This window comes from Chryseobacterium vrystaatense, from assembly GCF_000737765.1.
Classification (GTDB): Bacteria; Bacteroidota; Bacteroidia; order Flavobacteriales; family Weeksellaceae; genus Chryseobacterium; species Chryseobacterium vrystaatense.
Window position 1 is genome coordinate 230,686 of the sequence record NZ_JPRI01000001.1, and the last position, 57,671, is coordinate 288,356.

Annotated in this window: 54 protein-coding genes, 3 tRNA genes and 1 riboswitch (2 of these 58 only partly in view); of the genes, 25 read left to right on the forward strand and 32 right to left on the reverse strand. The window is 37.5% G+C overall.

What is annotated here, in order from left to right; translation table 11 throughout:
* The 12 genes from IW16_RS01070 to IW16_RS01125 form a co-directional block, all read right to left on the reverse strand.
* A protein-coding gene (locus IW16_RS01070) for an N-acetylmuramoyl-L-alanine amidase (protein WP_034738826.1) crosses the window boundary here: on the reverse strand, positions 1 to 860 show its beginning. Its footprint begins 1,642 nt before the window's first position; only the first 860 of its 2,502 coding nucleotides appear in the window; its start codon is at positions 858 to 860; its stop codon lies off the left edge, out of view.
* 2 nt (positions 861 to 862) lie between these two features.
* The gene (locus IW16_RS25515; protein WP_051889816.1) at positions 863 to 1,660 is read right to left on the reverse strand and encodes a DUF4280 and LysM peptidoglycan-binding domain-containing protein; all 798 of its coding nucleotides are present in this window, start codon (positions 1,658 to 1,660) and stop codon (positions 863 to 865) included.
* Between the two features lie 3 nt (positions 1,661 to 1,663).
* On the reverse strand, positions 1,664 to 2,680 hold the full coding sequence (locus tag IW16_RS01080) for a hypothetical protein (RefSeq protein WP_034738830.1): 1,017 nt from the start codon (positions 2,678 to 2,680) through the stop codon (positions 1,664 to 1,666).
* Positions 2,681 to 3,081: 401 nt separating this feature from the next.
* Positions 3,082 to 3,579: a low affinity iron permease family protein gene (locus tag IW16_RS01085; protein ID WP_034740433.1), complete on the reverse strand. Its 498-nt coding sequence runs from the start codon at positions 3,577 to 3,579 to the stop codon at positions 3,082 to 3,084.
* Between the two features lie 149 nt (positions 3,580 to 3,728).
* A complete protein-coding gene (locus tag IW16_RS01090; RefSeq protein WP_034738832.1) occupies positions 3,729 to 4,922 on the reverse strand; it encodes a PepSY-associated TM helix domain-containing protein in 1,194 nt (397 codons plus the stop codon).
* A gap of 100 nt (positions 4,923 to 5,022) precedes the next feature.
* Positions 5,023 to 5,640, reverse strand: coding sequence for a hypothetical protein (locus IW16_RS01095; RefSeq protein ID WP_034738834.1), 618 nt, complete (start codon positions 5,638 to 5,640; stop codon positions 5,023 to 5,025).
* An 18-nt stretch (positions 5,641 to 5,658) separates the two neighbouring features.
* Positions 5,659 to 7,839 carry a TonB-dependent siderophore receptor gene (locus tag IW16_RS01100; protein ID WP_034738837.1) on the reverse strand — a complete coding sequence of 727 codons (2,181 nt, stop codon included), beginning with the start codon at positions 7,837 to 7,839 and terminating at the stop codon, positions 5,659 to 5,661.
* 317 nt (positions 7,840 to 8,156) lie between these two features.
* Positions 8,157 to 8,462, reverse strand: coding sequence for a 30S ribosomal protein S10 (rpsJ, locus tag IW16_RS01105; protein WP_002661363.1), 306 nt, complete (start codon positions 8,460 to 8,462; stop codon positions 8,157 to 8,159).
* 17 nt (positions 8,463 to 8,479) lie between these two features.
* On the reverse strand, positions 8,480 to 10,597 hold the full coding sequence (fusA, locus tag IW16_RS01110) for an elongation factor G (RefSeq protein WP_034738841.1): 2,118 nt from the start codon (positions 10,595 to 10,597) through the stop codon (positions 8,480 to 8,482).
* A 6-nt stretch (positions 10,598 to 10,603) separates the two neighbouring features.
* Complete coding sequence (rpsG, locus tag IW16_RS01115) at positions 10,604 to 11,080, reverse strand: 30S ribosomal protein S7 (RefSeq protein WP_034738844.1); 477 nt, start codon at positions 11,078 to 11,080, stop codon at positions 10,604 to 10,606.
* Positions 11,081 to 11,103: 23 nt separating this feature from the next.
* A complete protein-coding gene (gene rpsL, locus IW16_RS01120) occupies positions 11,104 to 11,517 on the reverse strand; it encodes a 30S ribosomal protein S12 (RefSeq protein ID WP_027383325.1) in 414 nt (137 codons plus the stop codon).
* A 203-nt stretch (positions 11,518 to 11,720) separates the two neighbouring features.
* On the reverse strand, positions 11,721 to 13,307 hold the full coding sequence (locus tag IW16_RS01125) for a hypothetical protein (protein ID WP_034738845.1): 1,587 nt from the start codon (positions 13,305 to 13,307) through the stop codon (positions 11,721 to 11,723).
* Positions 13,308 to 13,428: 121 nt separating this feature from the next.
* Between IW16_RS01125 and IW16_RS01130 the strand changes: the two genes are divergently transcribed.
* From IW16_RS01130 to IW16_RS01185, 11 genes are all read left to right on the forward strand, one after another.
* Positions 13,429 to 13,905, forward strand: coding sequence for a Dps family protein (locus tag IW16_RS01130; protein WP_034738847.1), 477 nt, complete (start codon positions 13,429 to 13,431; stop codon positions 13,903 to 13,905).
* 93 nt (positions 13,906 to 13,998) lie between these two features.
* Positions 13,999 to 15,177 carry a nicotinate phosphoribosyltransferase gene (gene pncB, locus IW16_RS01135; RefSeq protein ID WP_034738849.1) on the forward strand — a complete coding sequence of 393 codons (1,179 nt, stop codon included), beginning with the start codon at positions 13,999 to 14,001 and terminating at the stop codon, positions 15,175 to 15,177.
* A 90-nt stretch (positions 15,178 to 15,267) separates the two neighbouring features.
* Positions 15,268 to 15,738, forward strand: coding sequence for a YciI family protein (locus IW16_RS01140; protein ID WP_034738851.1), 471 nt, complete (start codon positions 15,268 to 15,270; stop codon positions 15,736 to 15,738).
* Positions 15,739 to 15,811: 73 nt separating this feature from the next.
* Complete coding sequence (locus IW16_RS01145) at positions 15,812 to 16,180, forward strand: helix-turn-helix domain-containing protein (RefSeq protein ID WP_034738853.1); 369 nt, start codon at positions 15,812 to 15,814, stop codon at positions 16,178 to 16,180.
* A gap of 33 nt (positions 16,181 to 16,213) precedes the next feature.
* Positions 16,214 to 16,675 carry a hypothetical protein gene (locus IW16_RS01150; protein WP_051889818.1) on the forward strand — a complete coding sequence of 154 codons (462 nt, stop codon included), beginning with the start codon at positions 16,214 to 16,216 and terminating at the stop codon, positions 16,673 to 16,675.
* Between the two features lie 689 nt (positions 16,676 to 17,364).
* Positions 17,365 to 18,972, forward strand: coding sequence for a GEVED domain-containing protein (locus IW16_RS01160; RefSeq protein WP_084694475.1), 1,608 nt, complete (start codon positions 17,365 to 17,367; stop codon positions 18,970 to 18,972).
* A gap of 155 nt (positions 18,973 to 19,127) precedes the next feature.
* Entirely contained in the window at positions 19,128 to 20,630 is a 1,503-nt protein-coding gene (gene rmuC / locus IW16_RS01165) for a DNA recombination protein RmuC (protein WP_394332441.1), read from the forward strand.
* Between the two features lie 4 nt (positions 20,631 to 20,634).
* Positions 20,635 to 21,060: a hypothetical protein gene (locus IW16_RS01170; RefSeq protein ID WP_034738860.1), complete on the forward strand. Its 426-nt coding sequence runs from the start codon at positions 20,635 to 20,637 to the stop codon at positions 21,058 to 21,060.
* A gap of 18 nt (positions 21,061 to 21,078) precedes the next feature.
* Positions 21,079 to 21,927: a LytTR family DNA-binding domain-containing protein gene (locus tag IW16_RS01175; protein WP_034738862.1), complete on the forward strand. Its 849-nt coding sequence runs from the start codon at positions 21,079 to 21,081 to the stop codon at positions 21,925 to 21,927.
* Between the two features lie 91 nt (positions 21,928 to 22,018).
* Entirely contained in the window at positions 22,019 to 22,804 is a 786-nt protein-coding gene (locus tag IW16_RS25520) for a CPBP family intramembrane glutamic endopeptidase (protein WP_051889819.1), read from the forward strand.
* 26 nt (positions 22,805 to 22,830) lie between these two features.
* Complete coding sequence (locus IW16_RS01185; RefSeq protein WP_034738866.1) at positions 22,831 to 23,598, forward strand: TrmH family RNA methyltransferase; 768 nt, start codon at positions 22,831 to 22,833, stop codon at positions 23,596 to 23,598.
* Between the two features lie 164 nt (positions 23,599 to 23,762).
* Here IW16_RS01185 and IW16_RS01190 read toward each other — a convergent pair whose 3' ends face one another.
* On the reverse strand, positions 23,763 to 24,104 hold the full coding sequence (locus IW16_RS01190) for a hypothetical protein (RefSeq protein ID WP_034738869.1): 342 nt from the start codon (positions 24,102 to 24,104) through the stop codon (positions 23,763 to 23,765).
* A gap of 183 nt (positions 24,105 to 24,287) precedes the next feature.
* Between IW16_RS01190 and IW16_RS01195 the strand changes: the two genes are divergently transcribed.
* Entirely contained in the window at positions 24,288 to 25,466 is a 1,179-nt protein-coding gene (locus IW16_RS01195; protein ID WP_034738871.1) for a hypothetical protein, read from the forward strand.
* Entirely contained in the window at positions 25,450 to 26,031 is a 582-nt protein-coding gene (locus IW16_RS01200; RefSeq protein ID WP_034738874.1) for a hypothetical protein, read from the forward strand. Before IW16_RS01195 ends, IW16_RS01200 begins: the two co-directional genes overlap by 17 nt.
* Here the strand turns inward: IW16_RS01200 and IW16_RS01205 are convergent.
* Complete coding sequence (locus tag IW16_RS01205; protein WP_034740439.1) at positions 25,980 to 26,555, reverse strand: 5-formyltetrahydrofolate cyclo-ligase; 576 nt, start codon at positions 26,553 to 26,555, stop codon at positions 25,980 to 25,982. The two genes, IW16_RS01200 and IW16_RS01205, sit on opposite strands and share 52 nt — an antisense overlap.
* Before the next feature lie 80 nt (positions 26,556 to 26,635).
* On the reverse strand, positions 26,636 to 28,006 hold the full coding sequence (gene trhO, locus IW16_RS01210) for an oxygen-dependent tRNA uridine(34) hydroxylase TrhO (protein ID WP_034738877.1): 1,371 nt from the start codon (positions 28,004 to 28,006) through the stop codon (positions 26,636 to 26,638).
* Positions 28,007 to 28,396: 390 nt separating this feature from the next.
* Here trhO and IW16_RS01215 point away from each other — a divergent pair, with 390 nt between their 5' ends.
* Positions 28,397 to 29,923, forward strand: coding sequence for a trypsin-like peptidase domain-containing protein (locus IW16_RS01215; RefSeq protein ID WP_034740440.1), 1,527 nt, complete (start codon positions 28,397 to 28,399; stop codon positions 29,921 to 29,923).
* Between the two features lie 62 nt (positions 29,924 to 29,985).
* On the opposite strand, the gene IW16_RS01220 is transcribed toward IW16_RS01215, so the two are convergent.
* The 3 genes from IW16_RS01220 to IW16_RS01230 all read right to left on the reverse strand — a co-directional run bounded on the left by IW16_RS01220 (position 29,986) and on the right by IW16_RS01230 (position 33,548).
* The gene (locus IW16_RS01220) at positions 29,986 to 30,441 is read right to left on the reverse strand and encodes a hypothetical protein (protein ID WP_034738880.1); all 456 of its coding nucleotides are present in this window, start codon (positions 30,439 to 30,441) and stop codon (positions 29,986 to 29,988) included.
* A complete protein-coding gene (locus IW16_RS01225) occupies positions 30,441 to 30,821 on the reverse strand; it encodes a RidA family protein (RefSeq protein WP_034738882.1) in 381 nt (126 codons plus the stop codon). The genes IW16_RS01220 and IW16_RS01225 overlap by 1 nt, the downstream gene beginning before the upstream one ends.
* A 141-nt stretch (positions 30,822 to 30,962) precedes the next feature.
* Positions 30,963 to 33,548 (reverse strand): putative LPS assembly protein LptD, encoded by a 2,586-nt coding sequence (locus IW16_RS01230; protein WP_034738884.1) that lies wholly within the window; start codon positions 33,546 to 33,548, stop codon positions 30,963 to 30,965.
* A 53-nt stretch (positions 33,549 to 33,601) separates the two neighbouring features.
* On the opposite strand from IW16_RS01230, the gene IW16_RS01235 reads away from it, so the two are divergent.
* The 11 genes from IW16_RS01235 to IW16_RS01285 all read left to right on the forward strand — a co-directional run bounded on the left by IW16_RS01235 (position 33,602) and on the right by IW16_RS01285 (position 42,114).
* The gene (locus tag IW16_RS01235; protein ID WP_051889822.1) at positions 33,602 to 34,888 is read left to right on the forward strand and encodes an N-acetylmuramoyl-L-alanine amidase family protein; all 1,287 of its coding nucleotides are present in this window, start codon (positions 33,602 to 33,604) and stop codon (positions 34,886 to 34,888) included.
* 58 nt (positions 34,889 to 34,946) lie between these two features.
* A tRNA-Glu gene (locus IW16_RS01240) sits at positions 34,947 to 35,018 on the forward strand.
* Positions 35,019 to 35,032: 14 nt separating this feature from the next.
* A complete protein-coding gene (locus tag IW16_RS01245; RefSeq protein WP_034738886.1) occupies positions 35,033 to 35,353 on the forward strand; it encodes a hypothetical protein in 321 nt (106 codons plus the stop codon).
* Between the two features lie 67 nt (positions 35,354 to 35,420).
* Entirely contained in the window at positions 35,421 to 35,675 is a 255-nt protein-coding gene (gene rpsT / locus IW16_RS01250) for a 30S ribosomal protein S20 (RefSeq protein WP_034738887.1), read from the forward strand.
* Between the two features lie 10 nt (positions 35,676 to 35,685).
* Positions 35,686 to 35,757: transfer RNA gene (locus IW16_RS01255), tRNA-Glu, on the forward strand.
* Positions 35,758 to 35,859: 102 nt separating this feature from the next.
* Positions 35,860 to 35,931 (forward strand) — tRNA-Glu (locus IW16_RS01260).
* A 276-nt stretch (positions 35,932 to 36,207) separates the two neighbouring features.
* The gene (locus IW16_RS01265) at positions 36,208 to 37,245 is read left to right on the forward strand and encodes a helix-turn-helix domain-containing protein (protein ID WP_034738890.1); all 1,038 of its coding nucleotides are present in this window, start codon (positions 36,208 to 36,210) and stop codon (positions 37,243 to 37,245) included.
* A gap of 119 nt (positions 37,246 to 37,364) precedes the next feature.
* Positions 37,365 to 39,017, forward strand: coding sequence for a serine hydrolase domain-containing protein (locus IW16_RS01270; RefSeq protein WP_165571944.1), 1,653 nt, complete (start codon positions 37,365 to 37,367; stop codon positions 39,015 to 39,017).
* A gap of 170 nt (positions 39,018 to 39,187) precedes the next feature.
* Positions 39,188 to 39,871: a FadR/GntR family transcriptional regulator gene (locus tag IW16_RS01275; protein WP_131327819.1), complete on the forward strand. Its 684-nt coding sequence runs from the start codon at positions 39,188 to 39,190 to the stop codon at positions 39,869 to 39,871.
* A gap of 57 nt (positions 39,872 to 39,928) precedes the next feature.
* Positions 39,929 to 41,134 (forward strand): MFS transporter, encoded by a 1,206-nt coding sequence (locus IW16_RS01280; protein WP_034738895.1) that lies wholly within the window; start codon positions 39,929 to 39,931, stop codon positions 41,132 to 41,134.
* Positions 41,135 to 41,340: 206 nt separating this feature from the next.
* On the forward strand, positions 41,341 to 42,114 hold the full coding sequence (locus IW16_RS01285; protein ID WP_034738897.1) for a T9SS type A sorting domain-containing protein: 774 nt from the start codon (positions 41,341 to 41,343) through the stop codon (positions 42,112 to 42,114).
* Between the two features lie 117 nt (positions 42,115 to 42,231).
* On the opposite strand, the gene IW16_RS01290 is transcribed toward IW16_RS01285, so the two are convergent.
* The 14 genes from IW16_RS01290 to IW16_RS01355 all read right to left on the reverse strand — a co-directional run.
* Positions 42,232 to 44,511 carry a DUF5074 domain-containing protein gene (locus IW16_RS01290; protein ID WP_034738899.1) on the reverse strand — a complete coding sequence of 760 codons (2,280 nt, stop codon included), beginning with the start codon at positions 44,509 to 44,511 and terminating at the stop codon, positions 42,232 to 42,234.
* Between the two features lie 35 nt (positions 44,512 to 44,546).
* Complete coding sequence (locus IW16_RS01295; RefSeq protein WP_034738902.1) at positions 44,547 to 45,758, reverse strand: hypothetical protein; 1,212 nt, start codon at positions 45,756 to 45,758, stop codon at positions 44,547 to 44,549.
* 14 nt (positions 45,759 to 45,772) lie between these two features.
* Positions 45,773 to 46,906 carry a YncE family protein gene (locus IW16_RS01300; RefSeq protein ID WP_034738905.1) on the reverse strand — a complete coding sequence of 378 codons (1,134 nt, stop codon included), beginning with the start codon at positions 46,904 to 46,906 and terminating at the stop codon, positions 45,773 to 45,775.
* A complete protein-coding gene (locus IW16_RS01305; RefSeq protein ID WP_084694476.1) occupies positions 46,903 to 48,933 on the reverse strand; it encodes a TonB-dependent receptor plug domain-containing protein in 2,031 nt (676 codons plus the stop codon). Before IW16_RS01305 ends, IW16_RS01300 begins: the two co-directional genes overlap by 4 nt.
* Positions 48,934 to 49,042: 109 nt before the next feature.
* Positions 49,043 to 49,227, reverse strand: a riboswitch (cobalamin riboswitch).
* 244 nt (positions 49,228 to 49,471) lie between these two features.
* Positions 49,472 to 50,413, reverse strand: a complete 942-nt coding sequence (locus IW16_RS01310; RefSeq protein WP_034740446.1) for a transporter — start codon at positions 50,411 to 50,413, stop codon at positions 49,472 to 49,474.
* An 11-nt stretch (positions 50,414 to 50,424) separates the two neighbouring features.
* Positions 50,425 to 51,471, reverse strand: coding sequence for a cytochrome-c peroxidase (locus tag IW16_RS01315; protein ID WP_034738906.1), 1,047 nt, complete (start codon positions 51,469 to 51,471; stop codon positions 50,425 to 50,427).
* Positions 51,464 to 52,291: an MbnP family protein gene (locus IW16_RS01320; RefSeq protein ID WP_051889824.1), complete on the reverse strand. Its 828-nt coding sequence runs from the start codon at positions 52,289 to 52,291 to the stop codon at positions 51,464 to 51,466. Before IW16_RS01320 ends, IW16_RS01315 begins: the two co-directional genes overlap by 8 nt.
* 265 nt (positions 52,292 to 52,556) lie before the next feature.
* A complete protein-coding gene (locus IW16_RS01325) occupies positions 52,557 to 52,925 on the reverse strand; it encodes a hypothetical protein (RefSeq protein WP_034738908.1) in 369 nt (122 codons plus the stop codon).
* 3 nt (positions 52,926 to 52,928) lie between these two features.
* Positions 52,929 to 53,603, reverse strand: a complete 675-nt coding sequence (locus IW16_RS01330) for a superoxide dismutase (protein ID WP_034738910.1) — start codon at positions 53,601 to 53,603, stop codon at positions 52,929 to 52,931.
* 172 nt (positions 53,604 to 53,775) lie between these two features.
* Positions 53,776 to 54,459 carry an SCO family protein gene (locus tag IW16_RS01335; RefSeq protein ID WP_034738912.1) on the reverse strand — a complete coding sequence of 228 codons (684 nt, stop codon included), beginning with the start codon at positions 54,457 to 54,459 and terminating at the stop codon, positions 53,776 to 53,778.
* The gene (locus IW16_RS01340) at positions 54,446 to 54,721 is read right to left on the reverse strand and encodes a YHS domain-containing protein (protein WP_034738914.1); all 276 of its coding nucleotides are present in this window, start codon (positions 54,719 to 54,721) and stop codon (positions 54,446 to 54,448) included. Before IW16_RS01340 ends, IW16_RS01335 begins: the two co-directional genes overlap by 14 nt.
* Positions 54,722 to 54,877: 156 nt before the next feature.
* Positions 54,878 to 55,273, reverse strand: a complete 396-nt coding sequence (locus IW16_RS01345) for a hypothetical protein (protein ID WP_228376892.1) — start codon at positions 55,271 to 55,273, stop codon at positions 54,878 to 54,880.
* 159 nt (positions 55,274 to 55,432) lie between these two features.
* A complete protein-coding gene (locus IW16_RS01350) occupies positions 55,433 to 57,397 on the reverse strand; it encodes a heavy metal translocating P-type ATPase (RefSeq protein WP_034738918.1) in 1,965 nt (654 codons plus the stop codon).
* Between the two features lie 44 nt (positions 57,398 to 57,441).
* A protein-coding gene (locus tag IW16_RS01355) for a Fur family transcriptional regulator (RefSeq protein ID WP_034740450.1) crosses the window boundary here: on the reverse strand, positions 57,442 to 57,671 show its 3' portion. It continues 190 nt past the right edge of the window; only the last 230 of its 420 coding nucleotides appear in the window; its start codon lies beyond the right edge, outside the window; it ends in the stop codon at positions 57,442 to 57,444.

The window sequence follows — 57,671 nt, forward strand, 5'->3', positions numbered from 1 at the left end:
ACCTTGGAAAGTTCTTTCCCCGAATCGTTAATGAAAACAGCTTCCAGAATATTCCCTTTAGGATCCGTCTGCTTTTTCCCACCCTGTCCGGAAGGAAATTTTGGAGTATGTGGAGCTGGCTTCCCTTTTTTATAATCAGGATTCACAACATCTACATTCACCTGACTGGCTCCGACTATCTTTCCCGAATAGGTTGCCGTAACATAATACTCATGATAAGCTCCTTCATCCTGGTCCCCTATCATAAGATATTTATTGGCCATCTGCCTGAGGATTCTTTCATCAGATATCAATGAAATCTTCACTTCTGCGATACCATTCTCATTGACTACTGCCCTATATACTTTGTTGTGACGGTTGTTTTTGTTCACCACCAGATCATGGCCTCCTCCCGGTGCATCATCCTCCCAAAGATGGAATTCGATCTCTTTGCCAAACATAGCGATGCAGTGAGCCTGTGCTGTTAATGTATCGCGGTAACCGGCCTTGTTGACATTCTTGCCGTTTCTGTTGAAAAGAACCACTCTGTCGATTTTGGACACTTTTCCATACACAGGAATAAGGATGATACTTCCTACAAGTTTTTTGATACCGGATGTTCCCGGAAGAAGTTCCGGCTGGATTTCATAGACCTTTATCTCAAACTCAATACCGACAGCTATTTCTCCAAATTTATAGGAAACTCTTTTTCCGGTTTTGGGTGTTTCCGTAATATCTCTCCACGTTTTGTTTTTATTTTTTTTGAAAACATGCCACTCATAGCTGCTGTTAAGCTTCCCAAGAAGATTAAGGGCATTGATTTCATAGTAATACGCCGTTCCAGCCATTGGATTCCGGTTTCCTGATATCATTTCTGTCATGCTTACATGTAGTATTGCTGGTCGTTCATATATTCTTTAAATTCATCATAATTCACAATCGGGTTATACACCTGTTGTTTCTTCGTACGAGCATTCATAACCTGTGATTTGCTGATCTCACTTTGCTGGCCATGTTTTAGAATGCTAATTTTTCCTCCGGTACTGCACATGAGTTCGGAAATTTCCGTTAGGCAGCTTTTTCCCATGACCTTCACTTTTTCATAGGCTTTTTGCCATTTTCCAACCGGAGCATAGGAGCATGGAAGATATCCACCCGATGAAGGCTTAAGCCGGCATTGCCCGAAAGACCGGACTGACGGATCAAACTGAAGATCGTCTTCTGTCACGGCAAGATAATCGGCCTTTTCTTCCTGATCATTCCAATAGTGTTTTTGGTGGCTGGTTACCTTGAACTGTGGAAATTCAGAGCCCTGGTTACACTGTACCGTTCCTTTCTGTATAATGAAATACTTACCATCATGAGGGTTTGAATCCTCATCCTTTTCAGTCTGTTTTTCTTTTTCAGAAGCCTGTTCGCTGTTTTCTTCAGAGTAACTGTTATGGTCTGTCAGTTCCTGATCACTTTCTTTTATAGGAGTTTCTGAAAATCCTGTATCAGCAAGAAATCGGGAATCTTCAATAATGATCATGGTCTTTCCCGGAACGGGTTCATCATGCATCACATCTTCTTCCGGGCAATGCAGGTTATGGTAAGTTTTCAGGATACCATTGTCTATCAAACCGAATTTTTGAGCCAGTGAACTATAAGTATCTCCTTGCTGGATCGTATATTTTTTCATGGATTATTGTGTTATTTTGAGAGTATGTTTTTGGAGAAGTGAATTTTCTTGCGACAGACTCAGGGATGCTTCAGCGCTGAATAATTTTTTGGTTTCTTTATGGGTTATATACTGCAGGATGATCTCGCCTGAAACCGGATCTCCGACAGGCTTGTTGGATCTCACCCCTTTTTTCAGTTCCTGAAGACTGCATGCATCTGTTATTCCTCCTCTTAAAACAGTGGTTAAAAGATCGTGGTCAAGGTCTGCCTGTTCAGTCCTCATGGAACATTGTACAGGAAAAGAATTCTTAAGAAAAAAGAATTTTTCAGACCAAACGGAGTTCTTTCCGAACCAATCCATCTCAGGAAATAAGGTTTGAAAAAGAAGCGTAGACTTAAACTGCTCTAAAAAAAAGGTCTGATCGGAAATGCTGTTCTGAAATACATCAAAATAGAGCTCCGAACGCTCTCCGGTAAAAAACTCTTCAAGCTCAGCACGTTGGTTTTTAAACTTTTCTACCAGATGCTGATGATTCGCTGGTCCTGTAATATGTCCATCCGGATCAATACTGAAGTCCACGGGCATGATACTCTTTATACAGGCCAAAGTCAGATTTTCCGTTTTGTTGTCGGGAATGTAATCTCCAGTTTTAAAATTATTCTGCCTGAATGTTAAAATATAAGGATCACTTTTTTGATCTGTTCTGATATCAAACTGTACATCATAATGTATAGCAAGAGGATTTTCTCTTGAACCTTCAAAGGTTTCGCTAACGTGATAAACCGGCATAAGGAACGAGTCGGAAAGGCTGTACGAAGGCAGCGTCTTTTTCTTTTCCAGCTCCCGCTTTTTTCCAGTCTTAAAGTTCAGGGGAACAATAAGTCTTTCTACACCGTTCAGGTTTTCAAACCATACCCTATGCATTTTGAGGCACAGACTGTTATGAAACTGTTTGAGTTCCTCCGCACTCATGTTCAGCCGTGAGGAAACAGACGGAAGTGTATCTCCGTTCCGGACTTTATATTCAAAAAAAATCATTTCTATCAGTTGTGAATTACATTATAAAACTAATAAAAAATCGCATTCATAATGCAATTATTAAGATTAATTTTCAAAAAATAAAAGATATAACCAACTATATAACAATTGGTTATTCTTGTAAATTTAGAATTATATGAATAAAATAATATGAAGAAAAGAAACTGCTAAACATGCTTCATCTTAAGGCAGAAAATAGTGTTTTATATTTTTTTGAAATTTTTCGCAGATTCAGTACCTAAAGCAATCGAAAAATAAAGTTTTCGGGGTGTATATTTTCAATAATATCTAATTATCATGCTCACAGCACCCCCTAAAAAAACTTCCAACCGTAAAAAAGAGATCAGCATATATTCATCAAAAATGTGAATACCGGAATCATGACAAAAAAAAAGGAACCATTATGATCCCTTTTTTTCTGCTTGTTTTTGAAGCCATTCATCATGTTTTCTTTTGAAGAAGTCATGTTTATAGTTTTGATTTCTCTTCGCAGCATCGATAGAATGTGAAGTATGAATATCATTATCCTCCTCAGCAAAATCAGCAAGCTTTTCGTAATAACAGTGGAGCTGATCGAGTTCTTTTTCCGTAAGATCTTCAATATCCACAATCCTGTTGCTGGCCTTTTCATTGGCGGCAAGAAGTTCATTCAGTTTGATCTGTATGGCTTTGGAATCTTTGTTCTGTGCTTTCTGAATTAAGAAAACCATTAAAAATGTAATAATTGTAGTTCCCGTATTGATCACGAGCTGCCAGGTTTCAGAATAATTAAAAATGGGTCCAGATCCTGCCCATATCACCACTACGATTACCGCTCCAATAAATGCATATGAACTTCCCGTAAACTTGGTGGCCCAGTCAGAAAATTTCTCAAAAAGGTTATTGTTTTTGTGGCTCATGATGTCAATTCTTTTGTTGAATAAATGTATTGAATTAACTTGAATCCGAAGTAAAGAATGTTTACAAAAAAGGAAATGAAAAAGATCTTCTTTCACTCTCTAAACCAAAAATAATTGAAAACAGTTTTCTCTTCTTAAAAGTCCAATTCTTACTTTATCTTTCTAAATCTGTGCCACCAGATCAGAAATCCCGTGACAGGTAATGAGCATCCTACCAGTGAAATCAGGAAATACAGAATAATACTTGGTAAACCCATAATTTCGCCGGTATGCAATGGTTTTGCCAAGGCTGTGAACTGCTTATTGAGGGGTTTGTCGGAAAACAGTTCCCTGGTTTTAAAAACTCCTGTTTTGTCGAAGGTTATTTGGTCCGGCAGCATCATTCCAAGTAGATTCCGGGTATTGGTTTTAGTTACTACATACCTTGGATTTTCTTTGTTGGGAAGTTCAATACTCGTCACTGCTGAATAGGGCAGCTGCTTATTGGAAAGCTCAAGAATTCTGTCGATAGATACTGAAGCGGTATTTTTAAGATTCTTTTTCTCTTTCTGCTTCTGCAGCATGTCTTCAAGGAGCCCTCCAAAGGGATCGTCCCCGCTTTTCTCTTCGGCGATATGATTAATTGAAGAGCCTCCCAGGCTTACAATAAGAGCATTTTTCACCCACGGATAGGTTACATATAATCCTGTAACAGCCATGAAGAAGAGCACTAGAAAGGTATAAAAGCCGAGTGTATTATGCAGATCGTAATTCACCCTCTGAAATTTTGCTTTGAATTTCACTGTAAGCCCCTGTTTCAGGAACTTCAGTTTTTTGGGAAGCCAGAGGATCAATCCGGAAATAAGCAGCACACAGAACATGAGTACGGAGGCTCCAACAATCTGCCGGCCGATATTGCCCATCATCAGGTTTCTGTGAATATCGAGAACAACTTCAAAAAACCGGTTGGCTCCAGTATCAGCCTGGCCAAGGATCTCTCCGGTATATTGATTATAGTATGAACTCTTATCCAATTGGTCTTCCCGGTAGGAAACCACATAGCTTCTGTTTTTACGATCCGGCATCAGTAAGGAAGTAAGTTCTTTTCCGCTTTTGAATAATACTGCCTGAATCCGGTCCGGGGTTTGGGAGACCTGGGAGCCGGCACTGATATAAACCTTATCTCTGTTATAAAGGTCAATAATCTGGTTTCTGAAGGCATACAGACATCCGGTAAGGCACATCACAAATACAATACTACTTGACAGAAGCCCCAGCCAGAGATGGATGATCCACATCAGATATTTAATGAGTGATTCATTCTTTCTTCTTTTACGGTAAAGACTTTTAAATAATGATTTCATCAGGGTCTAATAGCAAAAACATTAAGACAGGAGTGCTGCCTTAATGTTCTCTAATTAAAATTGATATGAATGTTTATTTTTATCAGGTTCAAACTCCTGATTATTTTCTTCCTTTGAACTTAATGTCTTTTACGGTTTCTTCGAATTTCGCATAATGTTCCGGGGTAAGAGCTGCTTTAATAGCGGCTTTTCTCTGAGCATCAAATTTCTCCCAGTATTCTTTAGCCAAATCATTATTTCCGTGGTAAACATCGTGGGCATCGTTGAATGCTTTTTCAAATGCATCGTTAGCAGCATTTACTACTGAAAACTCTTCTTCTGACAGCTGAGCCTCAGTTTTGATTTTCTCAAGAAGTGCATTGTCGTATCTTGGTCTTTTTCTTGAATTTTCGTCTACAAATGCATTGAATTTTTCCATTTGCGGACCGTCAAGAACTTTTGCCATTTCAATAGATTGCTGTGCTCTCAGTTCTTCATTTTTGATTCCTAATGCTACGCGGTCCATATTCCCGCCCTGTGCTTTTGCAGCCTGGAAGTTTTGTTCCTGAAGATCCTGATATTTTTTGGTGATCTCATCAAAATTTTTCACCTGATCAGGGCTAAGCTGCACTTCAGTTTTAAACTGATTATAGTCAACTCCTTTCTTTTTATCTCCTGAACATGCAATGAATACTGCACCAAGAGTCAAGGCTAAGAATAATGTTTTTACACTTTTCATAATGAATAATTTTGCTGGTTAGAATTTATAGTTTACCTGTACGGCAAAGTTTCTTGGTTGGATCTGATCGATGTAGCCACCTCTGAAATAAGAGTTATATCCTACAGAATCAAAAATATTGTTGAAGAAACCTCTCAGTCCCAGTCCGTTTTTGAATGAGTATCCAATCTGAGCATCAACGGTAGTATACTCAGGCATGTTGAAAGGTCTTTCATCAGGCTGCGTTCCATTCACATGCCCCCCAGCAACTGCTTTTAATTTATAATCATCAACAGGTCTTGTTCCTACATAATAAACTCCTGCACCCACATCAAGTCCCGTCAAGGCACCTTCGTTAAATTTATAATTCAACCATGCATTGGCAGAATGTTTTGGAGTATTGATAGGAGCTGAACCGCTTACAAATGAAGGGCTGTCTTTATACTGTGCATCTACATACGCCCATCCTGTCATCACCTGAAGGTTGGGAAGAATTTTCCCGATCAGTTCAATTTCCATTCCTTTTCTCTTCAATTCACCGGCCATGGCATATTTTCCGGTACCGTTTCCACCATTTCCAATAATTTCATAAGATAAATTATCAGTATTAATATCAAAGAAAGTCACATTGAATCTCAATCTCTCATTCAACCAGTCAGACTTAATTCCGGCCTCCCACTGTTTGGTGGTAGAAGCTCCAACGGTTCCTCCTGTTGCTAATGGATTATTAGAACTTCTTAAAGCAGTAGTACTTGTGTAAGATCCAAATACATTCATGTTTTCAATTGGGGAAATCATAATTCCCAATGAAGGATTCCATGCATAATCTTTTTCTTTATCAGAACCTATTAATCTACTGTAACGAACTCCTAAATGTGCTTTAATATATTTATTAAAAGTAATAACATCCTGTGCCATTAATCCCATGGTAGGAGCTACTGTATTTACTATAGGATTACTCTTGGCCAGCGTAAAATTATTAGGATCAATATCAGCAGGCAGTACATTGTTAATATCATTTAGAACGTTGATACGGTCTACCTTTTTGCTATCATATGAAGTGGTAGTCACATTAGACTCTTTCCAGTCGAATCCAACCTGGAAGGTATGCTTCATGAAACCTGTTTTTACATCTGCCCCGATAAAGTCAAACTGAAATACTTTGTTCAAATCTTCTCTGTCTGATCTGGTTAATGTTCTGTCACGCATTTCATTTGGATTATTTCTATCCAGAGGTGCCAAAGCTGCACCAATAATTTCAGACTGGTAAGATGAACTCATGAAAGCTGCTCTTAACTTTAACTTTTCAGTCAGTTTTCTTGTCGCTGTTGTAGAGAAATTGAAGGTTTCTATTGCTGCATTATCTGAAGCAAAACCCAGAAACTTTCTTCCCGGCATTCTGTATATGGCTTCTGTATCTCCCTTTGCAAGGTTTACGGTTCCTCTGTCCGGTGTGGTATTGTTGTGCATATAATCCATTTCCACCACAATTTCAGTCTTGTCGTCAGGACGAATCGCGATAGATGGATTTACATAAATACGGTCTGTATTGATAAACCTTCTGAAACTGTTGTTTTCCTGATACGCAGCATTTAATCTTACTGCTATTTTCCCCTGAGAGTCCAATACTCTCTGGAAGTCTACCGTAGGTCTGTAAAAGTCCCAGCTTCCATATCTGAATCCTACATTGGTTTGATTGATAAACTTAGGTACTTTTGTAACTACGTTGATAACTCCCCCTGCAGAACCAAGTCCGTCACCAATACCCTGCGTTACTGCTGCTGAACCTTTAATTACCTGAATACTTTCTACTCCCTGCATATCGGTAAGCATTGCTCCTGTACGGAAATCGGAATCCATCTGAACTCCATTTTTCAATACCGGTACTCCACGATATCCTCTGATTGACATACTTTCTCTTGTCCCTCCATAACTTCCGAACTGGGTAACTCCAGGGATATTTTTGGCAACATCCGTTACGGTCAGTCCTCCCAAATCTTCAATTACTTTATAGGAGATTACAGAAATACTCTGTATCTGGTCTCTGGTTTTCAAAGGAAGCCTTGTAATGGCCTCTAAGCCTTCGGGCTGTTTCTTTTTATCACCAAATAATTCTACTTCATCGATTTCTTTTGATTTCCTGATAGAATCATTCACTTGCTGTGCGCTTACAAAAACCCCACCTAATACAAGCAGAGAAAAGGATACTACTTTATTCATCTGATTATTTTTTGCAAAATTATTATTTTTAATGATTCTAAATAAATAACATCAGGTGACATATCTCACATCGATATGACTAATCATTATCAGATTGCAAATGAGCCTCTGGATGTAATGAGGATACCTTAATGATCCCGGAGCATCATTACAGGTGCCTTGTAAAAACAGGGTTATGAATACAGAAGTCGAAATGTAAAAAATCCAGATCGTACTCCCATGATTCTTTACAGGAAAGTTGATGTATTGCTATTATACAAAAAAAATCCGTCCCTAAAAAGGGACGGATTCTATAATCATTGCAAAGTATGCAGTTATCACACTTTAATTTCAACGTCTACACCGCTTGGTAACTCTAATTTCATTAGAGCATCAACAGTTTTAGAAGAAGAAGAGTAGATATCCATCAATCTCTTATGAGCAGAAAGTTGGAACTGTTCTCTTGCTTTCTTATTTACGTGCGGAGATCTCAACACTGTGAAGATTCTCTTATTTGTAGGCAATGGAATTGGTCCGTTTACAACAGCACCAGTAGCCTTTACCGTTTTTACGATTTTCTCAGCAGACTTGTCTACCAAGTTGTAATCGTAAGATTTTAGTTTTATTCTGATTCTTTGTGACATTTTTCTAATTTAAAAAATTAACCTTTTGCTTTAGCAATGATATCCTCAGCAACGTTTTGTGGAGTTTGTGCGTATTTCTCTAATTCCATAGAAGAAGTAGCTCTTCCTGATGAAAGTGTTCTTAGAGTTGTTACATATCCAAACATTTCAGAAAGTGGAACTGAACCTTTGATTACTACGGCTCCGTTTTTCTCTTCCTGACCACTGATTGTCCCTCTTCTCTTGTTAAGGTCACCAATGATGTTACCCATGTATTCTTCCGGAGTTACAACCTCCAGTTTCATAATAGGCTCCATGATTACTGGCTTAGCAGCACGTCCCGCTTCTTTAAATCCTAATTTAGCAGCTAATTCAAAAGAAAGAGCATCAGAATCCACTGCGTGGAAAGATCCGTCTTTAAGAACCACTTTAATACCTTCAACTTCGAAACCAGCCAAAGGACCGTTCTTCATTGCAGCTTTAAAGCCTTTTTCAATTGCAGGAACAAATTCTCTAGGAACGTTACCACCTTTGATTTCGTTAATAAATTCAAGACCGATTTTACCTTCTTCAGCAGGTCCAAGTTCGAATACGATATCAGCAAATTTACCTTTACCACCAGATTGTTTTTTGTAAACTTCTCTGTGCTGAGCAACTTTTGTAAGATTTTCTTTGTATTCTACCTGTGGCTGACCCTGGTTAACTTCTACTTTGAATTCTCTTCTCATACGATCTACAAGAATGTCAAGGTGAAGTTCACCCATTCCTGAGATAATCGTCTGACCAGAAGCTTCGTCAGTTTTAACCTGGAAAGTAGGATCTTCTTCAGCTAGTTTAGCCAGAGCGTTACCCATTTTATCCTGGTCTGCCTTAGTTTTAGGTTCAACAGCGATACCAATTACCGGATCAGGGAAAACCATCGATTCTAGAACGATTGGGTGTTTCTCGTCACACATTGTATCACCAGTTTTGATAGATTTGAAACCTACAGCTGCACCAATATCTCCTGCTTCAATATATTCTACAGGATTTTGCTTGTTAGCGTGCATCTGATAGATTCTTGAGATTCTTTCTTTATCTCCTGAACGAGTGTTCAAGATATAAGAACCTGCATCTAGTCTTCCAGAGTATGCTCTGAAGAATGCCAATCTTCCCACGAATGGGTCAGTAGCAATCTTAAATGCTAAAGCCGCGAAAGGCTCGTTTACGTCTGGTTTTCTTGTAATATCAAGATCTGTTCTAGGGTCAGTACCTTTGATATCATCTTTATCCAATGGAGAAGGAAGGTATTTACATACTGCATCCAACATAAACTGTACTCCTTTATTCTTAAATGAAGAACCACAAGTCATTGGGATAATAGAAAGATCAATAGTAGCTTTTCTTAGAGCTTCGTTGATTTCGTCTTCAGAGATTGAATCCGGATCTTCGAAGAATTTCTCCATCAAAGTATCATCGTAGTCAGCAACAGCTTCTACCAGTTTCTCTCTGTATTCAAGAACTTCAGCTTTCATGTCTTCAGGAATTGGCACTACTTCGAAAGTAGCTCCTTGTCCTGCTTCATCCCAGATGATCGCTCTGTTTTTAATTAAGTCTACAACCCCTTTGAAATCTTCTTCAGCACCGATTGGTAAAACGATTGGAACTGCGTTTGATCCTAACATTGTCTTAACCTGGTTTACCACGTTAAGGAAGTCAGCACCTTGTCTGTCCATTTTGTTTACGAATCCCATTCTCGCAACTTTATAGTTGTCAGCAAGTCTCCAGTTTGTTTCAGACTGAGGCTCTACTCCATCTACTGCAGAGAATAAGAATACCAATCCATCCAATACTCTTAAAGATCTGTTTACTTCTACTGTGAAGTCAACGTGTCCCGGTGTATCAATGATGTTGAAGTGGTAAGGCTTACTTTCAGGTAAAATTTTACCCTGGTCTGTAGGGAAGTTCCAAGAACAAGTAGTTGCAGCAGAAGTAATAGTAATACCTCTTTCTGCTTCCTGCTCCATCCAGTCCATTGTAGAAGCACCATCATGTACTTCACCAATTTTGTGGTTTACACCAGTGTAGAATAAGATTCTTTCTGTAGTGGTAGTTTTTCCCGCATCAATGTGGGCAGCAATACCAATATTTCTTGTAAATTTAAGATCTCTACTCATTTCTAATTAGAATTTAAAGTGAGAGAAAGCTTTGTTAGCTTCCGCCATTTTGTGAGTATCAGATTTCTTTTTGTAAGCAGCACCTTCCTCTCTAGAAGCAGCTACCACTTCATTAGCTAATTTCAAAGCCATAGACTTATCATTTCTAGCTTTTGAATATTTGATTAACCATTTCATTGCCATAGAAATTTTTCTGTCAGCTCTGATTGGCATAGGGATCTGGAAGTTAGCTCCACCTACTCTTCTAGAACGTACTTCTACGTGAGGCATAACGTTAGTTAATGCATCTTTCCAGATTTCAAGGGCTGTTTTCTCAGTTTCTCCTTTTTTAGCTTCTACTAGCTCTAAAGCATCATAGAATATTTTGAATGCGATAGACTTCTTACCGTCTAGCATTAAGTTGTTTACAAATCTTGTTACCAATTGATCATTAAATTTCGGATCTGGTAACAACGGTCTTTTTTTCGCTTTTGTCTTTCTCATTGTTTCTGTACCTTATTTAATGATTATTTTTTCTTTCCTTTAGCTGGCGCAGCTGCTGCCTGACCTGGTTTTGGTCTCTTAGCTCCATACTTAGATCTTCTCTGCGTTCTTCCGCTTACACCTGCAGTGTCTAATGCTCCTCTTACGATATGATAACGTACTCCCGGTAGGTCTTTCACCCTTCCGCCGCGTACCAATACTATCGAGTGCTCTTGAAGATTATGTCCTTCGCCCGGGATGTAGGCGTTGACTTCCTTCCCGTTAGAAAGTCTTACCCTTGCAACTTTTCTAAGTGCAGAGTTAGGTTTCTTAGGAGTGGTAGTATATACTCTCGTACATACACCTCGTCTTTGTGGACAAGAATCAAGGGCAGCCGATTTACTCTTCTTGGTGAGTGCGACTCTTCCTTTTCTTACTAATTGTTGAATAGTAGGCATTTAATTGCTTTTTATTTTAGGGTGCAAAAATAGGAATATTTTTTCAATCTACAAAAACTTATAGAAAAATTAAAATCAAACACTTACACCAAAAAGACATTGCCCCTGAACTGCCAAATAACAGACTATCGATATACACTGAGAAAATGCAAAAAAAGAAAGTAGTTTTTGCTTAAGGCCTCTATATTAAATAATTGTAAAATTTATTTAATTATTCTTACCACCACATTTTTGTTCCAGTGGAAATTTTTCACGTTCTGCTGTAAGGAATGATGAATATCCGGATCTACTGAATAAATAGTTACCTCCTTCAATCCCAGCACAGCATTTCCTCCCTGTATTTCAAGTACCGCAGCCTTTCTCCAGTTTTCCGGAACATGCCCTTCCAGCCATCCTTCATATACTATGGCCAGCTGAAAATGATTCTGTGCCGTATACGCTGTAAGAAATTTTTCGAACTCATCATTCATCCCGTGTTTCTTTATTTTAAAAGGAACGGCCTCTTTTGACCCCAACCCTGCAATATCCAGCAAATGGATGTCTGTAAAATAACAGACAGCGCCTATATCATTGGCGATCAATTTAGAATTATTGTAGTATTGTTTAAGAAATCTTGCAGACTGAATCTGCTGTTCATAAATATTACGGCTCCCTGTGATGATCAGTATACTTACCAAAACCATTTTGAGCACCAGTATCATGAATGTACATACTATAAGAAGGACCGTAGTTTTATTCTGCTTTAGTACGATACTTCCACCAGCAAAAACATTTTTTATCCTGGGAATAACAAGCATGGCAAAAGCCGTTAATAAGTAAGCTTCATATCTGTAAAAATTGGTAAACTGCCCAAAAGCGGCCTGAACAAATAAAGTAATACCAAACACAATAAGAAGAAAATTACGGAGTACTATTTCCCGGAAACTTAATTTATTTTTATAATCTTTAAAAAGTAAAAGAGCGACAAAACAAAGCGGTGGCAGAGCTACCAGATGGAAGTATGGCTTTAAGACTAATTTATTTAAAAATATATTTTTGATCTGCACCAGATAATTTCCGGAGAAATCCAATTTAGTTCCCTTCACAATCACAGAATTCGGAAAGTAATATCCGGTTTCCTGATGCGTGAAATAACCAAAAATACCAATGGGAATAAATCCAAACATCAACAGGATGGTACTCTGTCTCCATTTTCCTAACCCTAAGAAAACAAAAGCAAGTGCCAGAAAATAAAACATACTTTCAAACCTGATCAGTCCCAGCAAAGCAAGTGTACCGTAGAAACAGCCGGAATACGATGAATTTTTAAAACCGGAGGTTCTCCATTTTTCAAAGCAATAGATATTGATCACAATCACCAGCACCTGCAGCACATGCTCCATTCCCGAAAAAACAAGCAAATGAACAGACGCAAAAAGAAGCGTAAAAAGAGATGCTAAAATAACTCCCGTATTTCCTTTGAAAAGATTGGAGTAATACTTATTGAGAAAATAAACAGTCAGCAATACACATCCGAAATTAAATAGTAGAGGAATCAACTGATGATTTCCAAAAACATAAATCAATCCACTTAAAAGAAACGTAAACAAAGGAGAAGATGATGATGATGAATAAACATATTCCGTTACTCCCCAAACACCGTGAAGCGCAAAATTCTTAGCTAAGGCTAAATGAATATAGGCATCATCCAATATATAGGTGAAATTATTTTCTGTTTCCGACAGCATGATCAGGACATATATAAAACACATCCCCAAAAACACAGCAGCCGTTATCAGTAAATTTTTCATTTACCTGCAATATTAATACTTCCAAACTATTTTAAAAAATTTTCTTATAGTTATCTTCTATTGACATTGAAAGCTTTTCGGCACAATATTTTCTAAATTTGTTGGTATAAAAGATAAACATATGAAAAATGCAAGCATTATCGGCCTGAAAGAAGCCGACTGTAAAAACATTTCAGAAAAACTTAATATCCTGTTAGCCAACTATTCAGTATTCTATCAAAACACAAGAGGTTCCCACTGGAATATCAAAGGAGATCAGTTCTTTACCCTTCATCCTAAATTTGAAGAGCTTTACAACAGCCTTGTGCTAAAGATCGACGAGATCGCAGAAAGAATTCTGACTTTAGGAGCCACTCCTGCCCACAACTATTCCGATTACCTTAAGGTATCTACCATTAAGGAAACCAAAGAGGTAAGTGACGGTACAAAAAGCGTAGAGAATATTTTAAATTCTTTCAAAGTCGTTCTTGATCTACAAAGAGAACTTCTGGACATTACTGATGCAGCGGGAGATGAAGGAACGAATTCTCAGATGAGCGATTACATTACAGAACAGGAAAAAGAAGTATGGATGTACAATTCTTATTTAGGGAAGTAACCAACAAAAATCGACTGATAAATAAAAAAATCGCCTTACATTTAGGCGGTTTTTATTTTAAATAACTATATTTGCGTTAAAATTACACATATTATGCACGACGTTCGATTAAACTCTATACTGGATAACGATTTTTATAAAATAACCATGCAGAACGCAGTGGTAAAACTTTTTCCAAGTTCCATTGTAAAGTATGAATTTATCAATAGAGGGAAACACCAGTTTCCGGAAGGTTTTGACGCTGCTTTAAAAGAAGCTGTGAACAAAATGGCAGAGCTCAAGCTTACCAAGGATGAAAAAAAATTCATGGCAAGGACCTGTCCATATATAGACCTCCCCTATCTTGACTTCCTTGAAGGCTATCACTATGATCCGTCTGAAGTGAAGATCCATCAGGAAGGAAGCGAACTTTCTGTAACTGTTGAAGGACTTTGGTACAGAACGATCCTTTGGGAAGTTCCGTTACTGGCTCTGATCAGCGAACTGCATTACGAAATGAATCATATGGAAAGAGATTCCAATGATATAGTCATGAAAAGAACTTTGGAAAAAGCAGATTCTCTGGCAAAACTTGGCGTTAATTTCGCAGAATTCGGTACCAGAAGAAGACATTCCTATAAAGTACAGAATCTGGTGATGGAAGCTTTGACGCAAAATAAACCATCCACTTTCATTGGAAGCTCCAATGTTCATTTTGCGATGAAGTTCGGAGTAAAACCAATTGGAACCCATGCACACGAATGGTTTATGTTTCATGCAGCAGAATATGGATTCAAAATGGCCAATGAACTGGCACTGGAACATTGGGTAGATGTCTACAGAGGCGATCTTGGAGTTGCTCTTTCCGACACTTATACCACAGATGTTTTCTTCCAGCAGTTTGATAAGAAATTTGCCAAACTGTTTGATGGCGTACGTCACGACAGCGGTGATCCGCTGGAATTTGCAGATAAAACAATCGCTCATTACAAAAACAACGGAATCAATCCTTTATTTAAATACATCATCTTCTCCGATGCTTTGAACCTGGAAAAGGTGGAAGAAATCACCAATTACTGCAAAGGAAAAATCGGGGTATCTTTCGGAATCGGGACCAACCTTACCAACGATGTTGGTTTAAAGCCAATGAATATCGTCATGAAGCTAATAGGTGTACAGGCTCCAAACAAAGAATGGATTCCAACAGTGAAACTTTCTGATGAACATGGAAAATATACAGGAGATCCAAAAATGATCGAGCTGGCCAAAGAATTCTTAAGAATAAAGGATTAGATATTGGATTTCAGATATCAGACGTCAGACATCAGACTTTAGACTTTAGACTTTAGACTTTATAGCTTAAACTTTTAATTGAATCATCTTATGAAATTAAAAATTTATTTATCCCTTGGTCTTTTGACAGCAGCGTTATCGTTTGCTCAGGAAAAGAAAGCAGAAAAGCCAAAATTCAATCAGGAGCTGGCAGCATCTCTTGGTGCAGACCAATACGGTATGAAAGCCTACACCATTGTGATGCTCACCACAGGCGCAACCAAAGTAGAAGACAAAACCAAAATGGGCGAACTGATGAAAGGTCATATGGCGAATATCGGAAAGCTGGCTGATGAAGGTAAAATCGTTGTGGCAGGACCTTTTTTGGAAAAGAATAAAGAGAACTACCGGGGTATGTTTATCTTCAACACAAAATCCAAAGAAGAAGCGGAACAATGGGTAAAGACAGATCCTGCAGTACAGGCCGGAGTTTTCAGTTATGAAATTTTCCCATGGTACGGATCTGCTGCGCTCCCCCTATATCTGAAACATCACGAAGAAATATCTAAAGTGAATCCTTAATAATAAGTTCGAAAAACTTCCAGGAAATTTTGAAGGATACAATTTAATTTCACATTTTTGTAAAAAGACGATTATGGAAAAAGAAAAATTACGCAGAATAAGAAAGCAAAAGGGCTACACCCAGCAGGAGATTGCCGATATTATAGCAACTGATGTTTCCAACTACAGCAGAAAAGAAAGCGGAGCTGTAAAAATTACAAAAATCGAATGGGAAAAAATGTCAAAATTTTTTGACGTTCCGATGGAAGAAATTTATGAGGAGGAAGAGGTTTCAGTAATCATACACAACGAGAATACAACTGTAAATGACAATGGAGCTTTTTACAATGTTAATGGAACAAGTAATAATTACAATATCCCGAACTCAGTGATAGACAATCTGCAGAAATACATTGCTATGCTGGAGGAGGAAATCAAAAGACTTAAAGCGGGGAAAAAGTAGGTGCCAAAATTTCTTCAAAACAAAAAAAAATAAATGAGCATACTTTCCAACGTCGTTTGGGCTTTTCACAGAAAAAACTACAACAGCATCGAAGATTTCAATAGAGAAATTACAGAGTATCAGACATTGATTTTAAAAGAAAGAGCAAGCTGGGAAGCAGATCAGGTGGCCATCAATGCACCTGAAATAGACGTTTGCTATGAAGCATGGATCAAAGGGAAAGAAGATGTATCTGCCAACGAAACAATATTGGGTGATGAAGAGGAAGTCTTTGAGGAAGACCATAGTGATTACGGCATGTTTCAGGTAGAGTTTTGTGCCACGCTCAAAGCAGGCAACGGAATCCATTTCACAGCCCTTGATCTCCTCTATCAGTTAGAAAATCAAGTAAGCAATAAAGATCTTGGTGATCATGTCTTTTTTGAAGGTCTTACCCTACATAACGGTGAACAAAAAAGTGAAAGACCGCTATACTATATGAATCTGGGAAGTTAAAACCGTACTGCCGTAATACTTTCGTACCATTCAATTAAAAATTTAAAATAAATCATTATGTAACATCATAGTGATTTATTTTTTTTTCATATCTTAGGACTTCATTTTCAGATTTATACAAATTAAAACCATCAAAAATTGAATTCCATGAAAAAAATGAATTTAACAAAAATTTCAAGAACAGCATTGAAAGATGTATTTGGAGGGACTCTTGTTCATGCCCTGGAGTGCTATTCAGACAGAGATTGCAGCGGTCGCGGCGAAGGCATGATCAGATGTCCGGACGGCACCACTTCCATGTCAGGCCATATCTGCATGGGTGGCACGTGTACGATGGCCACAGGATTCTGCGGACCAATTGGACCAATAGGGCCGATAGGACCTATCGATCCGGGGCCCATATTCATCCCATAATTACATCATGCAAAAATAATTGAAGTGAGCCTTACCGGTTCACTTTTTTTTATTGATAATCAGCATCTTAAATCAGCATGAAAATTTGACATCAAAAATCTCTGTAAAAGCCCACTACCATTAGTAAAACAACCTATAACCCAGATATTAGATCAGCCATTCTAATAATACAGAATCCATTAAAATCATTCACCAAACCACTGAATATCAAATAAAATTTTACATTTATATCTCAATTATTCAAAATATTATTATATTAGATAAAAATTTATCCTATGAAAAAAACATTACTTTTGAGCTTCATCGCATTGGCAACAATGAGCAGTGCACAGATTTTAGTAACAGAAAGCTTTGAAAATGCAACCTATCCGGGATTTGCAATTACAGGCGGATATAGTGATCTTAACGGAGGCACTGCACAAACGTACATTGTTGGAAACTGTGACGGTACCGTATCTATTGGAGCCGAAGCGTATGGTTCAAGTGTTGGTAACAGAACGATCAACCTGATATATACTAAACCAGCCAGTATCACTGCTAACGGTAAGAAGATAGATATTTCTTTTAATTACAGTACCACTGCTTATGACGCAACAAGCAGTATCGGCGGTGTCATTAATGTAGACTATTCTACAAACGGGGGAACTTCCTATCTTCCGGTAGCCACCCCAGTTACCCTAACTTCTACAGCCCAAACCTGTGCTACATTTACAGGTACAATTCCTGAAAGTGCCAATGTAAACGGAAACTTTATGCTTCGTATTCAGACCGTTGGAACTACAGGTACTACCTATGATTTCTACAGCTTTATAGATAATGTCAAAATCAAACAGGAAGTAACAGCAGTTCCTGCATGTACAGCAATAAGCAGCCCTATCAGTGGTGCAACAGGAGTTTCAGTACGTCCACAAATAACATGGGCCGCTGCTGCCGGTGCAGAATCCTATAAAATAAAAATAGGAACCACTCCGGGAGCTTCAAATATATATACGGGGACAACTTCTGGTACATCTTTTTCACCTGTATCAACCGAAGTTCTTCCTCAAAACACCCTTCTTTACGCTTCCATTACGCCAACCAATGCTTTAGGTGATGCCACAGGATGTCCGGAAATTTCCTTCACAACAGCCGCCAATCCTTTTGCACCATATTGCGGACCGCTTACAGCCAAACTGGGAGTGTATCCTATATCTAATGTTGTATTAAGTGATATGACCAATGCGTCGAGTGGAACTGCAAATACCGGTGACGGACAGGAAAACTTTACCGCCAAAATAGCTACAGTGACCAGAGGAACCTCTTACCCTATAACCCTTACCGGAACAGGAGTAGGAAACAACCGATTCGGATTTACCGTATTTATTGACTGGAATCAAAACGGAAGTTTTGCCGATGCAGGAGAATCTTACTTTGTAACGTCTGATTTTGCAGGATCTACCGGTGCTGTCGTAACAGTGAACAAAAACATTGCTGTCCCTTCCACCGCTTTGCTGGGGAATACCAGAATGAGAGTGAAATATCAATTCAACAGTTCAACAAGTTCTGTAAGAGCAGAATTGTCAAGCCCATGTACTGATCTTAGTCAGGGACAGGCTGAAGACTATACCATTCTTGTACAGAAAAACGTATTGGGAACTTCAGAAATTAATGCAGATGGTAAAGCGGACGTCACCGTTTATCCAAATCCATTTAAAGATAAGTTAACAATTTCCGATATCAAGGATGTAAAATCCATTATTGTATCAGACGTTTCAGGCAGACAGGTTAAAACCCTTAAGCCAAGTACTGAACTAAACCTTTCTGATTTGAATTCAGGCCTGTATCTGATTACTCTTCAAATGGAGAACGGAACCGCAAAAACAGTAAAAGCAATTAAGAAATAGTAAAATCTTAAAGTAAATTCTATTTATATTATTATGAAGCGACGGTTGTATACCGTCGCTTTTTTGTTCAGAATATGAAGAATATCTCTTTCTTATTTTAAATTTTGACGGATAACCGTAAAAGAAATCAATTATTCTTTTTGTAATTTTGAAACATGGAGATGACCTATTTAATTATTGGATTTATTACCGGCGGACTTCTTGGAGCCGTTATTCTGTATTTTGTATTAAAATCAACATCCGTATCCAGAAGCTCATATGATGCGCTGAATAATCTTCATATCAAAAGTCATTCTGATCTGGAAAACCTGAATCTTAAAGTACAGGAACTGATCCAAAATATCAATACAGAGAAAGAACAGCACCAGCAACAAACTGATCTTTTGAATGATCTTAAAAATGAGTATTCAAAAATTGCTGCGGAACACGCCTCATTACATTCACAATTTGCGGAGCAAAAACAGCTTCATGCAAAACAGATCACCCAAATCGAAAATCTCACTTCTGAGAAGCAACACATTTTCGCCAAAAATGCAGAACTTTCTGCCAGGAATGCCAGCATTCAGGAATCTCTTGACAACCAGAAAGAAGAAATTACCAAGATTCAGGAAGAATCTAAATTGCAGTTTGAAAATTTGGCAAATAAAATTTTAGAAGAAAAAACAGAAAAGTTTACGACTTTAAATCAGAATAATCTAAAAAATATTCTGGAACCCTTTCAGGAAAAAATCACTGATCTTAAAAACAGAGTCAACGAAGCCTACGAAAAAGAAAATAAAGAACGTTTTTCTCTTGCAGAAAAGGTAAAAGAACTGGCAGAACTAAATCAGCAAATATCCGAAGATGCAAAAAAACTGACAAGAGCTTTGAAAGGGGAAAGCAAAACCCAGGGAAACTGGGGTGAAATGATCCTTGAGAGCATTCTTGAAAAATCAGGACTTGTCAAAGGAAGAGAATATTTTCTTGAACACGAACTTCGGGATGAGGATAATAAAGCGCTTTTTTCTGAATTTTCCGGAAAAAAAATGAGACCTGATGCGGTTATAAAATATCCTGATGAGAGAAATGTAATCATAGATTCTAAAGTCTCTCTCACTGCCTTTACTGAACTGGTCGACGAGACTGATCCTGATGTCCATGCAATGAAACTCAACCAGCATTTGGGTTCCATCAAAAATCACATTCTCCAGCTGAGTCAAAAAGCATATGATGATTATGGAAAATCCCTGGATTTCGTCATGATGTTTATCCCAAGTGAACCGGCTTATATTTCGGCCATGCAGGCAGATCAAAACCTCTGGAACTTTGCCTATGAAAAAAGGATTCTACTGCTCAATCCAAGCAACCTGATCACTTCCCTAAAACTAATCGCCGATCTTTGGAAGCGTGAATATCAAAACAGGAATTCTATGGAAATTGCCGATCGGGGGGCTAAGCTCTATGACAAATTTGTAGGTTTTGTAGACAATCTTGAGAAAGTCGGTAAAAATATTGATCAGGCTAAAAATGTTTATAATGACGCTTACAAACAGTTGTTTACAGGAAATGACAATCTCGTGATCCAGACCCAGAAATTAAAGTCTCTCGGTATAAAAAATAAAAAAGACCTCCCACAGAGTCTTATTGATAACAGCACCTTTTTAGAAACAGAAAACTGATGCTATGAAAAAGAACCACATTATACTGATCATCAGTATTGTCCTTTTTATGATCTCTTTGGTCCTGCCGGCAGTATTCACTCAAAAAGGAAGCGAAATGTATGGTTTGGCCTGTTTTCTATTGGGATGGACGGATCTCTCCGGAGATGGAACTTCATGGCTGGCTAACCCTATACTCCTTTTTTCATGGGTTTTTCTGTTGGTTAAGCAGCCAAAGATTGCAGCTATTCTTGGACTTCTTTCTGTAGCTGTTGCACTCTATTATTTTAGCGAGACAGAAATAACCGTTGATGAGGCAGGGCATAAATATCCAATCACATCTTACGGTCCGGGATATTATCTGTGGATCATCAGCTGTGCAACGATGTTCATAGGGAGTTTGATTCTCTTAAAATCCAAACCGAAAAACGCAGTGAGTCAGGTAAATTAAGTTTAAAACATCCATAATATGTTTTCATTTGCAACATATTCATATCCAAAAACGGAGTCTTTTAAAGAGATTTCAGTTTCGTCAGCTGCCGCGGGAATTCTTATTTATCTGTTCCTGATCATCTTTCAACCCTTTGGGACAGACAGTTTCCGGCATCAGTATAAATATCTGTTGCTTTTCCCATATTCCCTAATTTTCGGAATTGCTTTCATGACTGCTGACCTTGCCGCTATCCGTTTCAAAGATTGGAATGTTGGCTCGGAACTTCTCAAAGCAACAGGAATCTTATTTTTAGCATCCATTCTCTCCTATTTCTACAATATTTTTTTCATAAGCCATGTTACGATAAGTTTCAGTAATTACCTGTATATGTTTCTTTATTGTCTTGCTGTAGGAATTCCTATTTCTACAATTTACATTCTGTCCAGATATATTTATTTAAAAAAAATACATGAAAAAAAGGCAGAACAGGTTTCAGTTTACCTTTCCGGAAACCCCGGCACAGCAGACCGTAAAGCAACAAAAACACTTTTTATTTCTTCCAATAATATAGAACTTCAAATTTCAGAAAAGCATTTTGTCTGTGCGCAGTCCATGGAAAACTACTGTTCAGTTTATTTTTATGAAAATGAAAAAATTACGAAAACAGTATTAAGGATCAGCCTGTATCATCTATTGAATCAGATTCAGACAGATTCTGTAAAAAAATGCCACCGTTCATACATTGTGAATTTAGATAAAGTAAAAAAGATACAGGGAAATGCCCAGGGTTATAAACTTTCCCTTTCCGAAATTGACCTTGAAATTCCAGTGTCCAGAAGTTTTATTTCATCCATTATTCCTCAATTAAGATCTTCAATATCTTAATATTTGATGCCTGTCACATTTCTTTGTCATTCATCACTTTAATTTGGTAAAGCACAGCACAACCAGCAATTTTGTTCAAAAAATATCCGCAATGAACAAAACACTTCGGTTTTATATCACTTTTATCCTTGGCTTTTTCGTGTATTATTTCTTTGATCTTTTGTATTTCAAAAATATCCAGATATGGATCAGAGATTTATCAGAAAGTAAAGCAGTGGCTCATGTTATCGCTTACTCAGCCACCCTGATCCCGTTGATCCTCACATTAAGAATTCTGTTTCCGGGAAAAAAGCTGATATTCCTTTTTTCGCTGGACCAATCCATTTTAAAAGGATTATCTCTTGCATTCCTGGGTACTCTTCCAATGCTTGCAGGTTATTTCACTTATTTTAATCTTACAGACAGAATAGATATCCAGTCCCTGTTCATCAATACCATTTCTTCCGCTTTTTTTGAGGAAATTATTTTCAGGGCATTTCTCATCGGAATTCTCTTCCGTTTTACCAAATTGGGTTTTATTTCATCCATTTTCTTTGGATCTTTACTCTTTGCACAGGTGCATTTATATCAAAGCAGTCATCCTGCAGAACTTATTGAGATATTTCTCATTACATTTTTAGGATCAGTTTTTTTCTCATGGGTATATATAGAAACGCATTACAATCTTTGGACTGCCATATTTCTGCATTGTTTCATGAATTTATATTGGGAAGTTTTTTCCGTATCCGACAATGTTTCAGGAAATACCTATGGAAATCTCTTTAAGATTTTATCCATTCTACTGATGATTGTGATCATTATATACCATAAATTCAAACATAGGGCTTCCTTTGAAATTACCGGAAAAACTCTTTTCATGAAAACTAAAAAGGTCTAGTCACAAATTTTGCATAATTTTGCAGCATGTTGATAGAAAGTTTTCAAAACGATAAAATAAAAAACGTCACCAAACTTCTGGCTGACAACAGATTCCGTAAAAAATCAAAAGTTTTTGTTGTTGAAGGGCAGCAGGAGAATGAAAGAGCTTTGCACTATGATTTTGAACCCGTAGAGTTTTTTATTTGTGAAAACATCTTTAAAGGAGAGCTGCCGGACGGTAAAATCCATAATGTGAGCGAAAAAGTTTACGAAAAAATTGCGTACAGAGGAAGTTCTGAAGGCATCATTGGGATCTATAAAACAAAGGACAACCTTCTTACATCATTTATTCCTGAAGAAAATTCTACAATAATTATTGTGGAGGGGGTAGAAAAGCCTGGTAATCTGGGTGCTATTCTGAGAAGCTGTGAAGCCTTTGGAGTAGATGCACTGATCGTTGCAGAAGGAAAAGCAGATTTTTACAATCCAAATGTTATCCGGTCAAGTGTAGGATGTCTTTTTGGCATGAAGGTTTATGATGCAGAAAATGAGGAAACTCTTGAGTTTTTACAGAAAAACCGTTTCAACATTTATACAACGCTTATGGATGAAACTGCTGAAGATCTTTATCAACGAGATTTCACACAGCGTTCTGCCGTATTATTCGGGACGGAGCATTCCGGGTTAAGTGATTTCTGGATCGGAAAAGGAAAAAACACACTGATTCCTATGTCGGGAAGTATCGATTCTCTTAATCTGAGCAATGCAGTGGCAATTACCTGCTACGAAACTCTGAAACAGAAAAAGGGTTAAGCTTAGTTTAAAAGAAGCCTGATCCGGGAAAGATAAGTTTTTGAAAAACTAAAGCGCTTTGGTAAGTTATTTATCTTAAATCTTTAGTCTTCTGAAAAAACAAAACATAAAAAAACCGTCTCACAGAGTGAAACGGTTCTTTTATTGTTAAGCTAATGCTAGAATTATTTCTTAGCAGCGTCTTTAACTTCTTTAGCAGCATCTTTAGCAGCACCTTTAGCAGCTTCAGCAGCTCCTTTAGCAGCATCAGCAGCACCTTTAGCAGCGTCTTTAGCAACATCAGCTCCAGCAGCAGTAGTAGCAGCAGCAGCATCTTTAGTAGCGTCAACAGCAGTAGTAGCAGCAGAATCGATTACTTTAGCAGCAGAATCAGAAACTACAGCAGCAGAATCAGCTACGTTTGCAGCAGCAGAATCAGTAGCACCTTCAGTAGAAGTAGCTTCAGTTTTTTTACAAGCAACTAGAGAGATTGCAGCGATAGCAGCTACGAATAATGACTTTTTCATAATAAATTAAATTTAATTTTGTTAATATTGTTTTGTATAAATTTCTTTCTGTTCTGTTATTTGAACAAGACAAAGGTAGACCAGATACAAAAGTTGTTTATGAAAAATAATTGTAATACATTTGTAAAATAGTTTTACAAATAAATAAAGCTGATAATCAACAATTTAATTATTTTATAAAAATTGACAGATTTAGATCTATTGCATTTTGAACAGCTAAAAAAGGATGTTCAGACACAATATTTAAAAGAAACCACCCCTTCCCATGATGATATTTCAAAATGGAAGGGGATAGATATTATATATTTTCAGGAAGACCTTCGCAAAAAAGCGAAAGGCAACATCAGTGAGAAATCATTTTATACTTATTTCAAAACTTCTCCGGTTACCAAATTACCCAGAATTGATATGCTTAATTTATTGAGCATTTATGCGGGATACACCTCATGGTATGATTTCAAAAAACAACATCTTTTTGCAGGAGAATTGCTGCAGGAAAATGAAGATCTTGAAGAAGAGGAAATTCAGGAATTAGAAAAAACAGTATCCTCTGCTGCTGATGTAACGAAAATCGAAATTTCACCAAGAAAAATAGAGTTTCAACCTCAGGAAACCGCTGATTTACAAAAATCAACACCTGAAAATCAAACAATTAAACAAATAACGACTCCAACAAGTCATACAGAAATACAAACCCCATCTCCAAGGAAAAATTTCTTCAAAAAAAATGCATGGGCTATTATTACTTCCATTTTAATCACCCTTACCGGGATCCTTGGATTCAAAGATGAAATATTTTCAAAAACATATAAATACTGTTTTACGGACAAGGACCGCGGCGTTTCCGTCATTAACACTCTCGAAATAAGAGTCATCAAGGAAAACGAATCCCCATTGTTCTTTAAAATAAAGCCGGGAGAATGTTTTTACTATTCCACTAAGGATAAAAATATCAAAATGCAGATTACTGCTCCATTCTATGAGTACCTGGAGGTGAACAGAAATCTGGAAAATGCTCCTGACGAGGAAATGATAGAGCTAAAGCCCGATGATTACAAGATGGCAGCTTACTACTTCTCTATTAAAGATGTCAAAGGAGGTAATTCTGAAGAACAGGTAGCCCTTATTAAGCAGAAAAGAAATCAGCTGGAAAATCTGATCAGCAACAATGCTGTGATCTATCAGGTATATGACAATAATACCTATGGTATCGAGAGACTTGATAAACAAAAATATATTACACTCGTCACAACACCAACTACATCTCTGAAAAATCTTAATGTAATAGAGATGAAAAAGGACAGCAAAGGGAAAATAGTATCGATCAAATTTAAAATTATCACAGATGAAGAGAATAAATAAGTTTTTAATTTTCGCAGTACTCTTTTTAGCATTTGTTTCCTGCCACAATAAAAAGACTGAGGTAAGCGATCTGGATAAACTGAGAAACAGCAACAATATAAAAAGCTATCCTGCAGTAAAAATGGATAGCATGCAGGCTATTAATTCTATCACAAAACAGAAAGTACAGGAACTTCTTGACCTTTCTACCCTATACCTTTCCGGAAACAGAAATACAGAGGTAGACTCGTTTATTTATTCACAGATGGAAAGCTATTTCCATAAACCGGATTCTCTTACATTTAAGAGATTGCTCACTGAACTGGACAGTCTGAAGGTTAGATCGGTAAAGGTCAACAGCCTTAATGTATATAAAGAGTTTTATAAAAAGGATACATTGGATTATGCGAAGTTCAATCTGGAATATTTTGACTCCAAAAATAAGTCTCTGGGAACTTTTGAAAAAAATGCTCAATACATCCTGCTTTCAACTCCGATGATCAAAAAAGAGTTTAAATTCTACTTTTTAGATTTCTACTCTACCCCGCTGAAGAAAGACAGCACTTCAGTAGGTGTGACCAAATAGTCCAGAGGAATATCATGTTCCCATACATCATCGATCTTTTCGTCAGGATTGAAATAATTGACGCCAATTTTTTTGGATGCTGCAGAAATGCTTTGAAAGAATCCGTCATAAAAACCTTTTCCATAGCCTACCCTGTTCCCGTTCTGGTCACAATAAAGTAAAGGAGTAATCACATAATCGAAATGATATTCTCCGGAATCTACATTGGAAACAGGCTCTGATATCCCCCATGAGCTGGTTTCAAACTCAGTATTGGGAAAGATCTCAACGGAGATCAGATGATCGTCAACGACTTTTGGAACGAAAACACGAATACCAGCCTCCAGAAAGGCTTCAATAAAACTCTGAGTATTGATTTCCCTGAACTTCTCAATCGGAGTGAATATATGTATTTTTTCTCCTGCTAAAGGTTTGAAATAATTCAGAAAGCTTTCCCGTATTTTTTCCGATAACAGTAAAGCCTCATCAACTGACAAGGCTTTTCGTTTTTGTATATATTTCTTTCTAAGGTCAGTTTTTAACATGATCATATCATTTTTACTGAAATAATTTCGATCATAAAAGCTTTAGCCTTACCAAAAGGGCTCCAACACTTACTTTTATGTTATGAGTTTTTACCCTTCGGCAAAATTTTATATAATTTATCAGACAAACGAACTCTAAATGGAAGTTCAAACGTAATTTGATCCCCTATTTTTGCAGTTTCGCAAGGACCTCCATTGACGTGAATTTCAGTAATTTCTATTTCCTGCTCACCAGTTGTCGGGCCCGTAATAAGAACTTTATCGCCTACTGAAAGCTCTTTGTTTTCAATTAAAAACTGAGCAATTTTTGATTTTGTATAATAGTGTTCTGCCTTTCCAACCAATACTTTTTTGACTGCTATTTTTTTGCGAACATCTTTTGTCTCAGCTTTTGCTAAAGGTTTATTGGATAAATCTCCTGAATTTTTAAACTTCAGAGCATCCGATTTTCCTTTTCTAAAAACTTTATTTCCAACCTGTAATCCACTTCGTAGTTTTACCTGTTCAGCCAAAGGCAGGTGTGTTATTTCCAGGCATTCCGTAGAACAGCAGTTTTCCATTGTGGCTTTACATTCATCACATTGAATAAACAATAGATGACAGGCATCGTTGGAACAGTTGGTATGGTTATCACAAGGCTTTCCACATTGATGACACTGGGAAATAATATCCTCAGTAATCCTTTCACCTAAACGGTGGTCAAATACAAAGTTCTTACCGATAAATTTACTTTTAATACCTTCTTCTTTGATCTGACGGGTATATTCAATAATTCCGCCTTCCAGCTGATAAACGTTTTTAAAGCCCTGATGTTTAAAATAAGCACTGGCTTTTTCACAACGGATTCCGCCGGTACAGTACATCAATAGGTTTTTATCTTCTTTAAAATCCTGCAGCTGTTCGTTGATAATAGGTAAGCTTTCTCTGAAATTTTCGACATCAGGAGTAATGGCCCCTTCGAAATGCCCTACTTCACTTTCATAGTGATTTCTGAAATCCACTACAATCGTATTAGGATCTTCAAGCAAATTATTAAATTCCTGTGCCTTTAAATGAATTCCTTTATTGGTTACATCAAAAGAATCATCATTCAACCCGTCGGCAACGATTTTATGTCTGACTTTAATGGTCAGTTTTAAAAAAGAATAATCATCCTGATCAACCGCTACATTTAAACGGATTCCCTTCATAAAGTCATAAGCTTCCAATGTATCGCGAAAAGCTTCAAATTGATCCGCAGGAACACTCATCTGAGCATTAATTCCTTCATGCGCAACATAAATACGGCCAAGCGCATCAAGGGCATTCCAGGCTATAAATAATTCGTCGCGAAATTTTTTGGGATCTTCAATTTTGGCATACGCATAGAAAGACAATGTAAGGCGTTCCTTACCAGCTTCATCAATAAGTTGAGCTCTTTCTTCTGCGCTTAAGGTGTTATACAGTTGCATGCTATAAACGTTTTAAGTGAGAAAAATATTTTTGCAAATATAATGATTTTTCAATTGAGTCATCGTATTCTGATATGAGGAATGAGTAATAGGCAGTAAGTGACAAGTTGCCCGATGGTGATGAATGAAGGACTTTCAAATAAATTATCGTATCTTAATCATGACATTTTTACTGTTCTGCAGTTTACAAAATGTCACATTTTTGTTTTAATAATTTTTTAAGTTTTGTTAATACATGATGTAAGATTATGACATAATGCATAAAATGACATAATAGCAGTTAAATTTTAGTTAAAATTGAAACATAGCATGCTAATTGCTTACTTATTTAACATTAAATTTGTTTACGATAAAACAAAAAAATCAATAAATAAAAAAGAAAGATATACAATGAAGAGTACTTTAAAAAAACTATTACCATTTGCAGTAGTGGGAGTTGTCTCAGGAGCTACTACCGTTGGGACATTACAATATTTTGGTCAGCATTCTAATAATGGCGACCAGTCTTACTTCACAGCAGCAGCTCCTAATGCATCGTTTGTAGGAATGAATACGGGAACTGTAGGAGATGACTTTGTAAAGGCATCAAAAACAACTGTTCCGGCTGTTGTAACGATTAAAAATTATCAGAGCAGATCAACCAGCAGAGCCTCTGAACAAGATCTGTTTGATTTCTTCTTCGGAGATCCACTCGGAGGACGAGGCCAGCAGAGACAGAAGCAGCAAGTTCCGGACAATATGCCTTCCGGAATGGGATCCGGGGTTATTATTTCGCCGGACGGGTATATCATCTCCAACAATCACGTTGTAGCAGGAGCAAATAAACTGGAAGTTGTTTTAAGCAATAAGAAATCATATATCGCTACCTTAGTAGGAACTGACCCGAACACAGATATTTCTTTATTAAAGATTGAAGAAAAGGGCCTTCCTTATTTAAATTTTGCCAATTCGGACAATATTGAAGTCGGACAATGGGTACTTGCAGTAGGAAATCCGCTTGGATTAAATTCTACGGTAACAGCAGGGATCGTTTCTGCTAAAGGAAGAGGAATCGGTATCTTAGGAGGCCAGGGGAAAGCGACCAACCCTATCGAAAGTTTTATCCAGACCGATGCAGCCATTAATCCTGGTAACTCGGGAGGAGCGCTTGTAAACGTCAATGGTGACCTTATTGGAATCAACTCTGCGATCCAGTCTACTACAGGCTATTATCAGGGGTACGGTTTTGCGGTCCCAGCTAATTTAGCGAGAAAGATCGTTGAAGATATTAAGAAATTCGGAATCGTGCAGAGAGGATTCTTAGGAGTGTCTTCATTAGACCTTTCTAACGATCAGCAGGTTACTGCATACAATAAGCAGTTTAAAACTACTATTAAATCCGGTTCTGGAGTATATGTGACAGGATTTGGCGATAAAAGCGGTGCAGAAGATGCAGGCCTGAAAAAAGGAGATATTATCACCAAAGTAGATAATTATGACATCACAGATTTCGCAGATCTTTCTATGTCTATCGGAAGCAAGCGCCCGGGCGATAAAGTTCAGGTGACTTATTCAAGAAACGGTAAAGAAAGCACGACTACAGTAACACTTAAAGATCAGAAAGGAGGAACTACGACAAGAAGTAAAGACGATCTTACTACTGCTGAAAAAATTGGAGCAGACTTCGATCCTTTAACTGAAAAGTTCAAAACAGAATATGGATTAAACAGTGGTGTCGTTGCCAAAAATGTAAGTGAAGGAAGTGAGATGGCTAAAATCGGAATTGTCGATAATTATATCATTATCGAAATCAATGGCAAGCCGGTCAATTCACAGAAAGATGTAGAAAAAATACTGGATAAGTACCAGGGCAATGTACAGGTGAAATTTATAGATGACTACGGAAGAATGTATACCAAAGGCTTCAAAATGCCTTAATGAATACAGACAACCGTCTTATCATATCAACAAAAAACGCTGCAGAAATCTGCAGCGTTTTTTTATTTGTTTTTGTTCATTTTCTCAGCAATTCTTTTTTTCTTATTCCGTTCATAAATCACTTCCACAATCTTGCCTCCTATCCATGAAAAAGGGAAAAAGGTGAGGAAAATAGAGATTTTATAAAACGTAGGATGGTACGGAAAAATAATAACATCCAGCATCGCTATGAAAAGCATGATAAAGCCTATAAGGATAGCATAAGCCACTTTAGCATACTTCACGATAAGAGCTGTAGCCACTCCTCCGATAGTAGATCCCAGTCCTGAAATAAACAGCAAAAATCCGAAAAATGCATTATCATCTTTCATGCTGTAAAGAAATCTTTGCCAGTGCTCAAAAGGAGCAAAAGCTTCGAAAGTGATCCATTGCGGAAAAACTCTTATACCAAGAGTAATAATAAGCCCTGCTATACCAAGACCTAAAAGAACCGCAATTGTATTTCTTATAAAATTCATTAATCCTGATGTGCAATCATAGAAATTTCAATATCCACATTTTTAGGCAAACATGAAACCTGTACCGTTTCGCGGGCAGGATAACTGTCTGCATCCAGATATGAAGCATAAATATCATTCATAACAGCAAAATCATCCATACTTTTAAGGAAGATCGTAGCTTTCACAACATTCTTGAAGGTCATTCCTGCTTCTGTAAGAATAGCTTCAAGGTTTTTCATTACCTGATGCGTTTCCTTTTCGATTCCTTCTACCAATTTACCAGTTGCAGGATCTACAGGAATCTGTCCGGAAATATATAAAATTCCGTTAGCCATATTTGCTTGTGAATAAGGCCCGATCGCTGCAGGTGCATTAACTGTGTTGATTATTTGTTTCATATGTTGATATTTATTTTTTCAAAGGTTACCTGCAATCACTGCATCCTGTATTCGTTTTCAGAAAACCGGCCAACAGTGATTTTATTAGATTTCATTTTGGTTGCAAATATAAAATTTATATTTACAATTGTCAATCTGATATTAGAAAGGTGCATTAGGCTGCGTAAAACTTCTGTCTTTGTATTTCAACGCATCGCTTAATATGTTGGCTTTGATACCTATAAAGAAGTCATATACTTTATACTGTCCGAAAGGAACCCAGTTGAAGTTGATCGTAAAACTTCGCTGATCCCTTGAAAATCCTATTCTTGTATAAGCCAAATCTTTCGTCACAAGGTCAAAATGTGTACTTCCGTTGATATTCCAGTACGGAGTAAGTTTAATACTTCCGTCAAGACCTACAGAAGCAATTTTATTGCCAAGTGCCGACAGGCCTTTTGAATACGCATAGTTCGCATTGATATTTAATGTCCAGGCCTGATCGAAATGAGCGTAATTATCATCATCAAAATAATAATTCTCGTTCCTTACTTCTCCTTTTGAAGGATACTTTTTAGCATAGTCTGTTTTTTCGCCAAAGATTTCACTGCTTAACGGATAAGACAGCTGTACGTTGAATCCCTGTACACTGAAATATCCAAACTGTTCTGTTCTTATCCCTTGTGTTGCACCCGGAGCAAAAATAATTTTATAAGGCTCCAGAGAAAGACTGGTGTTGACGTTTAGTTTATTATTAAAAAACGAAGACTGTCCATTGATGCTGAACACAGACCATGGATGATCTTTAGCTGCGAAATTATAGTTCCCTGAAAGATTAAGAGATTCAAAGATTTTAATTTTCTTTACTCCTGTAGAATCGCTTTTAGATTTCACCTTCATTTCAATATTGTTACCGATATTAAAACCTAAGGCTCCTACCACGCCACTTGAAGGACTTCCTACAATTCCTTTTTCAAAAATTGAATATGGAGTAAGAGCACCCTGAGCATTGTAATAGTTTTTGTAGTAGCCAAAATTAGGACTTGAGAAATCCGGTGAGTAAGTAAAACTTAAACTTGGAGTCATCATATGTCTCACGGCTTCTATAGCGGCACCTTTCTTAAATTTCAACATTCCGAAAAGCGTAGTCTGTAAACTCGCTGATGAGGAGAATGTAGAATATCCTGCGATATTTTTTTGAATTTCTTCGGCATCCGCACCCTTTACCGGATCGTAATATTTCTTAAGCGTCTTAGTTGTTAAAGCATTATCAATATTTGCACTTAAACTGAATGTAAAATATTTAGCTATGGTCGTATTGGTTCCCAGGGCAATATTATTTTTAAGACCCGTCTGCATTTTCTCCCACATTTCCTTTTTGAAAAGTTCATTTTCCTGCGTATTGACAAAATTAGTAAGGTTAAAACCTGTATTCACCGTAATGTTTTCAAGAAGTCCCTGTCTTACCCCTGTTTTCGATTTAAAAAGATAAAACTGGTTGATGGCAACATTCATCTGAGGAAGACGAAGATCTGCCAATCCGGTAGCAAAATTCTGAGCATATGATGCAGATCCGGTAATTGTAATAGGTAATTTCAAAAACCTTTTGGTCACCGTTACCGCTGAATTCTGCTGGGTATTCAGTACATTTTGGTTAAAAATATAATTGTTATTAAGCGGATTGTTATAGAATTTAGTACTTACCATATCTACTGAAGCACTGAATGTTAGAAAAGGATTAGCTTTTGAATCCTGTGTGTGTGTCCATGCAATTCTGTATGTACTGTTTTTCGTATAATCATCCAGGCCTTTGATTCCTCTTACCATCGTTCCTACATCTGCTGTAAAGGTTCCTGAATACCGGTATTTCTTCTGATAATTCATTTGAGGCCTTATATTCCAGCTTCCTTTGGTATAAATATCAGCGAGCACTTTAAGGTCAAAATGTTCCCCTATCGGCTGGTAATATCCGAGCCCGTTGAGGAAAAAACCTACATCTTCCCTTTCTCCAAAACTTGGAATAAGAATACCGGCGGCTCTTTTACTTGAAAACGGAAGAATAGCAAACGGAAGAATAAGAGGAGTGGGTACCTGCTCGATATACATCTGGATAGGTCCGGTAACGAGCTGTGATTTTTCTTTGGTTTTGATCAGTTTAATGTTGGATGCACGCATAAAGTAATCTGACGCAGTATCTTTTTTCTTGATATAATATTCGTCAGTAGTATAATCTGCGTTTCTCATCGCAAAGACGGTGTCGCTATATTTTTTAGTCTTCTGTGCGGTGATGACCCCTTCATTTTCTTCTGTTCTGGCATTAAAAGCAATAGCTTGTTTACTTTTTGTATTGTAACTGAACTCGTTTGTTTCGTACTTCTTCCCCGCCTGAGTAATAATGACAGGCTCAATGATTTTCCCTAAGGAATCCATTTTTCCACGGGCAAAAACGAGACTTTTATTGTCATCTATGGAAATATAATCCGCATCAATCTGCATGTCCTGATATTTTACCTGGGCATTTTTGTTGAGGAATGTCATTTTTTTCGGGACATCTCTTCGCTGATCATCTGCCTTTGTATGGAGAATATCATCTAAAGATTCCTTTTTTACAACAATGGTATCCTTTTTGGAAATAGTATCATTAACCACATTTTTAGGCAATTTTTCAGGATTTTTCTGTGCTAAAAAATTGTTAAAAATTAGGATAATTAAAATTTGTAATATATTTTTGAGGACGGTTTTGGCCAATTTTGTTCTATATAATTAAGGCTCAAAATTAATATAATTTTTAAAACTGTAAGATGCACAAACAAAATTTTAAAATAATTTTATCATTTCTCCTTATTTTTTCGAGCACTTTTATTCTTTCGCAAAAGAAATTTACGATCGTTTTAGATGCTGGTCATGGGGGAAGTGACCATGGAGCGAACAGATCTTATGCAGATATTGGAAGGGTTGCAGAAAAAGATGTTACGCTGGCCGTTACGTTAAAAGTAGGGGCAATGTTGGAGAAAAACAGAGATTTCAAAGTAATATACACCCGTAAATTTGACGAATATCCTTCTCTTTCGGACAGAACCAACCTGGCGAACAGAAGTAAAGCAGATCTTTTTGTTTCCATTCACTGTAACTCTTCACAGAGACCTACCGCTTACGGAACCGAAACTTATGTACAGGGGCCTAATCAGAATGACGAAAATCTGGAAGTAGCCAAAAGAGAGAATGATGTAATTTTTCTTGATGAAAAAGATAAGCAGACCTTTGGCTCTTATAACCCAAGTTCTCCGGAATCTCTCATCGCACTGAAACTCCAGCAAAACAAATATTTAGAATCCAGTCTACTGCTTGGCGGATTGGTGGAAGGTAACTTCGTGAATAAAGATAAAAGATTTTCAAGAGGTGTTTTCCAGAAAAACCTCCATGTACTCCGTATGAACGCAATGCCATCGGTATTGATAGAAACCGGATTTATCAACCATCCTGAGGAAAGTCATTATCTGGCATCTGAAAAAGGACAGAATGAAATTTCGGAAAGTATCTATAATGCGATCATCGATTACAAAAAAGCCATTGACAGAAAAACAGGAGGATCGGTTTCTGTAAAAAAACCTGAAGTGGAAAGACCGGCAGAAACTCCTCTGAAAAATGATTTCAGAATTTTACTGCTGAGTTCACCCATCAAATACAATGAAGGAGATCCCGCTTTAAAAGGCTTAAATTACATTCTTCCTCTTAAAGACAACGGGCTGTACAAATATTACTATGGCGTAACCAATATGGCATCTGTGAAAGATATTAATTTAAAGACGGCTAAAGATGCAGGATTCAGAAATGCATATGCGGTAGGATTTATGCCAAATCAAAAACTGCTGACGGGCTACTACACCATCGAAGTCTATGCTGGCGAAAAACTGAATGGAAACTCATTTATCCTTCAGACACTTAAGGATGTCGAAAGGAATAAAGAAAGCGGCGTTTTTTATTACACGTATGGTAAAGTTTTCACTTTAGAGGATGCTGTAAAGCTTCAAAAAGACCTTGAATCCAAGGGAATCAAGAACAGCATTATTCAAAAAGTTTTTAAATAATTTATAAAATAATTTTGAAGTTAAAAAGTTAATCACTACTTTTGCAACCTCAAAATTTGGCCTATTCGTCTAGTGGTTAGGACTCAAGGTTTTCATCCTTGCAACAGGAGTTCGATTCTCCTATAGGCTACAAAATTTGATATCATGCCGGATTTAAAAATACAAGAAGCAAAACTTCTTTTTAAGAAAATCCACTCTAACCCAAAAAGTTACGATTTACAAATCAATGAAGACGGGATTACAGGCAGGGATGATAAAATAAGTTTCAGACTTTACAGGACTGGAGAAAGGGTCGCCTTTGAAGTAACAATTGACGAACTAACCTTCACCAATACGACTGGAGAATGGAACAATGCAATGATTATGCTTAGCAGCACAATCAAAAAAATAGAACGAGAACAAGAGAATTTAAAAATAGAACAAGCAATAGATAAACTCAGAAAATACCTGTCAGAAGAAAATTAAAAAATTTTAAAAATAAATTTGGCAGATTAAAAAAAAGTTTATAGTTTTGCACTCACATTTGAACGATATGGCAAATCATAAATCAGCACTAAAGAGAATTAGACAAAACGAAGTTAGAAAAGTTCGTAACAGATACTACCACAAAACTGCTAGAACAGCAATCAAAGTTTTGAGAAATGAGGAAGATAAAGCTGCAGCTACTGAGCAACTTCCAAAAGTTATCGCTTTATTGGATAGATTAGCTAAGAAAAATATCATCCACAAGAACAAAGCTGCTAACTTAAAAAGCAAATTGGCAAAACACGTTAATAAATTAGCGTAACAGCATAGTTGGCCCGTTCGTCTATCGGTTAGGACCTCAGATTTTCATTCTGGTAAGAGGGGTTCGATTCCCCTACGGGCTACAAAACTTAATCACTACTAACCGGGTGGTTATACTAAGAGTTGAAACTTATAAAAACAAAAAAACTAACCCTGTAGATTGTATTATTTGCAGTTTGGTAGATGGCCCGTTCGTCTATCGGTTAGGACCTCAGATTTTCATTCTGGTAAGAGGGGTTCGACTCCCCTACGGGCTACAAAAAAACTTTGATATTTTTATCAAAGTTTTTTTTTGCATTGTACGAAAACCTTCGTATTCCAGAATTCTTTCTAAACGTTATACTGCACAAAGTATACTCCTATTTTACTTTAAAAATCGATCTTCGTGTTTCCCATTTAACAGCTCAATTAAATCATTGAATCTACGCTATATAATATCAGGTTTAAAAATTGGGATAATCTTCGTGATCAATATATTAATTATCTAAAGAGAAACTATAATTTGTAGTTTTGTATTATTCAAAATAAAAAACATGGCATTCATTAACGATTTAGGTAAGATTATTGTTTTTTTGTTTTTACTGTTAAGTCTTTTTCTCGTTACTGCAAAATCCGAAAGAAAATTGCCCGATTATTTATTTGCTGCTTTTCTCCTGGTATCGGTGATCGATTTTTCCGGTCTCTTCCTATCACCGCCAGACTCTAAACTAATTAAAGCAGGAAAATTGGCCAGCGTTCTGCTTCAGATGCCACTGTATTATTTATATGTCAACTCAGCCTGTTATTATAATTTCAAACTTCATAAAAAACACCTTTTACATGGACTCGCGTTTTTATTGGTTTTCTGCTTTTTCAGTATAACAGGAATTTCAAAACAGGGATATCAGGTATTTGATGTGATCTCCATCATTCAGTATTACTTTTATATCATTGCTGTATTACTTGTGCTGAAGAATTTCAGAAAATTATATCAGGAAAATTATTCCAGTAATCATCACCTTACTTATAAATGGCTGATGCAAACTACTGTCCTCTTTCTCATTGGAAATATCTTCGTTCTTATCAGAGGGTTTGCTGATCACAACAGTCCTGTTTATAATTACTTATTGACTTTCACATCTGTATTTGTCCTATTTGTGATCACCTGGTTTGTGTTGAATGCTTTATACCGCCCCAGTCTCTTCGCAGGGATCAATAAAAATCTGATTCCTGTACAATCTGAAAGTGAAATAAAGGAAGAACCGGAGCAACTGAAAAGCCTTCTTCAATTTATGAAAACTGAAAAACCTTATTTAGATGATAAACTGACATTGCAGAAGCTGGCAGAACAGATTGATTTGCCAGAAAAACAACTATCACAGTTAATCAATCAACATACCGGTAAACATTTTTTTGACTTTATCAATGAGTTCAGAATTAATGATGCTAAAACTCTTCTAAAGGAGCAATCTCAATTAACAGTACTGGAAGTATTGTACGAAGTGGGCTTTAATTCAAAGTCTTCATTTTATACCGCATTTAAGAAGGAAACTAACTTAACCCCTACAGACTACAGAAAATCAATTGTTTAAATAGTGTCCAACTTAAAGTCGGACTCTTTTTATTATTTAAAATCAGTCCGATTTCCGATACTCGGATGTTTATGCCGGTACAAAGCATCAGATTTGCTTCATCATTAAAAATTAAAAAAATGAAGCTAAAAATCAAATGGGCACTGTTCCTTTTTTCTGCATTGAGTTTCACCCTATGTTCAGGGCAGTCCGATCAAAAAGATCCAATCAGGAGAGCAGACTCTCTATTAAATGTCTATAAACAGGAAAACGCTCCGGGGATGGCCATTGCCATTATAAAAGAAGGGAAAGTAATGTATAAGAAAACCTATGGACTGGCTAATCTGGAAAATAAAACTCCGATAACAGATTCTACAGCTTTTAACATAGCCTCCGTCTCCAAGCAGTTTACATCCTTTATAGCTCTTTTGGCCGAAAAGGAAGGAACTATATCATTAGATGATGATATCAGAATTTATCTGCCGGAATTAAGTCATCTACCCTACAAAATTACTATTCGACAACTGGCCAATCACACCCATGGATTACCCAATTTCAGTGAAATAAAGAAACTGCAGGGCTTTGGAGATGAATTTAAAGTAACTAATGATGAAGGAGTGCATACCCTTCTTGGAATTAAAAGGATCAACTTTACTCCGGGTGCAGATTACCAATATAACAATACCGGTTTTACCCTTCTCGCTGAAATTCTCCACAGAGTTTATAAAAAGGATTTTAACCAAATCGCAAAGGAGTATATTTTTAATCCTCTGCACATGAAAAACACCATGGCTTTAGACGATCCTGATACAATCATCCCAAACACAGCTGAATCCTATCGGCCAAAAGGTAACACTTTTTTGAAGTTTCCTATCGCACAAATGGTAGATGGTTCTTCGAATATTTATACGACACTGAATGATCTGTGTAAATGGGCGGTCAATTTTCAGAATCCAGTACAGGGAAGCCGGGAAGTCTATAAAACAATGGAAAAGAATACTATTCTCAGCACAGGTAAAATTATAGAATATGGATTGGGTCTGCAAACTGAAAAATACAAAGGTTTGGATATAGTGTTTCACGGTGGTGGTACAGTGGGCTATCGCTCCTACATTCTGCATGTTCCCTCTCAACAGTTTTCTGTCGTAATGCTGGGCAACAAGCAGGGCTTTGAAGGCCTGTTGATCGCTTATAAGTTGGTCGACTTCTTTCTTAAAAATCAACAGATCCCTCCTGCTCTTCCTGAAAAAACAGCTTATTCTCCAGCTGAACTTAAGAAATTTGAAGGAGTCTACGAACTGAATCCTGGAAATTATCTTGAAATATCAACAGGCGGTAAAGACCTTTATCTGGGAACCTATAACCACAAAGGCAAGGAACCGCTGGAGGTCATTGGTGATGGTAAATTTAAGATTACTTCTATTCCTACCGCAAGTTTAACCTTTTATAACGGATCAGTTAACCTTAGAATCGCTGATTTTACATACACCGCCAAAAAAATCACCCTGAATCCTCCTAAAGTAGAAAAGATGGTTTTGAATCCGCTGGTTGGCTTCTACAGAAATGAAGAATTTAATACAGTCTACCAGCTACTTATTGAGAACGGTAAGCTTGTAGCCAGACATCCGCTGAACGGGACTATTGAACTGCATCCATTAAACCCTACGAGCTTCTATTCGACAACAGAATATTTTGGGCAGCTCGATTTCAAGTATGATAAAAATAATGAAGTCACAGAATTTAGATTATCAGGATCAAATCTATTCCATATTGAATTTAAAAAAATAAAATAATCCTTATCAATTACTGAGGCTATCCCACTTGGAGACAGCCTCTTTTGTGAAGGCTTTTTTGATATTACTCTGGTATTCATTCTGTTCAAACTTGATGATTTTTTATTGCCTGCTTAAACTGAGTAAAATCATTTTGGTGATTATTGTAAGATAAATTAAAATTCATACCTTTGCATTCATCAGATGATAAGATGTATATGCAGATTCAAAGAAAAACATTAGCCCAGGAAGTCGCAGAAAGATTAATTCAGGAGATTACCAATGAAGAATATGCAGTGGGTGATAAACTTCCGATTGAACCGGAATTAATGAAAATATATGGTGTCGGCCGGTCCAGCATCCGTGAGGCTATCAAGATCTTATCCATAAAAGGTGTTTTGAGCGTACAGCAAGGTGTTGGTACTTTTGTCACTTCTAAGAATATCCAGGAATCACTTGAAGACCAGATCAATAATGCTGAATTCAAAGAAGTATATGAAGTCCGCTCTCTCTTAGATTCAAAAATAGCAGCCAGAGCAGCTGTTAACCGCAGTGACAAGGAGCTGGAGGCGATTAAAATGTATTTGGATCTCCGACATACAATGGCTGAAGAAAACAAGGCGCTGGAATGTTATCAGGCTGATATAAACTTTCACATTTCTATTGCCGAAGCTTGTGGCAACAATCTTCTAAAAGAAATTTACAGGATTGCAAGTAAGCATATTCTCAGAACTTTTGAAAGCAGCAACAATAACAATACAGACTCTTTTAAAATTTCCCAAAAAATACATACTGATCTTTACAATGCTATTGAACATAAAGATTCCGACACTGCTGCACGTATTGCACAGCTCATTGTTGAAAAAGTATATTAAAATTTAAATTTATAACAAAATTCATCAGATGACCAGATGAATTAAAGACTACATCCTATGGAAAAGGTACAGACACAAACCATTGATACCACTAAAATTGTTTATCCTATTTTATTTATGATCAGTTTCTCTCATTTGCTGAATGATCTGATCCAATCTACTATTCCTTCATTATATCCAATTTTGAAAGGCGAATTCCGTTTATCTTTTGCCCAAATAGGAATCATCACGCTGGTGTTCCAGCTTACGGCTTCTATTTTACAGCCGTTTGTTGGAATCTATACTGATAAAAAACCAAATCCAAGGTCTCTGGCCATAGGAATGGGGTTATCCATGGCAGGCTTACTCCTTTTGGCAGCAGCCCATCAATATTATGTGATTCTTATAGCAGTGGCTTTAATTGGTATGGGATCATCCATATTCCATCCTGAAGCTTCCAGAGTAGCCCAACTGGCATCCGGTGGACAAAAAGGACTTGCTCAATCCATCTTTCAGGTGGGCGGTAACTCAGGAAGTGCTATAGGTCCTTTATTGGTTGCTTTAATTATAATTCCTTTAGGTCAGGGTTATGTCGCCCTTTTTGCTATTGCAGCTTTCATAGGAATTATTGTATTGTGGAGAATTGGAAACTGGTACGCTGAAAGACTGTCTCTTAAAAAATCGGTTAAACATTCAGATCCTTTTATTGAGATTCAGCTTTCACGCAAAAAAATTATATTTTCAATCAGTATTCTACTGGCTTTAGTCTTTTCCAAATACATTTATTTGGCATCAATGACTAACTATTTTACCTTTTTTCTAATTGAGAAATTCCACATTTCTGTAAAAGATTCTCAACTGTATTTATTTATGTTTCTGGCTGCAGTTGCTGTTGGGACAATTTTAGGAGGAAAACTGGGTGACAAATACGGCCGAAAGAAAATCATTTGGATTTCTATTCTTGGAGCAGCCCCTTTTACGCTTTGCCTTCCTTATCTTCCTTTACTGTGGACCATTGTATTCGCTGTTTTAATTGGCTTAATAATCGCGTCAGCTTTTTCAGCAATTTTAGTTTATGCGACTGATCTTATGCCAAACAAAATTGGATTGGTGGCAGGACTATTTTTTGGATTCATGTTTGGTATGGGAGGGATTGGTTCTGCAGTACTTGGAGCAGTAGCAGATGACACGGGTATTGAGTATGTATTTAAGATCTGTGCATTCTTACCTCTTATTGGTATAATAACAGCTTTTTTACCCAATATTAAGGGGCGGAAAAAGTAAGCAGGAAAGCTGAAATCAAGTATAGTTGAAACTTCTCAAAAAGCGATTGTCTTTGCAAAGGTTTCGGGTTAGTAGAAATATTTTTGGTAGTGACAGTCCATATTAAAGAATCATTATATAATTCACATTTAATAGAGATAATATTGCAAGCATACACTTTTATGCTTAAATTTGGATAAAACATTAACCAAAAAAATCTCTACAGTATGAAATCCATTCTACTTTCAAAGAGCCGCCTTTTTCAGGCCGCATTATTTTTAGCATTTTTATCCCAATCGGTAAATACACAGGCACAAAGCAGAATCTATGCAAATGATCAGTACTCCAATGTGTATGGAGTATGTCTGGGATGTGAAGTAAAAAACCCTCTGAATGCCGTGGGAGATAATGAAGACAACTACTCTACCATGGTGATGGGTACCGTTTTACTGGGTGGCGTTGAACAGACCTTAAGGTTCCCTGAAGTGAGAATCAACACTAAATTGGTAATCGGTATCGGGACTAACAATGTTCCTCTTACAGTTCAGCTATTAAGCGGGGTATACATAGAAACGATGAGCGGAACGACAGCCAACAATGACAGCCAAATGATAACGGCCAGTTTACTGAAGCTTGCAGACACTCCTAACAGAGCTACTATTGAACTTGTTCCTGCCAGCTCATACAACGCAGTTAAAATAAGATTGAGTGGTGGTGTATTAAGCCTTGGCGGTGGATTCAGAGTGTATTATGCTTATCAGGATCCTCTTTTCAATATAATGGCTTTCAACAGAGGATCACAAATTACCCTTGGAGGAAATGTTCCTTTGGAAGGATCAGAAATGACTTTAAGGAATGCTGCAGGGAAAGAAGTACACAGATCTATACTGAGATCAAATACTGTTGATCTTTCTTCTCCACAGCCAGAAGGAATTTATATCATTACCATCGAAACGAAAGATAAGAAAACGTATTCACGTAAGATCAAAATTACCAACTAGGTCTTAGGATATATAAAAAAAGGGCAGTCTATCAATAGACTGCCCTTTTTTCTTTAAAAAGAACCGGCGGCCCGATTGGGCCGCCGGTTCTTTGAAATAAACAGACTTTGATAAAAACTATTTTTTGATCAGTTTCTGCTGATATACCGCTTTATCAGTTACCGCTTTCAGAATATACACTCCGTTCGGAAGCATACTTACATTGATCTGTCCATTGTTAAGTTGTGCATTCACTACCCTTCCAGAAGCATCATAAACAGAAACGTTTAAAATTTTCTCCTGAGTTTTAATGGTAAGAATATCAGTAACAGGATTTGGATAAATGCTAAATTCGATTTTCTTCACTTCAGCTGTTGCTAAAACAGAACCCGCACTGTTTACTGTAAGTGTTTTTTCAACTACTTTACCATTTGAGTTGAAACTCACCACGATAATTGATGTACCTGAAGCCAGTGGAGTTAATACCAACTCATCATTATCATTAATCACCGCTGATACAACAGCAGGACTGCTGTTTGACTTTACAGTCTTTACAATTGAAGATGATAAGTTATCATCATCAGAAACCAGTGTTTTCAGGTCAATTGCAGATGCATTATTCAGGTTAACCTGTGATGGGAATGTATTGCTGACAACTGGTGCTGTATTATCCGGGAATACCGTAAGAGCCGGAAACCAGTAATAATCGTTAAGTGTTTTTGTATTGGTAATATTTCCTGTATTATCATAGGTATGAATCCAGTTTTTCTGATAATGTGCAGAACCTCCACTTTCTGTTGTATTCAGAATCAACTCGTCGGTTACAGGATTTACACGAAGTGCCGCGCCATAAGGAATCTGTCTGAAAGTACCGGTCTGTCCAGGAAGAACAGCAAAATTCTCATTAAACGTTTTAGAAGTCACATCAAATTTAATGATTTGATTTCCTGAATTAAAACTGTTAATTGAATTAATCCAGTATAAAACATTCTGCTGACGGCTTGCACTGAAGCTTCCCGCATTCCACGCACCCCAAGAACCCAAATATTTAGTCGTCGGAATATTATATGAAGTAACTGCAAAAGTTGTAGGATGGATATTCACTACTTTCTGATCCTGCACGGCCCAAATACTACCATCTTTCGCCTGCACTATAGAGTGATAAGCTCCTGAAATAGTGCTGACCAATGTATCTGTAGCGGGATCGATCACTAAAATCCCTGCAGACTGTTTCACCGCAAAAACATACTTGGAAGTACGGATCATATTTCCAATCTGTCCGGCATATGAGCTTCCACCGCCTGTTCCTGTAATAAGATTACCTACCTGCATATTATCAATATCAAAAAGGAAAATTCCATTGGAAGCACCGATGTATCCTTTATGCTGATTAACTCCTACAAAAGATCTTCCATCTCCTCCTCCAATGGTATTGAATGTTGCTATTTTCTGCATGGTCTGCGCATTGGCTACCACCAATCTTCCTCCAGGCGTATATTGAGTATCTCCGCCATCTGCAGCCTGTTTTGAGATAAAATAAAATTTATCACCATAGATCGTTCCATACTGTGTAGTTGCACCAAAAGTATGGTTGTTATTGGCATTGCTATATACCCTGTAATTGATTTGTCCGCTATTATCAATAAAATTCACAGAACCATTGGTATGTCCGAACCAATCTTCATTCACCATAAAAAATCCATTGGTAAAGCTGGTAGGAGCAACATATGGTGACACAGGGGTCATTGTAGAAGAGATCGCTGGTGTATCAAATAAAGGATTAAAGTTCCATACATCCCATGAACCGTTCTGCAGAACACGTGAAGTAGCTCCTACCCCGGAATACCCGAAATCAGGATCTGTAGGGTCTTTTACCCAGTACGACCAATATCCGTTGGTACTCCATCCGGACTGCCAGTGGTCATTGGTATCAGCTGCTGTGTAAGCATCGAAGTCATAAGCAGTTGTTCCCACAACTCCACTTACAGGATAAAAAGGATAGGTTGTATTTCCGTTTTTGTAAAGGGCATTGCTGTTTTGTCCGTTCAGATCAAAGCCGATTCCACCGACTGCCGTTCCAAACTGCGTTCCGGGATAAAGCAGTGTAAAGAATCTGTGGTCTGCCTGTGCAATAGCTCTCATCATATCTTCTCCGGTAGCAGTTCCGTTCCATCTGAATCCCCATACCAAAGCATCCGGATTCTTGGTGTCATTCCACTGTACTACAAAAGCAGCTTCGTTTGTTCCTGATCCCACCCAATACTGAATATCAGAAAAATTCACATTGGTGGTTACTGTTGTATTAAGCTGGCTGTTATTTCCCTGAATATCATTTCTGGGTACGCCCTGTACTGTGACCTGTGCATTCGTAAAAAATGCAAAGAGAAACAGTATTGTCAAAAGATAAAACTTTTTCATTTTTAAATTATTTTAAAAGTATGTATTGTTGAATTTTATTTAAGGTGAAGGTCATAAGCGCCGGCTACTTCCGTAGATACTTCGCCCAGCCAACCGGCTTCCTGATTAACACCGGTATGTACCCTTATAAAGTCTATTCCCGGAAGTTTTACATAATTACCTGCCTTGTCTACAGCCCATGCAATATCAATATTGGATGCTTCATCATTGTTCGGAGCATTGTCGGCGTACCCATAATCATAGGATTTACCTACCCAATAGGTTCCGTTTCCACTCTGATCATAATAATTATTCTGAATCTTTGTCCCTGAAAAAATAGACAACGGATCAGAAATCCATAAAGGATAATAGCTGTTGTGGCTGTTGAAACTATTCTTTGTTTTATATCCTGAATTTCCCATATTATCCTGCCACTTTAAGTACTCTACATCATATTGCCAGCCTTCGCTTCCCAGAACAGGTGGTTTAGTCTCATTTGGCTTGAAGTAAGTGATGCTGTAGTTTTTTACTGTTGTGTTTTTAAAATATTCACTTCCGGCAATTTCATACCATTCATTATCATCAGGTTTGCCGTTTCTATTTTTATCATAGGCCACCATAATAATTCCGGGTTCACATGATCCTGAACGTGCCTCAAGAGCTTCATTTCCCCAAAAGGCATTTCCGAGAATTTTAAAATCCCTTCCATCAAGGTTCGGAATAGTATGATCAAAACCAAAGGTGACATATCCTCCAAAACCACCCAGAGAAATCATAGTAGAATTGCCTCCTACTATGTAATCTTTAGCTTTGGCAAGCATATCATCGGCTGTATATCCCGGAAGATATTCAGGCGTTACGTTCATAAACTGTCCCACTGAAGGACGGTATTCAAATACATTAGCAATATACTTGCTGTATGGAACCTGTTCCTGTTTTACGATGATAGAGGATTGATAGGTTTTCACCACACCTTTCACTTCTACCTTTAGGGTTAAAGGGTAGGTGGCTGCAACAGCGCTTAGAAAATCAAGGTCAAGGTGTTCAGAAATAATAGAATCATTGATACTCCAGGTTAACTTTCCCGTAATTTGAGGATCAATATTTAAAATCTTCAGACGGTCAATAGTGTAAGATTCTTTAAGTACTTCTGCAGGAAAAGTGATCTCTTCCACCACTTCTTCAGTATCACTCTTACAGGCTGCAGTTCCTAAAAGAACTGAAGAGAGAAGAATCGTTTTTAGAATATGTCCAGTTTTTCTTTCCATTTTTTTGATTCAAATTATTTATATAAAAAAGTAAAATGGGCAGGGATATTCCCTCCTTCAGTCTTCCACTTGAATTTTCCACTCTTGTCGAAACAGTATACATATCCGGTAGTCACATAGTTTCTTGCATCGGTAATATAGATGTCTTCTGAATAAGGGTTGACCGCTATCCCATAAGGTGCTTTGATCTCATCAACATATTGCTGATCAATAATTTTAGTGGCAATGACCTGTTCTGTCTTTACGTCAATGATCCCGAAAGTTTTAGTGTAAGAATGCGTTGTATAATTAAATTCATTTCCATAGTAGTACAGTTTATCATTGACGATCGTCATTCCGCTGACTGCCACATGAAAATCTTTTTTTACCACTCCTGTTGCGGCATCTACGAGAAACAGACTGGATGGAATGTTGTAATAATCTCCTCTGGAACTCACATAAAGGTCTCCGTAATTGTCTTTCTGAAGTCGATGAAGATTGATCGCCACATCAATTTTTTTAGTTTCTGTAAAACTATTAAGGTCAATCACAGAAACCGTTTTATCATAATTGGGGTACATGTATCCTCCGGAATTGGCTACATAAAGCTGATCGCCGATAATTTCCATTTCCTCAGGCTGATAACCTACAACCGCCTGTCTCTGTATAGACAGTGAAGCAGTATCGATTTCCACTACTTTTCCGGGCGGGGAATTTGGATTCAGATCAATCGGGCCGGCATAGCTGCTGGCGTAGACTTTATTTCCTTTAAAAGACATATAACGGCAGTTTTGCAGCTGTATAGTCTTGATACGCTTTGCTGTTTTAGCATCCAGTACCTCAATGGTATTGGACGCATTTACCACTACGTACATTTTGCTTCCGTAGATCATAATGTCATTTCCTACATCTCCCAATTCCTTTACGACACCCGGATTGATCTCAGCATAAATATTTTTGTGATAGGTTCCGGTAGCATAATCGAAATAATCTAAGGTGCATTTATTACTCCCCATATTCCCTTCGTTCAAAAGATAAAAACCTTTGATGGGTGTATCTTCTCCGTTACTTACCTCTTTTTTCTCTGAAGGAATCACATAATCGTCCGTACGGCATGAGACCAGAAATAAGAGGGTTAAAGCCAGCAGGCAAAAGTTTAGTTTTTTCATAATGTAAAGCTTACAATAAGTTTAAAATTTCTTCCGGGCATCGGATAATTCCTTACCACGTCATAATATTGATTGAGGAGATTATTGACCTCAAAACCAGCCTTGATCTGATGAGAATGCCAATTGAATTTTTTCTGAATGGATACATCATGTGTATACCACGGCTGAAGATAATTGGCCCGGATATTATTCAGCTGTGCGTCATAACGTTCTCCGGTGTACATAAAACTGTAGTTGAAACTCCAGTCTCTGTAATCTGCCATCATGGTAAAAGTTACAGCATGCCATGGCACGTAAGGAATCTGGTCTCCGTAATAGCTTTCTTTTTTATCGGTATAATCTCCTGCTCTCTGATAAGTATAGCTTACCAAAGGTTTTAGTTTAATTGTATTGATATCAAATTCTGCCTGCACATTAATGTCTGCACCAATAATTTTCACATCACCCAGATTGGTCATCATCCATCTGAAGAGATTGGTGGTAGGAACTGCAACAATTTTGTCTTCAACCTCATTATAATACCCATCCACCTTCACATAAATTCCTTTAAAAATCCTATGATCATAAAGTTTCTGATAGGTAAATCCTATGTCGTACTGGCTGGTATACTCAGGTTTCAGCATTGTATTTCCGATCATGGTGTAGTACAGATCATTGAAAGTCGGCATTCTGAAAACTCTTTTATAAAAAGCCCGCACCGTTAATTCTTTTGAAGCAAAAGGCTGATAACTCAGAAATGCGGAAGGTGTCCATTCTGTTTTGTCTGGAGACTTGGCATTCATTTTTACATTTTCGTGGACAAAAGTTCCGAGAACGCTTCCCAAAAACTTAAACCTGTTCCATTGATAGGTGGTAGCAAAAGCCAGCATTGAGGTATAGCGGACAGGATATGAGAAATCCCTCAGACTTGCATCCAGATTATTATACTGAAAGTCAAAACTTGCACTTACATCCCAGTTTTTGTTAATAGAATACATATTGGATGTAGACAGATAAAGTTCTCTCTGAACATACGAATTATCTATTGGCAGAGCTGTGGTCCCCACATTAACCGTATCTAAAAACCGGGTATAATCGTACGCGAATTTCGCTTTTACCTGGGTTTCAAATTTTGGAAACAGCTTTTTCCTGAAACTGGCCTGAACAAAGTAATTTTCGTCCAGCATCTGCTGTCCTTTAGGTCCAAAATCATTCCTTACAACGGCTGTAGGAATCCCACGATCTGAAATATAGCCATAACCCCGTACGCTCCAGCTTCCATCGTTAATAATACCGTTTAAGCTGGTTTCGAAACGTTTAGCCCGGATATAGGAATCATATCTTCTGGCAATGGTATCATTGGCAATAGAACCATCAGAATTTTTCTTCTGGTATTTATACTTATACATTCCGTCACTCTGTACAAACTCTGAACTGAAAGCTGCCGAAACTTTATCCGAAACTTTCTGTTCCAAACGGAACGATGGATTAAACAGACTGATGGAGCCCAACTTCAGTTTTACATTCAGGTTTGTTTTTTGATTTCCTTTAAACACGGGTGTTTTAGGCTGCAGGTAAATAGATCCTGAAGAGCCGAAGTCTCTTGCAGGCTGGAAAATATCACTCTTTTGACCATTGTATAATGACACCGATTCAAGATCATCCAATGAAAACTTACCCAGATCCACAATTCCATTCTGCACATTTCCCAACTGAACCCCGTCATAGAAAACACCTACATGCTGGCTGCCCATACTTCTGATATTGACAGTTTTCAATCCGCCCATACCGCCATAATCTTTAATCTGAACACCCGAAAAATACCGTAAAGCATCTGCCACCGACTGGCTGTTCAGTCTTTCAAGCTGTTCTCCTGATAATACCTGGGCAGGAAGAATTTCTTTAAAATCTTTTTTGTAAATATGAATGGGAAGAATGGTTTTCTCCCGGATCGTGTCTGTGGATTGTGAGAATATAAGTTGAGATGCTGCCACAAATAATGTGATAACGCCTTTTTTTAAATGTAAAGCAGTAAATTTTCTGACCATTAGCTCATTTAGAATAATACTGACGCTAATGGATATAAGATAGCAAAGATAAAGCACAGCTGTTTCTGCACAGAATCCTTGTTGTCCTAAGCTTTATTCCACGAAAGCATCAAACGTTCATCCTCCGGCAGGTCTTCTGACTTACTCCATTTTTGAAATCCTTCCCATTAAAAAACAGTGGATATACTCTTCAAAAATTTTGATGTGGAGCTTACAGCAGCGGGTCTGTTCCGGATTTTCACCGGATTCCCTTTTAAGTGCTTTTTAAAGCGCACCAGATTGCGGCAAAGATAGAAAATTATTAACACATGCAATAACAGACTTAATAAATTAATTTTCAACAGGATAAAAACTAGTCACCCCCAGTTTCCACACCATTAAATCACTGAAAGCATCAGTCTTTTTAAGAAAAATATTAAATGAGATACTAAGAAAAAACCTTACAGATTTTAAAAATCTATAAGGTTAAAAAGTCTAACATTAATTTCCTGAAACAAAACCGAGAGTTCAGCTTCCGAAATCTTTATTCCATTTCTGATTAAATTCCAAAATTGATGAAAACACTCAATCTTGACTTCGCTTCTATATCTCCCCCAGCCAGATTGGAATAGGCAGGCAGCATTACTTCACCTCCTAAACTGAATTTTTTATAGGAAGCTTCAAAACCAAGCTTTCCATACAGGGCACTTCCCGCTGTATTGGGCAGTATTTCGTTGAACTGTTTATTTTTATCATACACTTCACCCTGAAGTCCGGCTTTTGCAGAGAAAATGGACTTTTCATTTCCAGCAATCTGATAAAACCCAGTGGCCGCATAATTCCATTGATTTCCAAAACGGTAATGTTTTTTGTTCTCTGTTTTGACGGTATAATCGGTATTAACGAGCACTGCTATTTTATTCTTTTGAAATTTGTAATTAATGGCTGCCTGATAATCCCAGCTGCCCGTCCCCAGCTGAAAACTGGGATTGACACCTGAAGCTCCTTTTTCATCAAATTTTCCTAAAGGCATCTTCACCCCCAAACCACCGTTAAGCTGATGAAAATTATTTTTGGAACCGATGATCCGGTAGATTCCCATCAGGTTCAGATCTCCGATACCGTTAATGTTGATATCGCCCTGCATGGTTTTTTTCTCGTGAAAATGAAACGGCAGACTGGCATACACACTCAGTTTTTCTGTCAATGGAATTTTCCCCCAAATCTGAAGGGTATTGAAATACTGGTCCTGAGTAAGATCTTTTACAAAAAGATTTTCCTTTGCCTTATAATGCTGGGCAAAATACTTAATCCCGATAAACTGGGGATTCAGGAGAGACTCAAAACCTGAGGAACCATTTCCTGCTGCGCATCCGCAGGCATCACAGTCATCCCATATAATCCTGTCAATATCATCTGCGATATCAATACTGTCGTTGATGGTTTTAGCCTGACAGATCCCTGATAAAGCTAAACTTATTATAAAAATTATTTTTTTCATGTTCATGATAATCATTCTGCAAATTTTGGATTAGAAATAAAGTTTTTATCCGATAAGGTTTTCAGAAAGGCGATAATAAGTTGCTTTTCCGATGCATTCATTGAAATTCCGATATGTCCGTTCTGTTTCAGCTGCGGATCAAGATTGGCATTATCCTCTACATTGTCTGAATAAAAATTAAGAACGGCATTCAGTGTATAAAATCTTCCATCATGCATATAAGGTGCGGTGTATTCAATATTTCTCAGGCTTGGTACACGAAATTTCATCCAGTCATTCTGATCAAGGGTTACCCGGTAACGTCCTGCGTCTTTGAACTGTGTATTGTAGTACATTCCTGTGTTTCTGAAACTCTCATCGGTAAATAATTCTCCATTGTGGCAGGATGTACATTTCTGATTAAAAAGAACCTTTCCCTGAGATTCCTCAGAGGTAAAACTTTCCTTTCCCTGTCTGACCCTGTCATACTTCGCATCAGCCGAGATCATGCTTGCCATAAACTGAGACAACGCTTTTAATATTCTTTCACCTGTTATACTTTCATCACCATAAGCTGCCATGAAAAGTTTTTTATATTTCTGGTCATCTTTTAATTTAGAAATCACTTCAGGCATTGAACTGTCCATTTCATTAACATCGGTAATCGGGATGATTGGCTGTTCGTTCAGATTATGGATTACCCCGTCCCACATATACCGTTTCAGGAATGCCATATTTTGAATGGCCGGAGCATTTCTTATACCTATCCTGTCATCTACTCCATGGCTTACGGTATGTCCGTGATGGGTAAACGCATTTTCCTGAATATGACAGAACCCGCATGATATGGTGTTATTTCTGGAAAGCCTTCCTTCATAAAATAATTTCCGTCCAAGCTCTACTCCATTTTTAGTAACCGGATTTCCGGAAGCATCAAATGTCATTTCAGGAAAATAAGAAGGAAACTGCAGGGAGTAGGCTTCATCTTTTTCCAACGGCTGAATAACCTCATCTGAACAGGAAAGGCAACTTAAAAAAGTTATGACAATGAGCATCATCTTTAATAAAAACCTAATCATTGTGTACATGATCTACTTTAAACATTGTTGTAAGATTATTGGTAACATCCACAAGATGCTGGCTTGATCCCATCATCATGTTATTTTCCGTTGTAAGAGAAAGTATTTTACTGCCGCTCAGAAACTGGTTGAGATCAGCAAGAATATGAATAGAAGGTTTTATCTGTGCTGTTACTCTGGCAGTTGTAGGAAGATTCAACGTAATTTCCCGGTAAAGATCGGGAGTATTATTAGCGATTACATTTCCCATATTACCGGTATGGTTCATAAATTCAGTATCCGGTGAAGCAGTTCCGTATTTTCCTTCCAGTTTTACAAAAACATAACCAGCCGCCCAGGACCATGACATCCCCTTCTGTTTAGCTTTCGTCCAGAATTCTGCCTGACCGTCCTGTCCCAGCAGGTAAGCCTTCTGACTGATTCCAAGTCCGAATTTTACTTTTTTATAGTTATTTTTCGGAATACCATTCAGATCGATATAAATCACTCCGGCTAATGCATCTGCCTGGTCTATGATAAAAGCACCTTTATCCGGGTTATTTTCATTGTACCTGAATTCGTTTCCGCTTTCATCAATCAGTGTAATATTGCTTACCACATATTTTACAGCTGAGAAATTATGCTTCTGCCCGGCTGCAGAAGTCTGAACGGTTTGGTTTAATACTATATCCCCAAGATTATTAAACCCGTTTTCAAATTTGATCTGAAGGTTTCCTGTTGTAATATCCTGCGGATCATCGTCATCATTGTTCTTACATGATGATAGCGTGAATATATTAAAGGCAATAAAGAATAATGATAAAAATTTATAAATTTTCATTTTGATTTTTTAAGTTAAATTTTTTGAAATAGAAATGCTTTTGAATGAGTGGACATTCAATATTATTTGACCACAAAAGTTTTTGACACTTTAGTTATTTAAAGTGTATTGAAAACTGCATATAAGGACATTTAAGCTTTAGAAAATCTTTGATTTATTTTATGTAACATTAGTCTTACCTACTCATTTTACATAGCAGGCGTTACCTATTGCTTAAGAAAAGTCTTTATGCTTTTTGTGGTTTTGTAATGATTAAAAAATGAACTTAAAAAACCGGTGGTTTGAAAATATGTTTCAGAAACAGAAAAGAATACGCTGTTTCGTAGAGAAAATTAAAATTTGGAGAAAGAAACTCTTCTGCTTTTTGAATCCCTGTAATGTTGGGAAGTGTGCAGGTATCAAGAAGTTTCTGTCCGGAATTTTTAGTTTTGTTTAAAGGCGAAGAGTCAGAATCATTCGTCTTAGCAAGTTCTTTGCTTAAGTAGCATTTTCCGTTACAGTGGAACTCCGGCTTGCTTTTGTTGATACATAGAACAGTGGATATATAATTATAATTTACAGCATACTCCATCAGTGGGATCAGAGGTCTGAACACCATATAAAGAGTAAGGAATATGCTGCAAATTAAATTCATCTGTTATTTTTTGCTTACCGCTTCATCATATCTTCTGCTTACCTCTTTCCAGTTAAGCACATTCCAGATTGCAGTAAGATAATCTGCTCTCTTGTTCTGGTATTTCAGGTAATAAGCATGTTCCCAAACATCAATTCCTAAAATAGGCGTTCCTTTCTCTTCTACCACATCCATTAGAGGATTATCCTGGTTTGCTGTAGAAGATACGAATAGTTTTCCGCTCTTATCCACAGAAAGCCAAGCCCATCCTGAACCGAAACGGTCTGCACCTGCCTTGCTGATCTTTTCTTTGAATGCATCCATGCTTCCGAAAGTTTCAGTAATCGCTTTGGCTAACTTTTCAGAAGGCTGTGTGTTTTTTACGGGGGTAAGAACAGTCCAGAAAAGCTCATGGTTATAATGACCTCCAGCATTGTTTCTTACCGCCGGCGTAAGTTTAGAAACTCCTGAAAGAATCTGGAACAGGGTCTGCTTCTCCTGAGGCGTTCCTGCGATTGCTTTATTCAAATTGGCAACATACGCTGCCGCATGCTTTGAATAGTGAATTTCCATAGTCTGCGCGTCAACCGATCCTTCCAGTGCATTGTATGCATAAGGAAGCGGAGTCTGCTTAAACTGTGCGAAAGCAAACTGTGCGGCAAATACGGCACTTAAAGCTGCTATTTTCAAAATCTTCATAACGTTTTGTTTTTATGGTTTAACAATATTTTTGTTTTTATAAAAAGGAAGATGGAAGCACGAAGTTATTTTAAAGATTAATCTCTTCTCTCTTACTACTTCATTCGAATCTTATAGTCATCAACTTCCATTCATTATTCCGGCATCATTCACTTTCATCTTCCTTTATCATCTACTTCAATAATTTCTTAATATCTTCGATCAAAATTTCCCGGTCAGGATGATACTTCCCGGTAAGTTTCGGAGTCTTTCCTTCCGGATCTTCATAATTCAGGCCTGAGTAATACAGGATGGGCATTTTATCTTTATTGTATCTGCAGCGGATATTTCCTTCTTTATCTACAAGAGCGATCATTCCGCTGTGATTAAGGCTTTCGCTGTCATCCTCCTTGTCTCCTACATAGATATTGAACTGGTCTGCAAGCTTTCCGATGTAGTCTCTGTCTCCGGTAAGGAAATGCCAGTCCGGGGATTTGGCTCCAACACTTTTAGCATGGTCTTTTAACGCAGCCGGGGTATCATTTTCGGGATCAATACTTATTGAAATAATCCCAAATTCGGGGTTATTGACCTCATCTTCAATAAATCTCATATTGCGGTTCATCACCGGACATATCGTAGGACATCTGCTGAAGAAGAATTCTACCAGATATACTTTTCCAAGCATGTCTTTATTGGTAATCTTCTTATTGTTCTGGTCGGTGAGTTCAAAATCCGGAACCTTCATTACGGTATACAGATTCTTTTTAAAGTATCCCATTCCTACCCCTATTCCCAGAAACAGCAGGGCAAAAATTGCAATAGGAACAATTACCTTTCTTTTTGCGCCAGTTTTGGTCTTATTATTTTTGGGCATACTTCTCAGGATTTTTTTTGAATTCGTCCTTACAGTAGCTACTGCAAAAACCGTACGTTTTATTTTTATAGACTGCAGTATCTTTCATATCGTCTTCTGTTTTCATATGACAAATGGGATCTTCCGCATTGGCAAATTTCACTTTTTTTACATTGGATTTTGAAGACGAAGTGCTCTTTTTATGCTTTACTTTAGGCGTTTCCTGACCACAGGCCAATAATGATACTGACAACAATGCAGTCAAAATAATTTTTGATTTCATTTTAATTTTAAATTGAAATTGATAGTATTATAAATGTGTAAACGGAATTTTAACGCAAAATAACCAACGTTTTTTAAAGCAAGTTCTTTAAAAAAAACATTAAGCTATAAAATCCGAAGACATTCTGACGAAAAAAACTAAAAGAATAGTTGAAATTCAGACCAGAGGCGGATGGAATATTCTTGAAAAATACTCTGAATTGTGATCAATTGTATAAGTTGAATAGATGGTTTTAGATCTGCTATCCATTTCTTTCTGATCAGAAAACATAAGGGTTTCGTGGGAAACAAAAACATCCAGTACAGATATTTTAATCACCTGAGAATTATTGGACTGCTTTTCTGTTTTCGCAAGTTCTTTGCTGACGTAGCATTTACCTTTACAGGTCGACTGAGGAACATCTTTCTTTTCGCAGAGATTTTTTACAATGTAATCATAGTTCACGGCATAGTTTACCAACGGCAAAACTGGGCGTAATGCTATGGTAAAAATGATGAATATGGAAATAAAAAATCTCAATGATCTGTTCTGTTTTACAAATATACTACTCAAATTGAGTATATGTATTATTTATGATGAATGTCATTGAATATTTTTGGTGTTTGAGTTACGAGGTTCGGGTTACGCGAACAAACTTTTTATTGTGATAAAAAACCCTTATAGATTTTGAGAATCTATAAGGGTTGGGTGTTTTTATTTTAAATAGATGAATTAACTAAACTTCATTCTCTGGATTCTCACTGCATTTAAGATGGCCAGCATCGCTACCCCTACATCAGCAAATACAGCCTCCCACATCGTTGCTAAACCGCCGGCTCCAAGACCTAAGACAATAGCTTTTACAGCAAAGGCCAAAACAATATTCTGCCATACAATTTTCTTGGTCTGTTTACCAATGTTGATTGCCATCGGAATTTTGCTTGGTTTGTCATCCTGAATGACAACGTCTGCTGTTTCAATTGTAGCATCACTTCCCAGTCCGCCCATGGCAATTCCCACATCGCTGAGTGCGACTACGGGAGCATCATTAACGCCATCTCCTACAAAGGCCACAGTTTGATTTTTCGATTTGATTTCTTTTACTTTATTCACTTTGTCTTCGGGAAGAAGATCTCCAAAAGCACTATCAATACCCAGTTGGTCTGCTACATATTTTACAACAGTACTTTTATCACCGCTCAGCATGGTTGCTTTTACTCCCATCCGGTGCAGACGGTCAACGGTTTCTTTGGCATCACTTTTTATACTGTCTGCAATGGTGATATACCCCGCAAACTTTTTATCGTAAGCTATAGCAATGAGTGTATAAACAATATTGGAATGGTTGATATCATAGCTGATACCGAATTTATCCATCAGCTTAAAATTACCTACCAATAATTCTTTTCCATTGACTGAAGCTTTCAAACCATGTCCGGCAATTTCTTCTACATTTTCCAGCGGAACAGAATGATCGATCTCGCCTGCATAATTGTGGATTGCTGTGGCTACAGGATGGGTACTTTTGCTTTCCAAAGTATTGACGAGTTTGAGGATCTCTTCTTTATTGAAATCAGGCTGGATGTTAACTTCCTGTACTTTGAATACGCCTTCTGTCATCGTCCCGGTTTTATCCATCACGACATTCTGGATTTCTGCGATACTGTCCAAAAAGTTGCTTCCCTTAAACAAAATACCATTTCTGCTCGCTGCACCAATTCCCCCAAAATAACCTAAAGGAATAGAGATCACCAATGCACACGGACAAGAAATAACCAGGAAAACCAGTGCTCTGTACAGCCAGTCTCTGAACTGATAGTCATCTACAAATAAGTACGGAAGAAGACAGATTCCGATGGCAAGGAAAACAACAATCGGTGTATATACTTTAGCAAATTTTCTGATGAATAATTCAGTCGGAGCTTTCTGGGCCGTTGCATTCTGCACCATCTCTAAAATTTTACTCAGCTTGCTGTCTTCATAAGCGGTATTGACTTTCACGAGAGCAATATTGTTCATATTGATCATCCCTGCCAGTACTGTTTCTCCTTTCGTTTTAGTATCCGGTTTGCTTTCTCCGGTTAAGGCCGCTGTATTAAATGACGCTGATTCCGTGATCAGTTCACCATCCAGAGCCAGTTTTTCACCAGGCTTCAGTTGAACAATATCTCCTATTTTGGATTCTTTAGCTTTAATCGTTTTCGGCTGGCTGCCTTCAATGACAGTCACCTCATCAGGACGCTGATCCAGCAAGGCTTTGATATTTCCTTTTGCTCTTGTAACCGCCATTGCCTGGAATACTTCCCCTACAGAATAGAAGAGCATTACTGCAACACCTTCCGGATATTCACCAATGGCAAATGCTCCTACTGTAGCTATTCCCATCAGGAAAAACTCGGAGAACACATCACCATGCACAATGCTTTCATAAGCTTCCTTTAAAACAGGAAAACCTACCGGGATATATGCTGCCAGATACCATACCAAACGTACCCAGCCCTTAAACCATTCTGTCTGTATATAATTATCCAATGCTATTCCTATCAGTAATAACAGGAAAGAGATGATGGCAGGAAGAAACATTTGAAAAACTGTTTTGTCTCCTGTATCGTGAGAATGATCATGCCCGTGTCCTTCGGAATGATCATGTGTATGCTGTTCTTTCTTTTTAGGTTTTGTACTGCAACATTCTTCCATAAATACTATTTTGATGTAAAATTAGGGTTAAACTGAATGCAATACTATTGCAAACTTTCGAGACAGTTTTCGCAGATTCCTTTGGCAAACAGCCTTATTTCATCAATCCGGAAATTGGTCTGAACATTTTGAGGAAAAGAAATATCTTCTCTGCAGGTGGTCTGTTTGCATATTTTACAGTAGAAGTGGAGATGCCAGTCTTTGTGTGTTGTTTCGTTACAGCCGTCATCACACAATTTATATTTTGTTGTTGTATTTTCCTGTATACTGTGGA

What these genes read in the sequence shown, in the direction of transcription:
- IW16_RS25515 (WP_051889816.1), bottom strand. Translation starts at nt 1,660, where the DNA reads ATGAAAAAATATACGATCCAGCAAGGAGATACTTATAGTTCACTGGCT.
- IW16_RS01080 (WP_034738830.1), bottom strand. Translation starts at nt 2,680, where the DNA reads ATGATTTTTTTTGAATATAAAGTCCGGAACGGAGATACACTTCCGTCT.
- IW16_RS01085 (WP_034740433.1), bottom strand. Translation starts at nt 3,579, where the DNA reads ATGAGCCACAAAAACAATAACCTTTTTGAGAAATTTTCTGACTGGGCC.
- IW16_RS01090 (WP_034738832.1), bottom strand. Translation starts at nt 4,922, where the DNA reads ATGAAATCATTATTTAAAAGTCTTTACCGTAAAAGAAGAAAGAATGAA.
- IW16_RS01095 (WP_034738834.1), bottom strand. Translation starts at nt 5,640, where the DNA reads ATGAAAAGTGTAAAAACATTATTCTTAGCCTTGACTCTTGGTGCAGTA.
- IW16_RS01100 (WP_034738837.1), bottom strand. Translation starts at nt 7,839, where the DNA reads ATGAATAAAGTAGTATCCTTTTCTCTGCTTGTATTAGGTGGGGTTTTT.
- rpsJ (WP_002661363.1), bottom strand. Translation starts at nt 8,462, where the DNA reads ATGTCACAAAGAATCAGAATAAAACTAAAATCTTACGATTACAACTTG.
- fusA (WP_034738841.1), bottom strand. Translation starts at nt 10,597, where the DNA reads ATGAGTAGAGATCTTAAATTTACAAGAAATATTGGTATTGCTGCCCAC.
- rpsG (WP_034738844.1), bottom strand. Translation starts at nt 11,080, where the DNA reads ATGAGAAAGACAAAAGCGAAAAAAAGACCGTTGTTACCAGATCCGAAA.
- rpsL (WP_027383325.1), bottom strand. Translation starts at nt 11,517, where the DNA reads ATGCCTACTATTCAACAATTAGTAAGAAAAGGAAGAGTCGCACTCACC.
- IW16_RS01125 (WP_034738845.1), bottom strand. Translation starts at nt 13,307, where the DNA reads ATGAAAAATTTACTGATAACGGCTGCTGTGTTTTTGGGGATGTGTTTT.
- IW16_RS01130 (WP_034738847.1), top strand. Translation starts at nt 13,429, where the DNA reads ATGAAAAATGCAAGCATTATCGGCCTGAAAGAAGCCGACTGTAAAAAC.
- pncB (WP_034738849.1), top strand. Translation starts at nt 13,999, where the DNA reads ATGCACGACGTTCGATTAAACTCTATACTGGATAACGATTTTTATAAA.
- IW16_RS01140 (WP_034738851.1), top strand. Translation starts at nt 15,268, where the DNA reads ATGAAATTAAAAATTTATTTATCCCTTGGTCTTTTGACAGCAGCGTTA.
- IW16_RS01145 (WP_034738853.1), top strand. Translation starts at nt 15,812, where the DNA reads ATGGAAAAAGAAAAATTACGCAGAATAAGAAAGCAAAAGGGCTACACC.
- IW16_RS01150 (WP_051889818.1), top strand. Translation starts at nt 16,214, where the DNA reads ATGAGCATACTTTCCAACGTCGTTTGGGCTTTTCACAGAAAAAACTAC.
- IW16_RS01160 (WP_084694475.1), top strand. Translation starts at nt 17,365, where the DNA reads ATGAAAAAAACATTACTTTTGAGCTTCATCGCATTGGCAACAATGAGC.
- rmuC (WP_394332441.1), top strand. Translation starts at nt 19,128, where the DNA reads ATGGAGATGACCTATTTAATTATTGGATTTATTACCGGCGGACTTCTT.
- IW16_RS01170 (WP_034738860.1), top strand. Translation starts at nt 20,635, where the DNA reads ATGAAAAAGAACCACATTATACTGATCATCAGTATTGTCCTTTTTATG.
- IW16_RS01175 (WP_034738862.1), top strand. Translation starts at nt 21,079, where the DNA reads ATGTTTTCATTTGCAACATATTCATATCCAAAAACGGAGTCTTTTAAA.
- IW16_RS25520 (WP_051889819.1), top strand. Translation starts at nt 22,019, where the DNA reads ATGAACAAAACACTTCGGTTTTATATCACTTTTATCCTTGGCTTTTTC.
- IW16_RS01185 (WP_034738866.1), top strand. Translation starts at nt 22,831, where the DNA reads ATGTTGATAGAAAGTTTTCAAAACGATAAAATAAAAAACGTCACCAAA.
- IW16_RS01190 (WP_034738869.1), bottom strand. Translation starts at nt 24,104, where the DNA reads ATGAAAAAGTCATTATTCGTAGCTGCTATCGCTGCAATCTCTCTAGTT.
- IW16_RS01200 (WP_034738874.1), top strand. Translation starts at nt 25,450, where the DNA reads ATGAAGAGAATAAATAAGTTTTTAATTTTCGCAGTACTCTTTTTAGCA.
- IW16_RS01205 (WP_034740439.1), bottom strand. Translation starts at nt 26,555, where the DNA reads ATGTTAAAAACTGACCTTAGAAAGAAATATATACAAAAACGAAAAGCC.
- trhO (WP_034738877.1), bottom strand. Translation starts at nt 28,006, where the DNA reads ATGCAACTGTATAACACCTTAAGCGCAGAAGAAAGAGCTCAACTTATT.
- IW16_RS01215 (WP_034740440.1), top strand. Translation starts at nt 28,397, where the DNA reads ATGAAGAGTACTTTAAAAAAACTATTACCATTTGCAGTAGTGGGAGTT.
- IW16_RS01220 (WP_034738880.1), bottom strand. Translation starts at nt 30,441, where the DNA reads ATGAATTTTATAAGAAATACAATTGCGGTTCTTTTAGGTCTTGGTATA.
- IW16_RS01225 (WP_034738882.1), bottom strand. Translation starts at nt 30,821, where the DNA reads ATGAAACAAATAATCAACACAGTTAATGCACCTGCAGCGATCGGGCCT.
- IW16_RS01235 (WP_051889822.1), top strand. Translation starts at nt 33,602, where the DNA reads ATGCACAAACAAAATTTTAAAATAATTTTATCATTTCTCCTTATTTTT.
- IW16_RS01245 (WP_034738886.1), top strand. Translation starts at nt 35,033, where the DNA reads ATGCCGGATTTAAAAATACAAGAAGCAAAACTTCTTTTTAAGAAAATC.
- rpsT (WP_034738887.1), top strand. Translation starts at nt 35,421, where the DNA reads ATGGCAAATCATAAATCAGCACTAAAGAGAATTAGACAAAACGAAGTT.
- IW16_RS01265 (WP_034738890.1), top strand. Translation starts at nt 36,208, where the DNA reads ATGGCATTCATTAACGATTTAGGTAAGATTATTGTTTTTTTGTTTTTA.
- IW16_RS01270 (WP_165571944.1), top strand. Translation starts at nt 37,365, where the DNA reads ATGAAGCTAAAAATCAAATGGGCACTGTTCCTTTTTTCTGCATTGAGT.
- IW16_RS01280 (WP_034738895.1), top strand. Translation starts at nt 39,929, where the DNA reads ATGGAAAAGGTACAGACACAAACCATTGATACCACTAAAATTGTTTAT.
- IW16_RS01285 (WP_034738897.1), top strand. Translation starts at nt 41,341, where the DNA reads ATGAAATCCATTCTACTTTCAAAGAGCCGCCTTTTTCAGGCCGCATTA.
- IW16_RS01290 (WP_034738899.1), bottom strand. Translation starts at nt 44,511, where the DNA reads ATGAAAAAGTTTTATCTTTTGACAATACTGTTTCTCTTTGCATTTTTT.
- IW16_RS01295 (WP_034738902.1), bottom strand. Translation starts at nt 45,758, where the DNA reads ATGGAAAGAAAAACTGGACATATTCTAAAAACGATTCTTCTCTCTTCA.
- IW16_RS01300 (WP_034738905.1), bottom strand. Translation starts at nt 46,906, where the DNA reads ATGAAAAAACTAAACTTTTGCCTGCTGGCTTTAACCCTCTTATTTCTG.
- IW16_RS01305 (WP_084694476.1), bottom strand. Translation starts at nt 48,933, where the DNA reads ATGGTCAGAAAATTTACTGCTTTACATTTAAAAAAAGGCGTTATCACA.
- IW16_RS01310 (WP_034740446.1), bottom strand. Translation starts at nt 50,413, where the DNA reads ATGAAAAAAATAATTTTTATAATAAGTTTAGCTTTATCAGGGATCTGT.
- IW16_RS01315 (WP_034738906.1), bottom strand. Translation starts at nt 51,471, where the DNA reads ATGATTAGGTTTTTATTAAAGATGATGCTCATTGTCATAACTTTTTTA.
- IW16_RS01320 (WP_051889824.1), bottom strand. Translation starts at nt 52,291, where the DNA reads ATGAAAATTTATAAATTTTTATCATTATTCTTTATTGCCTTTAATATA.
- IW16_RS01325 (WP_034738908.1), bottom strand. Translation starts at nt 52,925, where the DNA reads ATGAATTTAATTTGCAGCATATTCCTTACTCTTTATATGGTGTTCAGA.
- IW16_RS01330 (WP_034738910.1), bottom strand. Translation starts at nt 53,603, where the DNA reads ATGAAGATTTTGAAAATAGCAGCTTTAAGTGCCGTATTTGCCGCACAG.
- IW16_RS01335 (WP_034738912.1), bottom strand. Translation starts at nt 54,459, where the DNA reads ATGCCCAAAAATAATAAGACCAAAACTGGCGCAAAAAGAAAGGTAATT.
- IW16_RS01340 (WP_034738914.1), bottom strand. Translation starts at nt 54,721, where the DNA reads ATGAAATCAAAAATTATTTTGACTGCATTGTTGTCAGTATCATTATTG.
- IW16_RS01350 (WP_034738918.1), bottom strand. Translation starts at nt 57,397, where the DNA reads ATGGAAGAATGTTGCAGTACAAAACCTAAAAAGAAAGAACAGCATACA.